The organism is Mesorhizobium sp. M0437, from assembly GCF_040321335.1.
GTDB lineage: Bacteria > Pseudomonadota > Alphaproteobacteria > Rhizobiales > Rhizobiaceae > Mesorhizobium.
In genome coordinates this window covers 1-54,911 of the sequence record NZ_JAMYRK010000034.1, presented here as the reverse complement: position 1 = coordinate 54,911, position 54,911 = coordinate 1, and the positions used below count along the sequence as shown (strand labels likewise).

The window sequence follows — 54,911 nt, the reverse complement described above, 5'->3', positions numbered from 1 at the left end:
CCGGTCTGGGCGCCTTGATGGGCAGCGCGATAAAGCTCGATCCGCAAAGCGGCATGGCGGCCCTCAAATTGGACTTCAGCCTGTCCAAGACGGGGAGCCGGGCAGCGTCCGTGCCTGCGGGGCAAAGTTCCGCCAGCGTAACCGCCGATCCCAGGGGGATGTCGCTGCGTGGCCTGCTTCATTATCTCTGGCACGAGGCCGAACTGACGGTCTGGACATCCCGATGGGCCGGCAAGCGACATTGGTGGAATGTCCGCTGGCATCTGCTCGAGGCTGCCGGGCAAATGACGGTGAGGGGCGGACCGCTCGCGGATATCCTGTTCGTGCCCGAGCCGTTTCGCGCCGAGAACAAGGAAGCCATCGAACAGCGTCGCAACGCGGTTCTCGGCACGGCGCTCCCGCCGAAATCCGGTCCCCGAAAGTTGCTCGTCCTGGTCGGCGAGGTGAAGGAGATCGTGCCCGCCCGCTCCGGTCAGAAACTCGTCATCAGGCATTTGCCCGGTTTTCCCCTTCATGATCGAAGATGCATTGCATCGCCGCTTGCAGGTGCGATTTGAGAAAGAATTGTCGTTGTGGGCAGCGGATTCCAGCTCGCATCTCATGACGATCGCGACGTTCGGACTGAACCCGGCCGGCCTCGCCATTGTCGAGGAGGTCGCGTTGATGGTGGTGTCCGAAAACTGGATTCCCTACGAGACGGTCCCGGAGAAAAGGCTCGTCGATGGGCTCGCCCGCGTTCGTGAGAAGAGCGTGAAGGGATTGCGCTTTGACCTGCAACCCGACCAGCCGATCGCCAACGCATTGCTTCAGAACAGGGACGAGCCGATAGCGCTCTTTGTCGTTCCGGCCGGTGCGGACGAAGCGTTCGAGGCGTCGCTCGACGAAATGATCGCCACGCGTCCGGAGATCGGCTCCTGGGTGTGGCGTGTCGGCGAAGGCGATATGCCGCCGCTACCGCTCTGAGCGTCGGCGGAATTTCCGTCGATGCTTCAGTATGCCTTAGGCCAGGCCCAGCTTTTTCTTGAGCTCGGCATTTTCCTTGCGCAGACGGTCGGCAAGCAGGTTCTTGAGGCGCTTGTTTTCTTCTTCGAGTGCGACAAGATCGCGGAGATCACCACTTTCTGAAGAAGGTGCGGCAGCTCTTTTCCAATAATAGTAGGTCTGCTCGGATATGCCGGCCTGGCCGACCGCAATCTTGCTGGTCGCGCCGCCAGCGATCGATTTCTCGATCTGGTCAAGCTTCTGGGCGCGTTCCTTCTCAGAATAGGTCTTCCGGGCGGTCCGCACCGCCACCGCAGGTTCAGCCGCCTGGGGCCCTGGTCTCGCCCCGTTTTTGCGGGTCGGCTTGGCGAGCTCTGCCTTCGCTTTCTTTGCTCGCGGAACTTTCTTCTTCGCTTCAGGGGCTTCCACTTTGGCTGGTGCTACTGTTGTCTGAACAGTTTGAGCTTCCTGAGAATCGGCCATGATATGCTCCGCTTGTGGATTGTCACCGTCTTCAGCATCGATGGGTCTTATACTGGAGTCAATGAGCTCAGAACCTGGCAGCTGAGCACCATCAGACAGCTGCGTCATCTCGGTGACAATTTTGGACAGGTCGAGACCACCCCAGATCGACTGGCTTGGCTTTTGCTTGCCGCGCTTCTGTTTGACTTCCACGATAAATGGCCGGATCTGGCGCTTCATAGTCCCTTCCTTGATGTGAGGACGACTTGCAAGCCAAGTCGCTGTTTCGCGTCGGCGAGTATCCTACGCCAAGGCATCTTATCGCTCTTGCCGAGCTTTATCGGAGAAGGCCCGCGACGAGCAAGCGAGGTTTCACTGATCTAGGGGACTGGCTCGATCACCGGGACGCAAACAGTCTATTGCGAGCCGAGGTCTCATTTGACGCGACCTTCAGAGCGTATCCATGCCCGCCATCCACAGGCGCCACTTCGCTCGATCCACCGGCAGCTGACAAATTTTGACATGCTGACGAGGCTCGCATGCTCCAGCTTCGGTAAAGAACCCCTCCCTGCATCGAGCGCCGCCTACGCCGTCATTCGTTGCCGCCGGGCAAACGGACAAGGACTAACAGCCGTCCGCATCCGATGACTGTGCACAACCGACTGCATCGATTGCAATCCTGATTTTCTTGGGCGCAAATCTTCTCATGGCGGCGGATGAGCTGGACGCGATTGTTTTCGGGATGGCGGTCGACAGCGTCCGTGCGCTTCCTCTTGGATTCACGGAAAAAGTCGCAGAAATTGCCAACCGAAGCCACGGCGTCCTGCTTTTTGATTTGCGCATCGATGGCGACTTGGAAATGCAGCGGATCGCCGCCGTCCGATATCCAAGCAACCAGACAGGCATTCTGGCGCTGGACAAGCAGAGCTCGGCGATCAGCCATTGCATGGTCAACGGCACTTTCTCCAGCTTTATCGCTCCCTTGGAGGACTGGAACACTCTGCCGCTACCGATGCAGGCCAGGACGAGTATCGCCGGCCCGGCCAGCCTCTTCATCGGCGCCTTACGCAATGCCGGATACATCCTGCGCGGCAGGTCCTGATCCGAAGTTTTGCGCGGTGACTGGCCGATCATATCGTCGAACCAGTCGGCCACACGGCTTCGCTAAGGGCGATGACCCACGGTGATCAGGTGACAGGATCATCCGAGTTGAAGTCTGACCCTGATAGGTGGCTCGCTGGACTACGAGCACCTGGTCGGTGCTGGCCTTAAATACCGTGAAAATGCGCCGGCCGGCGGCGACGCACTGATCGAGCAATGTCGGTTGCCGTCACGGTATCTTGGAAAGCGATAGGGCTGCGTGCAAGCGATCGTAATGTGCGAGAGCGTCTCGCCCGTCGGCGTCCGATGGTACGCCTCCTCGATAGACATCGCGCCGCATAGCCTATCCGACGCGCCTCATTTCAGCGGAGTAGGCGGACCGTGCTAATAGGGACGTTTCGCTTCCGAGCGGCAACTCTCAGGGACAACCTTTATCGTCGCCTCCCTTCTTTGAGTTCCGGCTTGATCGGGCGGAGGACAGGAGTTCGTCAATCTCGAGATCCGACAGATCATCGAGCAGCTTGAGGACAGCATCATGCCTTCCGGCGTTAACGAGAACCGTGCCTTTGCCGCGATGTTCGGCCCACCGGGTCTCGGGATCTGCGTTGCGGGCGATGCCCCTGAGTTCGACGGGGGTCATGTTCCAGATCGCCTCGAGCTTCTCCGCGCGGGTCATGCTGTCGCTCGCGCCGGTCTCGTGGGCGATGACGGCGGCGCGCATCTTATCTGGGGACTGCCTATCCGCGAGGTCACAAAAGCCGTGAAACCAGCGTTCGCGGCCCCGGATCCGGATCGCGAAGAATACGCTGGTCACGTTGCCGGCCTTGAACTCCGACATGCCGAACATGCCGGTGCGCATGAAGAGCGGCGGCAGCAAATCGAGCGTGAAGTGATATTCTGACGCGGTGATCTGGAACCACTCGCCTGAATAGGGAGTGCCGGAAAGCAGATCGATGCCGGGAGTATCTTTGTGTCGGCTGAACAGTTGGAACATCTGCTCGCGGGTGGCGACGCCGTCGAGCACCTTCCTGAAGGGTGGATGTGCGGTCATGGGGTTCTCCTGAACGCGGGTCGGCCACGCGCGGCATGAACCGCGTCGTCGCAAGTGCTTGGTGATGTTGTGGCTGTCGACTGGCCGAGCCTGCGGCCAGCGTGTGCAGGCGATGATGGGGTATGCAGGGTTCAGGCGGCGCGTCGCTCGGAGGAACGCGAAGCGCCTCGACCAACCCCAGTGATGGCACACACGGCGGCGGCGAGCGCCGGGATGTCGTCGAGCATGCCGAGCGCGACGAAGTGGTTGGCCCCGCCGGTATAGTCCTTGCGGCCCTTGCAGGTGCGGATCAGGATGCCGTGAGCCGATGACAGCCCGAACTGGCCGACCTGAATGTAGGTACGGTGATGGTACAGGGTGACTTCGCCGGAAACGGCAATACCCGCCTTGTTCGAGCGCAGGTCAAAGCAGCCCGATGGCAGGTTTAGTTCGGCGGCGAGTTTCTTCAGCCGTGAACGCGCTGTCGTGTGAAAACGCCTCTTCTGCTTGCTCGTCATAGGAGCAGCTTCTGTTCCAGTCGAACATGTCGATCTCATGAAATGAACAGGCCCGCGATCGCTCACGCGATCCCGGGCCCGTCGTCGGGGGGTTCAATGCGGTGAAGCGATCAGGCGGCCGTGCGGCCCTCGATAACGTCGGCGCCGACCTCGTCCGCGGAGACTTCCTCGAGATAGGCCCGACCATACTGGTTGTTGGCGAGCCAGCGTTCGGCCGCTTCGCGATCCTTGGCGAGATAGAGCAGCTCCGGGCTGTCGCCGAGTTCCTGCAGGACGCGGACCATGCCGATCGTGGGACGCTCGACGATCTCGAAACCCAGGTCACTCTCGACGGACCAAGTGCGCCTGACCGAGACGACGATGATGCCGCCCTGCCCGAAATCGCCCTCATGCAGGGTGAAGTAGGCGGGCGAGCTATAGGTCGCGCGCTCGCGCGGCGGTTCCTTCCTGACCAGGCGACCGACGCCGTTGCGGTTTTCCCAGGCGGCGAGTTTTTTGGTGAAGCGAGCCGGCGGTTTCGCAGCGCCGTCGCTGTATCGGATGACGCTCCCCAATGGGGCGGATTCGTACACGATATGTGCGGACATGCGGGTTTCTCCATGTCGAAAATGAGAAAGGGCCCGGCGGGAGTGCCGGGCCCCGTGCGAGCGTGAGGCCGATTATTCGGCGGCCTGGAGGTGGTCGGCCTCGTCGCCGTCGATGGTCACCAGCTCTTCGGAGGACGGATCCGCATCATCGGCGAGGAAGGCCGGCAGCTCGGCGACATCGCCATCGAGAGCTGCCTCGTCCGACATGTCGCCGGCGACCGCGTCGCCAGCATCGGTAGCCACTTCATCGACCTCAAGGCGCAGCGGCTCGGGCAGCCAGTTCGACCCTTCGAGAAGACGCGCGGCCTCACGCGCCATGATGTCCTTCTTCATGTGGTCGATCAGCTGCGCGGAGTCTGCGCCACGAGCTTCCCGGACAGCCTGTAGAATCCGCGCCTTGGTGAGCCGCCCGAGGAACTCGACCGTAGGCGTCCAGCCGGCGTCGACCATGTCGAACTGGAGCGAACGGCCGAGCACGTCTGCATGCTCGAGCGCCTTCGGCCGCCTGTTCCAGGGTTCGACCACCGCATTGACGGTCAGCGAGACGCAGTGCGCGAACAGCGCCTTGCGGCTTGCTTCGTCCAGGCCGAGAAGGAAGTCCCACAGGCCTTCCGCTTCATCGGGCAAATCGCGGTCCCAGGCTTCGTGCCGCTCGGCGATCTCCTTGGCCCAGGATGTCTCGGCAAGACCGTCGACCTGGCCGAAGCTGCCGCTCTTCAGGCTGATCTCCAGGCACGTGTCCGGCGCGAAGCGATAGAAGACCTGCAGGACGAAGGCATGGAGTGCGGCGACGATGGCGATGTCGACGTCACCGGCGAGCGCGTTGCGCAGTGCCAGCGTCCGCTGCGCGGTCAGGTCGAAGACGAGCCGATCGGGCAGTGGCTTGATACCATCGTCCTCGCCGTCGTCGCCAGAGGCGTCGTTCACCGGCTTGCCGTTGACGACAACACCATCGCCATCGTCGGCGCCATTGGATCGGGTTCCGCCGTCGGCGCCCTGTTCCTCGCCCTCATCGACATCGCCGGCTTCGGTCCCCGGCTCGTCCTCGGAGCGCACGAAACCGGCGTCGACCTGGAGCTTGCCGTCCGCGGCAAGCGTAACGAACACACCGGCAATGGCTTTCTGGGCGGGATCGTAGCTTTGAGGACGATCATCGATCGCATCGAGCTCTGCGCCCAGCTGCTCGAGCTTCGCCTCGATCGCTTCGTCAGCATCCTCGGCCTTGGCATAGTCCGCGTCGAGCTTGTCGTATTCGGCCTTAAGCACGTCATAGCGTTCGATCTCCTCGGCGCTGAGCTCCTGCGGCTCGGCATAGATGCGCCGCATGCCGGAGGTATTGCCGTAGGGAAAGCTGATCGCCGCCTCGACCCATTTCCAGCCCTCGGCGCGGATCGCCTCGGCATCCACCTTCAGCCTGTCGAAGACAAGCTGCTCGACGAGCGCCGCATCCTGGCACCAGCCGCCGGAATCCTGCTCGAACAGGTCGCGAAGGATGACGCCGCCTGCAGCCTCATAGGCTTCGGCGCCGACATAGACGGCCCGGCGATCATCGGCCCTGACCGTGGTCTCCGTCAGCAGGCGCCTGATGTAATAGGGTTCCTGCATGTGCGAACCGGCAATCCGTTCCCAGACCTGCTCCTGACGTGCATGATCGTCCGAGATCGAAAACGCCATGATCTGTTCAAGCCGGATTTCGTCCTTCTCGTAAAGATCGAGCAGCATCGGGGACACCGATGCCAATCGCAGGCGCTGCCTCACCGTCGCCGGCGATACGAAGAAGCGGGCGCCAATCTCCTCCGGATCGAGGCCCTGATCGCTGAGGGCCTTGAAGGCCCGGAACTGGTCGAGAGGGTGCAGGTCGGCGCGCCGCAGGTTTTCAGCAAGCGAGTCCTCTTCGGCCGAGGTCTCCTGCCTGCGGTTGACGATGCAGGGGATCGGCTCGTTCTTGGCCAGGCGCTTCTGCTTGATAAGGATGGCGAGCGCGAGATAGCGACGACCGCCGGCCGGCACCTCAAACGTGCCGGTCTCCTCGCCCTCGCCGTCGAGCATCGGACGGACGTTCAGGCTCTGGATGAGCTTTCGCCGCCCGATGTCCTCGGCCAGCTGCTCGATAGACACGCCGTCCTTGATGCGCCGGACATTCTTCTGCGACAGCCTGAGCTTGTCATAGGGAATGTTCTCCGCGGCGTTCATCGCGATCTTCTGAATGGCGTTCTTTGCCATGGTCAGGTTCTCCATGACGGGCGGCCCGGGGCCTCTCCCCGAACCTCCAAGCCCGTCAGAAACCCTCCCCTCCCCCCTCTGCCTCCAGGCCTCACACCGGCGCCGTCCGCCTGCCGCAAAGCTTCGCTGGACTGCGGACGGCAGAGTGACTATATATCTTCCATGAACGTGGAAGGATTATTGTCATGCCGGGGTTTAGTACCGAAGTGCTCACCGCCAATGAGGCGGCGGCGGTAACGCAGGTGCCGCTCAAGCAGGTGCATCGCATCATCGATGCCGGATTGCTACGCGGCCGTGTCGAGACACGCCGCGGCAGCCGCGTCATCATCGGAGCGGGTCTCGTCGGCCTACGCCTCGCCTGGCTGACGGCGGAGACGCTGACGCCTGCCGCGCGGCGGCGGATCGTCGAGCACGCCATTGCCGATGATGCTGCGCCCGTGGTCGCGGACGATCCGCTTAAGGTCGACCTGAAGCCGATCACCGCCGGGGTAAGAACCGGCCTCAGCCGGCTGAGGAAAGCCAAGGCCATGGTGGCGCGCGATCCAGCGGTACTTAGCGGTCAGCCGGCCTTTGTGGGAACACGCGTGCTTGTTCATGACGTTGCCGACATGCTCGCCAATGGCGATACGCCCGAGACGATCCGTGCCGCCTATCCGCAACTGACTCTCGACCAGATCGGGCTCGCGGCCGACTATGCGCTCGCCTATCCGCGGCGTGGCCGTCCGCCGGTCAAGCCGGCGTGGCGCAGCACGGCGGCGAAGTCGACACGCACAATCCGTCTCGACGATCTGCCGGCCGTTTCGTGAAATTCCTGATTGACGAATGCCTGAGCCCAGAGCTTGCGAAACTGGCGCGCGAATGAAGGGTTTTCCCGAGTCGAGCCATGTGCGCTGGCTGGGCCTCGCCGGCGCCAAGGACCATATGGTGACCCGGCGCGCGGTCAATGACGGCTACGTGCTCGTCACGCACAACACGACCGACTTCCGCGGCCTCTATCGCCGCGAGGAGCTGCATGTCGGGCTAGTCGCCTTCAACACCGCCCCTGGCCTGATGAGCCTCGATCTCCAGCGCAGGCTCCTTCTTCTCGCCCTTTCCGAGCTCGGTGGCGAGGAGCATGGAACGAAGTGCTGGAGATTACGGTGGATATCGCGCGTACCGTCACCATCGAACGGTTCAACCTGCCCCGACTGACGGACCTCCGCGTTCGCTTCCTGCAATCGGGCTGCCAGAAGCCGCCGCTCGCACAACGAAAAAGCCCGCCGCGGGAGGAGGTGCGGCGGGCTTGATTTGGACGACAGCATTCGGGAGGAATAAATGCCGTCCCTGATCGCCAAGGTCGGGAGGAGGTGACCCGGACGAAACTCGATACCAACACGCTACTCCCTTCCACGCTCCCGAGAAGCACTAATTGTGCATAGCAGCATTGCGGTTTTGTGCGGCGCACATCCGGGCCGGAGAGATGGGTTTTCCCAGCCGGATACCAGCGCAGGCCGTATGCTGCGCGCCGCAGCGATGCACATGTGTTCATACGCCTCGGCGCGCAGCATTGCGGTATCATGCTGCCAGATCGAGCAGCTTCTTGGCCTTGCCCTCCAGCTCCAGGCGAACGTCCTGATGCGGCTTGTCGCGCGCCACCCGCGTAATGCCCTGCACGAAGTCGAAAATCGAGGCGGGCGGGTGCCCTTCCTCCGAAAGCACGGCATCGATGATCCTCGTGGTCTCCGCCCTGGAGAAGCCGCGCTTGCGCAGGAAGCTCTGGCGATCTTCATCGTCGCGAGCGACGATCCGCTGCCGCGAAGCCTTGATGCCATTAACGAACGGCATGGGCGAAGACTCCGCGAACTGAACCAGCGCTGGTTCGGCTTCCAAGGCGAACCGCGAGGCGGCAGATTTGGAATGCCGGATAATGATTTCCTGGAAATCCTGCACGCCCCAGAGGCAACGATTCTGGCACACTGCACGTAGATAGAAGCTGGCGATTCCAAGCGTGCGGGCGCCGACCTCCGAGTTCCAGCAATAAAACCCCCTGAAAAAGACGTCGGGCGAGCCATCGGGCAGCTTGCCGGCTTCGATCGGATTCAGGTCGTCGACGAGGAAGACAAAGACATCACGGTCGGACGCATAGAGCGTCGTCGTGGCATTGGAAATGTCGACATTCGGATTGTAAATTCCCGTCGACCAATCGAGAACTCCCGGCACCTTCCAGCGAGTGTCTCCGGTGCCGTTGCCAGCGATCTTCTGCACGGCGTCGATCAACTCTTCATCGAAAATCCTGCCGTAGTCCGGACCTGTAACCGCTCGCAGCTCGAGGCGTCCGTTCTCGATCTCCAGCGTCTTCACCTGCTCGGCGCGTTATCTGAACAGTCAAGTTGTCTCAGCCGGATTGTCGGCGGCGTTTTCCTGAAAAACCGCGGGCTTCGGGGCGATCTTGGCTCGTGAGACAGACGCGCGAATTGCTGAGGCACGTTGGCGGTCGTTCAACCGGCACAGCAGGCCAGCTCGGCGACGTCCTCGCCGAACGAGAGAGCAGTTTCGCCCCGGGCTGGTGTGGTGCTCGATCGGCCGAGCTGACGCAAGAGGTGACGGATGGCAGTGCGCAAGCGTTCACTACTCCTACGCGAATGACGCCTGAATCGCTTGTCATCCGGGCGATACCGGCCCGCCGGTCACAGTCACATTCAGATCGGTGATGAGCCCGCTCGACAGCGAATAGACCCAGCCATGTACCGCCAATGGCTGGCCGCGCGCCCAAGCATCCTGAACGAAGACGTCGGACGCGACGTTCCTAACCTGGCGGATGACGTTGAGCTCGCAGAGCCGGTTCAGCCGCTCTCGGTCGTCGGTGTAGGCGGCCAGCTCGTCCTTGTGGTCGTGGGCGACTTCGCGGATCGGATGGAGCCAGTGGTCGACGAGGCCCCGGCGCTCGCCATCCACTGCAGCGGCTATGCCTCCGCAGCCATAGTGGCCGACGACCAGCACGTGCTTCACCTTGAGCACGTCGACGGCGAACTGCAGCACCGACAGATAATTCGCATCCTGGGGCGGGGCGAGGTTGGCGACGTTGCGGTGAACAAACATCTCGCCGGGGTCCAGCCCCACGATCTCGTTCGCGGGTACCCGGCTATCGGAGCAGCCGATCCACAGATATTCGGGCCTCTGCTGCCCCACCAGTCTCTTGAAGAAGCCGGGATCGACAGCGAGCTTGCCCTCGGCCCAAACGCGGTTGTTTTGCTTCAGCTGATCGAGCATGAAATGGTCGACTCCTTGGTTACTGTTGATGCGCGCTCGCTTCACCACTTTGGTCTCTTTAGACCGCTGTTGCATATGGTCGGCGAGACGATCATAGCTCGCAGCAATGGCACGCATTTGCCGTTTGGCTTCTGTGTCATCCAGGAGTTTCGCGATGGAGCGAAGCTCCTCAGCTCGCTCGTGCCAATACTTGGGATCGTTGATGAAAGGATGGGTCAAGGTAATCACGCTAAGCGCCTATACCCTTCAGCTGCTTCCCACGGTTCACAGACTCTACGAGATCGTTCACGATCCGCAAAATATATCATGATCGAAGAGTACTTGTCAGGAGTGAACGGGCGGAGGCTTTGGCTCGGTCAAAGACGTTCACCGGCCTCGCGCACCCCGATGCGCGAGGCCCTTACAGCCTGTGAACGATGCCAGGGAACCAGACGCTGGTGCTACGCGTATTGAGGCCTGGGTCGGTGTGTGTCGCTGAGGGGAAAGGCGAGTGGAAGAACGTCCAATCATTCTCGTTGTGGAAGTTGACGAGACGATCCAGGAGCTCGTCCATGATGCCCTGACGGAAGGCGGTTACCAGCCGGCAATGGTGACATCCGCCCATGAGGCGGTGAACCGACTTCAAAGTGGGCAGGCGGACTACCGGGCGCTTGGTTTACCCGAACGGCAGCATGAACAGCTGGGAAGCGGCTCGGAAGGCGAGGAAGATCGCCCCGGATTTGCGGTCGTGTACATGACCGCAGGCACTGGTAACGAATGGCCTTCGGAAGGTGTCCCGAGCAGCGTCCTTCTGCAGAAGCCATTTGCCTTGGCACAACTGGTGACTGCCGTCTCTCAGTTACTCATCACCGGGTCCACCCCACCGAGGACACCTTAGAGACACCGGCGGTGTTAATCCTCGTGCAGCCTGAGGGGGGTCTATTTGAGAATAGGCAAATGATGGCCGTGCATCTCACGTTATCCACGCGGGACTGAATAAGTTCGCCACGCCGTTTTACTGATCACTTTCATCCGTCGTCAGGAGAGGGAATTGATCGTTTCCCGTAGTTTATCGATGGAGACTGGCTTCTCCAGCACTGGTCTTCGGCGGAACAAGGAGGGAAGATGCTGCTGCCCATAGCCGTGATGAACAGAAAAGGGCGCCCTCGCCTTTCGATGGTCTCAGCAATGGGATCGACGCCAAAACCGCCAATGTTGATGTCGAGAATGGCGAGGTCAAACTCACCCATCAAGGCATATGGGCCAGCGCACCAATAGTGCCGGCTTCGGCGACGACCCGATGGCCAAGTTCATCCACCATGTCCGCTATCATCATTCGGACGAGAACTTCGTCTGGGGGCGCCTATGCGGCGCCCCGGACCTCGTCCTGCTGAGCGTCGGTCTGCTGGGCGTGCATCCAATCGGCGATCTGTTGCGCCTTGCTTGCCGCCGTGAAGATGGCGCGCTTGTCGGACCGCAGCACCTGGAGCCAGGAGGCGATGTAGCGGGCATGATCGAGCCTCGGTTCGACGCTGAGGCTGAGGTCGGCGCAGATCATGGCGCTGAGAAGTTCGACCGTGCATTCCTCCATGGCGTAGGCGGCCGAGCCAAACTGTCCGGAGAGATCGCGGTCGAGGCGATGCCTGGCGCCGGAAGCGTGTCCGCATTCGTGGAGCAGCACGGCGTAGTAGGCGACGGCATCCCGGAAGCAGGCGAACTCGGGCATCTGCACATGATCCCTGGATGGGATGTAACAGGCCTGCGATCCGCCGTGGCGGATGTCGATGCCAAGGGCGGCGCAGAATCGCTCGGCGTGCTCGATCCGCTCGGCCATCGGCAGCAGCTGCATCTCGGGCGGTGTATATCCGTCGACCTGGGCGGCATTGAAGACGGTGTAGCCACGGGCAAACAGGCGCCGTGCGGGCGTGTCGTGATCCTCCCCGTCGTCCTGACGATCTGTGCCGCCGCTGCGATCGCTCGTCTTCCAGAACACGACGAGCTGGCCGCGCTCGCCCTTGCGAACCTGAGCGCCGAGTTCATGCCATTGGCGATAGGTGCCCCAGATGCCGGCGGGATAATCGGCCGCATGCGCCGCAACCCAAAGGGTGATGACGTTGACGCCGCGATAGGTCTTGCGTGAGGCGACGTTGACGGGCGTGGTGATGGCCGACCCGTCGTGATGCCAGGGCATGCGGTACTCGCCGGCGCCGGCCTCGATCGCGGCGATGATCTGGTTGGTGACGCGCTCATAGATATCGTTGACGGTCCGGGCTTGGCTGTTGCGATCGGTGGTCATGGGTGCCTCCTGTGCTCGCCCTCTCCGTCGAGGGCGAAGCGGCAGGGGCAGACGCGGCGAGCCGGGCCGTCACACCCTGTTCTCGGTTACTGGTGCGGAACAGGGTTGACGGCCCGGCAGCGTCTGCCACAACCGAGCCCCTGCCTCGACGGGCGAGCACAGGAGACGTCGGGCATGACCGATGGCCGCAGGACCGGCCGGCGGTGAGGATGTTGCGTGGCTCTCAGCCAGCGCCGCCTCGCGGCGGGCGCCGCAGCGGAACAACCTTGGCCTCATTCGACAGCGCCAGTTCATCCTTGCAGGCCGGCAATCACAGCGTCACGCTCGGCAACCTGTAACGTCAGCACCTGGATGTGCTGCGCGAGCGTGCGGGTGAGCGCGCGCAGTTCGGCCATCTCGGCACCGCGCACGGCCCGGAGCTCGGCTTCGAGGGAGCGGACGCGGTCCTTCAGTGCTTGAGGAGATGATCGCCGGTGGCGCGCTTCGGCAGCACGAAACTCGGCGAGAAGATCTACCGCACGGTTCGCTGTTGCTCGGCTGACGCTGGCCTCGCGCGCCAGGTTGGAGACGGTAAGCGCGCCGTCGGTGCGATCGGGCCGGCCGTCGAGCAGCCGCTCCATGGCCGCCCTTAGCGCCGCTTCGCTCTTTGGCCCGAGCGCAGTCATGCCTCACCATCCAGGAGAGGTGCAATCAGCCGGCGCTTGCGCTCGTGGTCCCGCAGGATCGCTGTGTGCTGGAGCGGTGAGAGGCGCCGGTCGGCAAGCAGCGCTTCGCCTTCTGCGATCGAGGCCTGCCAGGGCTCACGATGCCGGACGGTCAAGCAGGCGTTCGGGCATCGATCAGGGCTGCATCGGGACAAGGCCGGCGCCGGTCGCTCGGTCTCCGGCGCTTCCGTAAGGCAAAGCGCGGTCGCGGCTTCGAACAGGCAGTCGTTGAGGAAACCCACGTGCAAGGTCCGGCCGAGATGGGCCAGCATCGTGCGCAGTCGCTTGCGGTCCATTATCCGGCCGGGAAGATCGCCAAGCTCGTCCTGCACATAGGCGAACTCGCGCCGCAACCGCGCGGCACCCGGTCCAGCCGGACCCTCATCGCGAAGAAACGCCTCGTAATGGACGACGATATCGTCGAGCTGGCCGAGTGCGCGCTCACGCTCGACGGCGAGGCGGAAGTCGGCCTGCCTTGAGCCCGCATAGCCCTCGAAGATGGCGATCGAGGCGTGCTTGTACTGGATCTTGTCCGCGACGGTGCCGAACGGCCGGTTGGCGATGTACCAAGCGACGGTTCGGCGCAATTGCCGCGTCGTGAACTTCCAGGGCTCGTCTGCGATGCGCGGGATTGCCGGTGTGTCTCCGGAGCGCGCATCCAGGCCGTCGCGGAACAGGTTGAGCGTCGAGATGATCGGCGCTCCAGGGCCAGTCCTTCAGGGTCACCCATAGGGATGAGAGCCCCTTCTCCTTGCGATTGCGGGCCGAGAGAACCTCCATTACCGCGACGGCCCGGGCGACGGGTTCGATCGTGATCCAGTCGGCCGTGACGCCGCGCGCGCCATGACGTTTGTAGACGGTGCTGCGCACCCGGTAGCGCTCGACCAGGCCGTCAGCGCTGCGCACCGCCGACACGCAACCGGCTGCATGGCCTGCACCTCGCTGTCGCGCATGCCGGTGAGATAGGCACAGACCACATAGCAAACACCTTGCAGCATGCGCTCCTCGCGGGCGAGGCTCAGCCCGTCGAAGCGCTCGCGCCATAGCAAGCCGGTGTCGGGATCGCTCGAGATTGGCGTGTCGACGCCGCCAACCTCGATCCCGAGTTCGGCAGCCGCTTCATCGATCAGCTGTGCAGTCCGATCGGACTGGCTGACGCGACCGCTCTCTGGCGCGCCAGCATGCAGGCGCATCAGGTGGAGATTGTAGGGCGGGATCACCTGGCCGGTCAGCGGATCAATCCGGCGGGCGGCGTTGGGCGCGCGCTCCCAGATCGGCACGCCCCGGCCGGCGGCCCGGCGCGCGTCGAGCCACTTCGCCACGCGGGCGCGATAGGTCTTGGCGACGGCCCGTCCGGTCCGTGTGTCCCGCGCGATCAACCGGGCGCAGCGGGCTTCGAGAGCATCCAACTCCGTCCGCGCGACGAGGATATCGGGTGCATAGACCTCGACATACTTGTGCGCCCAACGCAGCATGGCGCCGATGATCGGCTCGGGAATGCGCGGCGTGGCGTTCTCGGCGGGCGCCGGCGGACGTCCGGCAACGCGGTGAGCCGCGCGCCCACGCCAGGGAAGAAAACCGATCCCGCCGCCGGTCAGCCATGGCGACAGGTGATGCAGGTCAATCGGCACCTCGACATACTTCACCGTCTCATGGGGCGTTCGTCGCCCGCTGTCACGGGCATGGATGAGATAGGCGTTGAGCAACGCCTGATGTATCCGGCTCAGATCGACCGCGCCGATCCGTGCAATGAGAAACGCCGCAAAATGCTGGACATAGTGCAGCAAACGGATCGCCGAGGTCGCGCCGCAGGGCGCCCGATATCCCGGCACATGGATGCGCAGCCGGGCGATCACATACTCCTTCGCCAGCCGCCGCGTCACCGGATCGGTGATGCGGGTGAAGTTGAGCCGGTAATTGGAATAGCGCGCGTTCACCCGGAAAATGGCGGCGCCCAGATCCCAGTGATCGTCGCCGAAGCGGGGAAGCGGCGTGCGGTCGGCATCGTCTCTGATCGCGATGCCGGCGAGCACAGGCTCGTCGTCTCCATAGATGGCCGACGGCAGCAACGGCTGCGGCGAGCGCTTCGCGAACCCTGGCATCACGGGGCTCCCAGGTAGATGAGCGCAGCGCCCGAAGCGGCGACCTGACGAGCCCGCTCGATCTCGGCATCACTGAACCGGGGCAGGATCTGACCGGCGATCCGGCCATGAACGCGGCCGAACTTGGTCGCCCAGTCGGCTTCGCTGAGTGTCTGTCTCTGCGCCCGGATGAAGGTGAGGAAGGCCAAAAGCGCAGGCAGCTTGCGGGCGGTGATCACCGCGTTGTTGCATGCGAGACAGCCCCAGAACGGCGATGGACAGGCCTCTCCCTCGGCGCCGAACGGACTCCTGTAGAAGCCACCGCAACTAGCGAGCCAGACGTCCTGCTCGCCGCTCAACAGGGCCTGAACGGCAGCCGCTCCCGAGACTGGCAGACCGATGGCCGCCGGATCGGCGCGGACGGCAGCTTCCTCGTCCGACGACAGGACGCACGGGGGCGTCGAGTGCATCGCTCATGGCGTCGGCGATGGTCGCTTCGTGCAGATGGCGAAGTGCGGGGATGTCGGCATAATGATTGGCCGCGACCACGACGCTATGGCCGACGGCGGAGCGATCCATGCAGGCAGCACTCACGTCCGCAAGGCGTGCAACTCGCGGACTGTCGGAATCGAGATAGCGCCAGAACATCTTGAGCGCATTGGAATAGGCGTAGGCCGTCGAAAACCGAGCCGGCCGGACCTCCGACCTGGCAGGCGCGCCAGAGCGCCCCCGCCAGCGTCCGGGCCAATGCCTTGCGGCCGGCGAGCATCGTCAGGTCGATCGTCATGCTGCGGTCCGCGAGGATAACCGTGAAGCGCAGCGACGCGATCGCAGCGGCGGCCTCGCCCTCGGGATCAGCTAACGCCTCGGGGAAGAGCGCACGGCGGCCCGGCCGCCGCACCGACATAGCTACCGCAGTGGTCATTCCACATCACCGGCCGTATCTTCGGCCCAGCGATCTGCGGCCGCCTCGACCAGTTCCTGCGCCTCGGCGAGGCTGTCGAGATAAATGTAGGTGCTGGTGACACTACGTGCCCCAGGAGGTGCTGGAGCTTCTGCAGAGGATCGCCGAGAATCCGCCGATAGGCCGCGCCATGCCGATCCTGCGGATCGAACACGGTCCCGATCTGCTCGCGTGTCAACATGGAAAGCATGTTGACGGCGAAGACGTGCCGCAGCGTGTGCGGCGTCACGTCGAGATCAATGCCGAAGCGGCGGCAGCGGGCGCAGGCCCGGCGAAAGGCGGCTTCCCAAGTTGCCGAGGGCACGGGCTGGCCGCCTTCGGTCAGCCAGAGCAAGGCATGCTGCGCCCTGCCGGGCCCGCCGATGAGCACCTTGCGGCGTTCGCCAGGCGCCGATGGCGTTCAATCGAAGGCCTGATCGCGGGAAGCTCGATCCTATAGTGTTCGCTGACGGATTCGGCAGCAAGATCGCTCGACAGACTGGCCCGGCAGCCAGGGCGATCGAAATCCTCGCTCAGGGCGGCTGTGACCCCTTATGTCCCGGCTTGGCGCCGCCGGGCTTCGCCTTGTCCCGACGCTCCTTGCGATCGGCTGTCGTCTCCTCGTCAGTATGGCCTCCGCCGGCTAGATTAGGGCAGGTCGCCCAGACCTTGGGAGTTAAGTTTTACTAAGATCGGTTACCGATTGATCAATGACCCCCTTTTGTCGCGCCTATTTTGGTGCGATGGCCATCGGAATTCGAATTTCTTCCCGTCTCGCCATGCCAGGCCGAAGCCGTTGTCCGTTGCTAAGGCGAGATCGTCCGGATTCGATGGCCTGCAGTCGGTCACAACGAGGAGTCGCGGATTGCCCTCTTGCTTCTGATGGTAGTCGAGCAGTTGGCCAATTGCGGCCCGTATCGCGAAACGGATCGTCAGCGGGTCGGTCGGCTTGATCTCTGCCAGCACCGGTCCGAATTGCGCGTCGTGATAGCGGACATCGACCCATTCCATGTTGGGTACAACTTGCGTGGCGTTGGACGCTTTGAGAAACGCCTCGAAAGCCGACTGCAGGTGATGATGCTTGGGCGTAATTTGGAATTCATTTTCCTGGAGGTAGCGGGTGTATGGATCGGTGGCCGTTCCAGCGCTTTTCCTCCCTTTGCCCCTCGGTGGAGGCGCATTGCGGACGCTCCGGTCCCGCACGTCGTCGAAATCATCCGTCGATAGCCACGCTAAGATTGGATGCGAAGATGGCAGCCTTTCGGCGATAATGGCCAAGGCTTGATCAGGCCTCACCGCTTGGTAGCTCCCATGCATCTTGATAATTGCCTGCCGAGGCGGCGACGGAGGTTTCGAGGGTATGATGTCGTCAGGGATGATTAAAATCGACGGGCTGAACCAGACGAAGTGCGATTGTGGACAACGCCATTGGACCCATTCGTACGCATCCTCCCAATGGGCGTCGAAAGCTGCCTTGTTCTTCTTGAGGCTTTTGATCCCTGGTAACTTCCAGAGTGCATTGCCGTTCCTACGCAGATCCAGCTCTTTGGCAATTGCCGCTCGATCGTTCTCATCATTCTGATAAATGGCGCATGCGGCACCTACAGCATAGAACTGACCGTCCCTCATCGTCGTCATGATGATGCCGAGGTTGCCCTCGTCGGCATAACTGAACATTCGGCCTTTCCCTTGGGTGTGAAAAACTTTCCAGCCCTTCCAGACCCAATCGGACCGACCATTCCATTCCTCGTGGCCATAGCCATGAACTCCGGCATAACCGCTCGACGTGGTTCCGCCGATGGGGCCGAGATAGCCATTGCTGTTCCAAACGACTGGCTTCAACACGACCATCTTACCCATGCGGAGCTCCTCGATGATCCAAACCGACAAAAGTCGGCAAACAAGAGTTCAACTGGCGGAATATCAATGCCAAGGCTCATGGGGCGTCGTCTCGAGTACTCGGTCCAAGTCGAGACATCGAGGATGAGCCGATATTTGTCTCTCAGCCCTTCGAACATCAGGCGGTCGCGCGGAACACGAACTGGACGCCGACTGCCTTTGGCCTCCTATCGTTTCTGCTCTTGAGCTCGTCTAAGCCCGCTGAACACAGGCTGTGAACTGCCGCATTCTCGCGTATAAGTGCCACGCGACATCGACTTCCCTCAATTGATCAAGCATCCGGTGCAGTTCGGGGCGCTCCCATCGACCGCCGGAAGCTTCCTCTTCAAAGATCCGTTCGCTACCGGCATCGGTGAGCGCCTTGATCTGCGCCTTGTTGGACTGCTCGTCGCCTTTGCTCACCCGGGCATAGCCGATCAGCATGGAGCTTCCTTTCGCAAACGGTCGTTTATGGAAGGCCGAGGGTGTCCACGAGAATACAGGTTCGGAGCCTTTCATAATCCTCTTTCACTATGGCGCCGTAAGGCAAGCGGTTTGTGAAGGGATGAACGATGCCGGGATATCGATGACGAAGATGCAGCGGGAGAAGCTTCCGGTGCAGCCTGACAAGGCGTGGGCGTGCCTTGTACCGTTCGGGAGGAATCGACCATGCGAAAGCTCTTGCCCGGCCGGGAGCGAAGATTTAGCGCTCCTCGCGCAGCAACTTTGAACAACGCAGACGTTCCTTCGCGTCGCGAGAGGGGAGAGTACCTGCCGGCCCAAATTGACCAAAGTTTTCAAGGGCCGGATTGACGACATTTCCATCGTATCCGAAGCCCCCGATCTCGGAACGCTTTTCCATAAACTTTTGGAAAAGCGACCAATCCCCCTGCTTGAGCGCTTGTCTCGTTCCGGACCATCCCAACGAGCCAGAGAGCCATATATGGTCCACCAGCCCCTGGCGCTTCATGTGGTGTCCGACCGTGCCCGATCCGTAAACGCCAACGAGATAACGGCCAGCCAACGCATTCCGCACACTCCTGAAGTAGGGTGCTATTCGTGCAAGATGCTGTGGTGTGTGGTAGTCCCAATCGACTGCAAAATAGATTCCGGAGCCTTCGGGCTGTCCCAACGCGGCGGCCAGATCAAGCGCACGACCGGAGTCTCGCTCTCCAGCCGCACCATGCAAGTCTCTGATATTGCCGCCCGAGCCACCCCGCTGCTCGAAGGCCACAGCTACCGATATTCCAGCACCATGAAGGGCGGCGAGTTCCTCCCCTGTAAGACATTTTGAGGGAAATGGTGTACTATTCCGATGGTTGTAGTACCGGATTACTGTATTGACGCCAGATTCTGCCAAGCACACAGCAAAATCGCCGACGTTCTGCGGGACGTCGATAATATCGTGCATAGTCCGTCTCCCCGAAGGCCGAAATTATATGGAAAATGCGCAGTTTATACGGTCACCTCGCCCTCCCACGCTATTTCTTCGCGCAGCCTTTTGATGTCATTTCCCGCAGCCACCAACGCGGCGCAGACGCAATCAGCTATTCCTCTGTTTGCCCTTGGGTCTATTGCAGAATGTCGCTACGTCTCTGACTATGGGACCGCCGGCTGGAGAACAAGCGCAGGTAGTACGGTGAGTCGCTCGGCGAGCTGAAACGGCCGAAAACCTGCGCGATAGTGGATTGCGTTTGCTCGTTTGACAGGTTCAGCGATGCGGAGAGCAATATCGAGGTGATGGCGAGACTGTCAGCGCTTCCAACTTCGACCACGGCAAGGCAGGTTAAAGATAGACGGACTTCCGCGGAGTCGGATTGATCTAGGACGAGGCAATTGAACGCCGTCGGTTCGCCGTGTTTGCTCAGATAGCTACGGATTGCCTTTGCCAGACCGACGCCAGCTTCATTGCCGTCGGCGGCATTCGCGCAAATTGACGCAAAGGCACTGGGCAATTCCGCCACGTCCATCGTGCGGTTTAGCGTTCTTGAAGTCGTGGCGGTTTCCACCTGGTTCGGTACCATTTGCGCGGCATTCTGCCATGCTCGAGAATCCAGAGTCCGGGTTTGGTCTTCGAATAGTTTCTGGACCATGGCAGAGCAAATCCTCTCCGCCTCGAGCGGTTGGCTGCTCTGTGGGCCGATCACCAGGAAAAGGCCGGCAGCTGTTTTTGCGAATGGGTTCATGTCTGCTTCCCTATGGAAGCGGGACCGGAGTTCGCCGGCACCGGGGGCGCGACAGAGCATCGGTAGTTCGCAAGGGCTTACCGGACCGCTCTATCGCATCCATGATGCGGGTGACGTTCGTCCAAATCCACGCTATTGGTTGGGTGCGCTGCTTTCGCGATCAAAGGCCTGACGATCAGACCTGCGGCTTGATGTCTTGTTGCGGCGTCGAGCCACCGTTGAAAAAGTTCTTGGCCTTCTTGAACTGGTCGGTGGAGTTCTTATTCACAAGCTCCTGGAAGTTTTCGTGATCGGGGCCGCCTTTGCGGATCCGACGGGTCTGAACGAGATTGGTGACCTCGGCATAGTCCATGTCGACGCGGACGTAGTGGGTCGACGAACAAGAGGATTTCAGCTCGAGGAAGTGCTCTTTGAACTCGATCTGCCGCAGAACGATTGCTCCGTAGTCGTAATATCCGCCTGCCCCATTATCGAGAAGGTAGCTCTGGTAGGTGCATGTCAGCGCCTTGTATCGCTGCGCCTTGCCGTTTGCACTGAAGGTGAGATTCCCCATTTCTGTAAGGAAGGACTGGAAATCCAGCAGCAACGATGCCCCGTCGGTAATGATCGCCTTGGCAATCAGCGAGAGGAAAGTAGCTGAGACCGACGTCCCGGCCACCTTTTTTGAAAAACTCTTCAGTTTTTGCCTGCCCACAGAGAGATCTGGAATGTTGCCAACAACATCGGCCCATGTGTTGATATCAAGCTTCTGTGCATCGATGTTCGCATAATGGGTATGCATGTAGTCGTTAGTAATTCCTCCTATTGCCAGTAGATTGTCCTGATTCTCATTGAGGGTGCCGCTGTACGTCGGATCTTCGGTTTTTTGGCCGATGAGGTGAAACTGCACTGTCCCTTGAGCGTTGGCGATCGTGTCGTCACTGGGGGGCGCAGCATCTAACTGGGCCAAAACAAGGGGCTTGGCGTAGAAAAATGCGGACGCCGCCTCATAGTGTTCTTTGGAATAGCGCTGTTCATACTCTTGAACATTCACTGAAAATGCGTTCGACATGCTTTATCCTCCTGCTGTGAGACATGAGCGTTGGTCGAGAGCTTAAGGTGCCCAAAGCGCGGAAACGCCTCGGAGATGAGATGATCTTTGCGTGCCCGCGTCGCCTTATACCAATTCGCTCCGGCCCCCACCTTTGCGTTAGACAGGCTTTTCTCTGCGCCGTATCATTTTGCGATAGCGCAGTGGCGAGAGGCCATGAAACGCCTTGAAGGCTGTGGAGAAGTTGTTGCTGTTCTCGTAGCTGAAGGATTCGGCGACCTTGGCGATGCTTTCATGCCCGTTACGCAACCGGTCAGCAGCCTCCGTCATCCGGTAGCGCCGTAGCCAAGTCATTGGCCCGCAGCCAAACGATGTCTCGAAACGGGTGGTGAGCGTTGTCCTGTTGGTCCCTACCATTCGCGCCAATTCGACGCGGGTGATCTGCTGATCGACCCGCTGCGCCAGCAGACTGCATGAATTCTGAACGATCGGATCGGCTGAGAAGAAAGGCGGGGTAGAACGCTGCGCGAACTGAACGATGCAGGCGGTAAGTCTGCGCAGAACTTCCTGCTCGGTGAGCGGCCACAACAGGTAATCGGAATACCCGTTGGAGAAGACCGCTTGTCGATCCAGGCTCTCTTCCAGAACCAGAGCCAGTTTGACAGGTTCGGGCGAGAGCTTCGCACGCCCGTGCTTGTCGTGAATCGGTTCGCGACAATCGACGATGACGATCTGCGCGGAGCGCCCTGCCCGCAATAAACGGTGATCAAGGATATCGATCTGCCTCAGAGAACTCGCGATTAGTGCCAAGGACTTGCATGCTTCGGGGTCCGAGCCAAGATATGCTGCCAGCATGCAGGCACCTCACAGACACCATGGGAAGCTGGCCTGTGGAAGGCTTGGCGCGGCCGAATGGCGGTCGACGAGAGGCGGTTTTTGGCCTGTATATAGATGGCTGGGCGTATGATACCTTCTCGTCTGGCCCTGTTGCCTCGCTTCAAATTGTCGAAACCGGCACGGTTTCAATGCGCTGGCACAGCAGAGCCAGCTTCCCCTCCCAACGGGCGAGCAGGGCAATAAACCTTTTCCGTCATATCCTGACGATAGCCCCGGATTCGGATCACGTTTCTTGCCTAGGCGACTCATCAGTCACTTGCCTTCCCAGTTGGGATATTTTGCTCTGTTCCCGCCGCCGCGGCGACGGCGATCTCGTGGCGCAGCCAACGATGCTCCGGGTCGCGATGGGAACGCTCGTGCCAAATCAGCGCGACTTCATAGGGTGTCAATTGCACAGGCGGATCCATGATCGCTAGCGGCAGCAAGGCGGCGATCCTGGTCGCGACGCGGCGTGGTATAATCAACAGCAGATCGGTCGCCGCGATCGCCAACGCGGCCGTCAAGATGTTGGAAACCAACACCGGATCGCGACCCTGGAGATCTAACTTGACCAGTTCGTCATGCACCCGGCCGAAGCCGTCTTTGGAGTCCAAGGCAATGGCTGCGTGGCGCAAGGCCGCGAAGCTCTCGATTGTCCATTCCCGCGCCAGGGCTGGATGGTCGTGGCGCAGCAGGCAGGCAAACCGGTCGGAGTAGAGGCTGCGCCTCAAGTATCCGGGCGGCGAGGCGCTAATCTGCCCTATAGCCAAATCGATCTCGCCTAGCTCAAGCCGCCGCATCGCGCCGGAGAGAAGCGGATCGATGACGACGTCCAGATGAGGCGCGTGCTGGCGCAGCCGGGGCAGGAGCCGCGGCAGCAGGACCAGTCCTTGATGATCGGGCATCGCCATTATCGCCTTCGATCGCCAATTGGCTTGGGCAAGACTGCCGTTCACTATCCCGCGGATCGCATCCAGCACCGGCGGCAGCATTCGGCTCAAGCGTTGGGCCTGCGGGGTCGGAACCAGGCCCATGGAGCCGCGAACCAAAAGATCGTCGTTGAAAATGCCACGCAGCCTCCTCAACGCTCGGCTCATCGAGGGCTGGCTCAAGCCCACGTGTCGAGCCGCATGCGTGACGTTGCGGTGTTCCAGCAGCGCTTCGAGAGCAAACAGCAAGTTCAGGTCAATCGACGCCAGCATTTGCCGCTGCCGTGTGGCGCGAGGTTCCGCGACAAACGGCTGCGCCCGCTTTTTTGAAGTTTCGCGACTGCAAGCGAGCTCATCCACGGCCTTCTCCTCTTGTCTTAGTAAGCGGTGTGCTCGCGCTAAGCGTCAGCACATTCGGCATCGCTCAGCGAGGCCGAAATGCTGCCTGATTCACTTGGTCGCGGTCAGCCTCATGCTGGCGAAGCTAGGCCAAGGAACGCGGCAAAGCTCAGCGCTGATCCAGGCCTAACAGAAAGTCGTCGCACCAGCGATAGACGTTGTATTCGCGGAGCCGGCCGATCATCGCACGCCAACGATCGATCCGCTCATCTAACTGCATGTCCAGGGCTTCTTCGATGGCCCTCGCCGTCGCTTCCGGATCGTAGGGATTGACGAGGATCGCTCCGCCTAGCTCTCTGGCTGCGCCGGCAAAACGCGAAAGCACGAGAACACCTGGATTCTGTGGGTCCTGTGCGGCGACATATTCCTTGGCTACAAGGTTCATGCCGTCGCGGAGCGGCGTGACCAGGCCGACGCGTGCCATGCGGTATAGACCGGCGAGCTCGCTGGGTCCAACGGACCGGTTGATGTAGTGAACGGGCATCCAATGGATCGTTCCGAGTTCGCCATCAACGCGCCCCACCCGCTCGGCGACGTCCTTTTGCATCGCCAGATATGCCGGTATTTCCGTGCGGGATTTCGGTGTGATCTGCAGCAGTTGCGTCTTGCCGATGCGGTGGTCGTTGCTCCGCAGGAAGCGGTCAAACGCGACGATGCGCTTCTCGATGCCCTTCGAATAGTCGAGGCGGTCGACGCCGATCGCGACTTTACAACCGGGAATCCTCTGAGAGGGCTCCTGCAGAGTCTCGCTGCGCGCCGCCTGCTCGGCCAGTCGTTCGAACTCGGCCGTGTCGATGCCGATCGGAAAAACGCCGCAGCGAAACACACGTCCATAGGCTTGGCACACACCGTTTGTGATGGGGTCCGGTAACCCCTGACGGCGCAAGCATTCGGCGAAGTTACTAAGATCGTCATCGGTATGAAAGCCGACGAGGTCATAGCACGAAAGCCCGCGTAGCAAATCATCATAGTGCGGTACGGTGAAGAGGATGTCCGCCGCCGGCCACGGAATGTGCAGGAAGAAGCCGATCTTATTGCCGCAGCCGAGGTTCCGCAGTTCTTTCGCAAGCGGGATCAGGTGATAGTCGTGCACCCATATGACGTCGTCGTCGCTGATGAGCGGCTGCAACAGCTTTGCAAACAGTCGGTTGACGCGCTGATATCCGGACATTCGTGCTTCGGAATACTCGGCGAGGTCGACTCGGCAGTGGAAAACCGGCCAAAGAACCCGGTTGGCAAAGCCGTAGTAATAGTCGTCCAAATCTGTCTGCGAGAGATCGGTAAGCGCATAATTGATCCCGCCGGCCTCCCGGCGTGAGATCGGCCCTGACGGGTCCTCCCCGGCTTTCACCTTCCCCGACCAGCCCATCCATAGGCCGTGCCTTCGCCGGAGCGCAGCGCTCAGCGCAATCGCCATCCCGCCTGGCGGCGGGGAACCATGCTCGTCGGGCAGCGAAACCCTGTTTGAGACTACGACCAGTCTACTCATCTCCACTCTCCTGCTCTCGGACATCCCGCCGTTCATGAAAGCTCCGCCCCCTGAGCGATCTGCACAATAAGACATGCAAGTTCAAAAGAAAGGATAGCATGGGTCTAGAAAGGAGATTGGAATTAGATAAAAGGTTTGGCATCAGGAGTTTCCTGTAGACGGTGGAATTAACATCAAGGCGAGTTCTGCGTCTGATCAATAAATCTCGACGAATCCATACGAATGTCAACTTTTCAGCGATTTAAATTGAAACAAAACTGAACTGAATTGGAGCCGCCGGGAGAGGAAGTTGGGTGCAAAAGCGCTCCAGTGATGGTGCCAGAGGACCGGAGCGATACGAATCTCAGCGGGGATAAACCCGGTCTGCCGAACGAGTGGTCGCAGAGGACGGACAATCCATCAAAAACTAGCAGGCTTTGGGGGCACTGTTGCGCAGCAGGAACTCCGCATAGGACCTATTTGTCTGCGCTATTCCGCAATACGCCTGATGAAGATTGTCCCACCTGCTGAGCGTCACTAATTTGACTACCGTCCCCGGCAGCCCAAGCTGCAGTCAACAGGAAGTGACCATGAAGAACATCCTCATTGTCGGTCAGGACGCGTCGACGAGAGAACCGCTTATGGGCTTCTTGTCTAAGCATGAGTTTAACATCAGAGCGGTCGAAAACCGCCAGCAGGCCGCCAGCAATATGGCTTCTGAAGCGATTGATCTAGCAATTGTCGACCTGAGCTACGGCCGAGAGGACGGTTTGCAGTTCGTTCGAGATTTCGCTGCCAAGAGGGATCTTCCGATCATCATCGTCAGCGGTGACTACGTAGATGAGGCCGACAAGGTGGTTGGCCTCGAAACCGGCGCCCGCGATTACATCACCAAGCCCTTCGGGCTTACGGAGTTCCACGCCCGCGTGCGCGCCGCTATGCGCCAGCGGCCGGAGCGTGACCGAAATACCATCTACCATTTCGATGACTGGCGAGTTAGCACCAAGCGTCGGAGCTTGCGCCGAGGAACGGATCCTGACGTCAAGCTCACCGCCGGCGAGTTCAACCTCCTGATGGCCTTTCTCAAGAACCCAGGTCGGGTCCTTTCACGTGAGCAGCTTCTGATGGCGACCCGTGTCTATGATCAGGAGGTCTACTACCGCAGCATCGATGTTCTTATCGTCCGCCTTCGCCGTAAGCTGGGGCAGGACAAGGCGCCGCGCCCGCGGTATATCCGCACCGAGCGGGGCGCGGGGTATATTTTCGACAGTGTCGTGAATATTGAGGAACTAAGGACGCGCCGTGGTTGATGGACGGCCAAGATCGCGCGGGAAGCGAACGTGACCCAGCACCACTGCAGGCGCTTCAGAATATCACGAATAGGGTCAGGCTTTGCCTTCATAGGAATGGCTCCAGCCACCTGGGCACCTCGTACTACCGGCGTTTCGCGGACCGGTAGGGCCGCGCTGATTTCTGCGTGGACTGATGACGGCGATCGCTTCGGAGTTGGTTGTTGAGATTGCCGATTTTGGCATCGCGGTGGCGGTTTGCGCCGCCTTCGTCGTCATGCGGGCGCAGTTCGCCCCTGGTGCCATACGGGCGGGTGAGATTGTAGGCGAGATTGGCCATGCCGATCTTGGTCTGGCCCGCCCGATGCCGATCGTGCCCACGAACAAGAACTCGCGAGCAGCGGCTGTGGCGGCGACGTAACCTTCGGCCTTGCCGATCGCTTTACCAGTCGCCTTCGCCTGTACCATCAGACCGGCATATTCGCGCGAGGCATCCAGGTCGCAAGCCAAGACGCGATTTCAAATAAGGGGCCTCTCGCGGCGCCGACAAGGTTTCGGAATTTTCCGCTCCTCGCAGGTCGGTAGTGGCTGTTGCATACGTGCAACTCAAGCGCGAAGAGTTATCTCAAGGGCAACACTATTCTTGAATTCGGCGGTCAGAATGCGAGTAATCAACCAAACTCGCCCGATCGAGTCTTCTCGCTACGGGCCACCAATCAACCTGGGACGCCCCTGTGAGTGCCGATACCATTGCTGGCGCAGTGAGCCGGGAGAGCCTCTCTTTCCCATACCTCCGCATTAAACCCGAGACCACTGTGCCAGCCCAGCGCCCTCCGCCGGCTGGCAGCAAGATGACGGCTGCCAAACGATGGGGCTCCGTGCTCTAAAGATAGAAAATGACGTTTGGCCTACTGCACACCGGGATTTTGCCTGTGATCGCTGCCACAAGCCATCGGTGGTCTTGGTGGTGACGAAACCGCATGCGTATGTTTGCCCGCTGTGTCTAGACGGCGATCCTGCCGAGCAAACTGAGCGTTTTGACTAACATTCTCGGCAAGCTTAGAAGGAGTGGTTCGCTCGATAACAACAAACCCCGAAAATACCTCGCTCATTGTCCGGGCCACGCGCTATCTGGATCGTGGAATTTCGTTTCATGAAGAAAACAGCGGCAGTTTTTAATGAGAGATGAAGTAACCGATCTTTTAACTGAGTTGGCCCTTTGGGCGAATGTGGTGATGAAATCGGAAAGGGGCGATAGAATTAAAATTTGCGCCGCCTACGACGCCGGTCTGCAGCTAATCGCTGAGCGTACTACGCCCGGGTCTCCGCCCCGACCGGGCATTGAAGCTTGCATCCTGCAGCATGAGAAACTGAAGGCTGCCGAAGACATCAGCTGCGTAGGTTGGATACTGGCCGCGATCGCCACGCGTGTTGGGGAACGAGATCTTCCGAAATGGGAGGAAGCTCAGAAGGTCATTGGCGCCACGGTTCGGTTGCTTAGTCGCTACCGTCAAACTCGCGTTCATTGAAGCCATGGCCGCGTCGGCGGAATGGCATTACAATGCTGTCGAGCATTCCCTGTAGCGTTGCACGGACGATGACGCCGGTAATTTACGGCTGTATGAACTGAGTGCCTCCGTCTCCGGCTGCGTCAGAAAACAGGTAAGTCAGTCGTTGTCGGGTTGGAAAAGAGGAAGGTCGCTGGAAAAGCGGGGCCAACCCATTCGCTTGCACACAGCCTGGGTTTTGCCAGCTCCTCAACCGCAACGTGCTGTCAATCTTCGTCTTGCCATGTCTTGAACGCCGAACTGTTCACGCCATTGGCGCCGCTTTGTCATCCCGTGCCCCGAAATGAGGCCGTCGTTCGAACGATATGCGCAGTTGCTTATCCGCCAGAAACCGGCGAGCCAGATCGGTGTCGCGCTTACCCACGCGTGACACCCAGTCCGAAAACAGGCGAACCGCGCGCCGGTTCATATGCCGCGAAGGACAGACCAGCCAGTATCCCGGAAACTCGATGACCTCGAACTCTATCGAGACCGGAACCAGAGAACCCGACACCAGGTCCTCGAATGCGATGGATGTGCTTTCCAGGACCACACCTGCACCGTCCTTCGCCAGTTGAACCGACATTGACGAACGGTCGAAACGATAGGGATACGTCATGCGGGCGCCCTGGATACCGTTGCACGGCAGCCAATAATCCCACCGGAAATAGGCCTTCACACTGTCGATCAACCGCGCATGGCGAAGCTGCTCGCGCGGATCCGGTGAGATCGCGCGCAGTTCGGCAAGATAGGAAGGCGAGCACATCGGCAGGATCAGATCGTTGACGACGCAATCCGAATAAAGGCCGGCCCAGCCGCCGTCGCCATAACGAAGATCGAGATCGATGACCTCCGTTTCGAAATCCGAGAAATTGGGCGTGGCGTCGACGCGCAAATTCCAGCTCGGATAGCCCTTGCTGAACTCGGCCAACCGCGGCGCCAGCCATTTCTCGCCGAAGGAAGGACTGACGCGCAGGCTAAGCTGGAAGCTTTCGCGCTGCCGCACAATGGCATTACGCACCTCGCGTATGGATTCGAAAGCCTGGGTCGTGGTCTGGAAGAGCCGCTCACCGTCGATCGTGAGCGAGAGATGGCGCTTTTCGCGCTGAAAAAGCCGCACCCCGAGTTGGTGTTCGAGCAGCCGCAGCTGCTGGCTAACCGCCGAAGGTGTCACCTGCAATTCCTGAGCGGCCTTTGCCACGCCGCCGAGCCGCGCGACTGCCTCGAAATGCGTCATCGAATTGAACTTGATGTCTGACATCGTCCTCGTCAGTTAAGCTCAGCTACACAGAATATTAAGAAACGAGAATTGAGCCTAATGTCAATCGGTCGCATCATCCTATGGTCTCGGGAGGAGATACAGAATGGAACCGGGTGCAGCCCAAAGCTTGGGTAGTGCCGGCAGTTGGACAGGCATCGACCATGAAGCCCCTGATCGAGGCTTCCAATGTTAAGAAGAACTACGGCGCAACACGGGTCCTTCGGGGCGTGAGTTTTCAGGTCCGGCCTGGCGAAATCCACGCGCTCCTGGGCGGCAACGGCGCCGGCAAAAGCACCCTGATCCGCATCATCACCGGGCTGATCTCACGCGATGCCGGCGATATTAGCTTCGCCTCGTCGAAGGCCGGCCACACCAGGCCGATCATCGCGGTGGTGCATCAGGAGCTGGCGCTATTGCCCGAGCTGTCGGTCGCGGAAAACATCGGCATCGTCCATGCAAAGGCGGGCTGGTCGCAGATCAGCCGTCGCTGCATGCGGGAAATCGCGCTTGGTGCGCTCCGCCTGATCGACCCCGCGATCGGCGAAGAGATCATCGATCGGCCGGCACGCAAATTGTCCCTCCACGAAGGCCAGATCGTCGAGATCGCCCGCGCACTTTCGACTGGAGCGGAAGTGCTGCTTCTCGATGAGCCTACCGCGAACCTGACAGCCGCCGAGACGGTCAAACTCTTCTCGGTGCTAAAGCGGCTGGTGCGAGAAGAAGGCATCGGTATCGTCTTTGTTTCTCACCGTATGCGCGAAATCCGCGCGCTCTGCGATGTCTGCACGATCTTGCGCGATGGCGTCACGATCGCGAATGCCACGCCCCTGGCCTCGCTCAGCGACGCGGACATCATCCAGCAGATGGGCCAACACGCGCAGCGTCCAGCAACCCACCGCAAACCGCAAAGGGGCCTCCCCCAGAGCCCACCGATCGAGCTGCTGGGCCCAAACAACGTCAGGATCGCAATTTCGTCCGGCACCATCCTGGGACTGGCCGGCGCACCGGCGGGCCCGACCGGCCTCATTGCTCCCCTGGTGGGCGCCGGACCGGGGGCTGGCTGGCGCCTTTCGGGCGGGGGCTTTGGGGACCGTTTCTCGTCCCCAGTGGCAGCGGCGCGGGCCGGTATCGGCTTTGTTTCGGGCGACCGCGCAACCAAAGGGATCCTTTCGCAGCTGCCCATCGTCGATAACGTGCTTGCAGCACGCAGGGTTCGCGAGAGGCGGCGGATCGTAGCCGCAGCCGAGCGGCAGGAATGTCGTGATCTCGTTTCGGCGCTGAAGTTGAAAGCCAGCTCGATCTGGGACCTGCCGGCCTCGTTGTCCGGCGGCAACCAGCAGAAGCTTCTCGTCGCACGGTGGCTTGGGCTGCCGCTCCGGATGGTGGTGCTGGAAGAGCCGACGCGTGGCGTCGACATCGGCACCAAGCATGACATTTACGGTTTGATCCGGGAGATGGCCGACGCTGGCGCGATCATCATCTGGTGGTCGACCGAGAACGTCGAACTGCTCGAGCTTTGCGACGCCATTTTCGCCTTTGACACCGATGGGCGGCCAAAGGGCTTTCTGCCTGAAGAGCACTTCACCGAGGAGGGGCTCGCCGAACTGACGGGGATGGCGGCATGACCGACGCAACCGACGGCACCACCACGACGAAAAAACTCCGGACCACCACGTCGCGCGTCCCAGTAGTTCTTTTGTCCTACCGCACGGAAGCCGCGATTGCCGCTGCGATCGTCGTCCTGCTGCTGGCCGTCGGCATGTTGGTGCCCGCAGCACTCAGCATGGGCAATGTGCAAAACATCATCCAGGCCGCCGCGCCTCTCATAATCATGTCGCTCGGTGTTTTGCTGGTCGTCATTACCGGCGGAATCGATCTTTCGGTCGGTTCAGTCTTTTCCCTGACCGGAATGGTGACCGCGTTGGCGATGGCCAATGGCGGTGACGGACTGACCGCGAGTGCTGCCGGCCTGGCGGTCGGCCTTGTGTTCGGCTCGATCAATGGCCTTCTGGTCACGGTCGTCGGGCTCGCGCCTTTCGTCGTCACGCTCATCACCTACGCGGTGGCGGGCAGCCTTGCCTTCATCGTCACCAATGGGCGTTCGATGCCGATCGGCGCCCCGGATTTCTGGCTCCTGAATTCGGGCGAGATCATCCCAGGCATCCCGAACCATCTTCTGTTCTGCATCATCCTGATGGTCCTGCTGGAATACGCCTTGCGCAAGGTCGTCCTTGGACGCTGGTTCTACGCCGTCGGCTCATCGGCAATTGCCGCCCGGCTGCTCGGCATTCCGGTTCTGCGCATTAAGTTCGCGGCCTATGTCGCTTCGGGCCTGCTCGCCTCTTTCGCCGGGCTGTTGACGGTAAGCTACATCCTCAACGCCGAAGCCACTGCCGGCGCCAGCCTGATGCTGCAGGCAATCGCCGCCGTCGTCATTGGCGGGGCCAGCCTCTTTGGCGGAACCGGGAGCGCGATCGGCGCCGTGATGGGCGCGCTGATGATCACCTGTATCCAGAACGGCGTGAACCTCATTGGCGTGAACAGCTTCTGGCAAGGCTCGGTCACCGGCGCTGCAATCCTGCTCGCGGTTCTGATCGACCGCTTCAGCAATAACAACCGCATCTAGATCATCAACGGGAGGAACCAAGATGAAAATGAAGACAATCCTGCTTGCAGCATTGGCGGCGTCCGGCCTGTCCAGCGCATCATATGCTGAAGACAAGAAGACCGTCGCTTATATCGCCCCATCGCTGGATATCTCCTACTGGCAATGGGTCGGCTACGGCGTGAAGGAGAAGGCCAACGAGCTTGGCATGGACTATGTCGAGTACACGTCGGAGAATTCGCCCGCCAAGCAGATGGACAATGCCAGGACCGCCGTCACCAAAGGTGTCTCGGCCATTGTGATCGGCCCCGTTAGCTCGACATCGACACCGCCGCTGCTCGATTATCTGGCGAAGCAGAAAGTACCGATCGCGTTCGCCGGCATCGGGCCGCAGCCGGGCCTCACCAACTACACATCCTCGGTCACGGCGAACAACTATGAGACCGGCAAGGCGCAGGGGAAATTCACCTGCGAGCTTGCCAAGGAGCGTGGCGGCAACAAGGTTGGCATGCTGTCGCTGCCGCAGGACCGGGAGAATGCACAGAAATACCTCAAGGGCGCCAAGGAGGCGTTTGCCGCCGACGGCTGCGACCTCGTCCAGATGCTGGAAACGCGGGGTCTGACGATCAACGAGGCCGTCACCCAGGCAAACGACCTCTTGACCGCCAATCCCGACATCAAGGCCATCTACGGCATGTATGACGAAGCCGGCACCGGCGCCGCCAAGGTGGTCGAGACCCGGGGCCTCACCGGCAAGATCGGCATCACCGTGGCCGACGGCTCGCCGACCACGATCGCGCTGCTCAAGAAGGGAGCGCTCCAGGGCATCTTCTTCCAGGAGGCAGTAGGCCAAGGCATCGACGGAACTCAACAGGTCTACAACGCACTGACGGGCGCGGCGGTGACCCAGGATCTGGCCTTGGTCATGCCTCTTGTTACGGCCGACAAGGTTGATAGTCCCGAGGCCAAGAAGGTCATCGCCCGCGTCTTTCCCCCGAGCAACTGACCGCCACCCAATGGACCCGCCGGCTTGGCCGGCGGTCTAGACCTCAAGCAAGGAATCCCGACCGTGGCCGAGCTGCCGTTCATCGATCCGCACCATCATTTGTGGGATCTGGAGACCAATTTTTATCCGTGGCTGACCGACGGGGTTAAGCCGTCAGCCTTCGGTGACTACGAGGCGATCCGAAAAAGTTACCTTCTCGAGGACTATCTTGAGGACGGCAAGAACCAGAACCTCGTAAAATCGGTGCACCTGGATGTGGGGTTCGATCCCAGCGATCCGGTTGGGGAGACGCGCTGGCTGCAGGAGATCGCCGACAAGCGGGGGTTTCCGCATGGGATCGTCGGCTATGCCGACCTGTCTAGACCCGATGTTGGCGAGCTCCTCGACCGCCACATGGAACATCAGAACTTCCGCGGCATTCGGCAGTCGATGAACTACCATCCCGACGCCGCTAAGACATATCAGGCGCGGCCGGAGGTGAGCCGGACACCCGAATGGCGGCGTGGTTTCCGGGAGCTGGCGAAGCGACGGCTGAGCTTCGACCTGCAGCTCTACTATCCCCAGATGGGCGAGTTCCTCGAACTCGCGCGCGACTTTCCCGACGTCCAGATCATTCTCAATCACACCGGCATGCAGGTCGACGGCGCCGAGCATTTTGGCGCCTGGAAAAAAGGCATGCACCAGTTGGCGCAAGCGCCGAACGTCGCCTGCAAAATCTCGGGCCTCGGCATGGGCGACTGGACTTGGACCACGGCCTCGATTCGTCCTTATGTCGAGGAGGCGATCGCAGCCTTCGGCGTCGGCCGCTCGATGTTCGCGACGAACTTCCCCGTCGACAAGCTGTTCTCGAGCTTCGACGCCATTTTGAACGCCTTCAAGGAAATTACGATCGCCTACCCGCACGAGGAGCGGCTCGCGCTGTTCCATGACAACGCTGCCCGGTTCTACCGACTTTAGATCACCGGCAAACAGAAATAGCAGGAGAGTTCGACATGTTGCTGAAGGGCAAGGCCGTGGTGATTTCAGGGGCCGCGAGCCCTCGGGGGATAGGCCGCTCCACGGCAACGCTGATGGCGGAGCAAGGCGCGCGCATTGCTATTCTTGACCTCGATGAGCAACAGGCCCGTGACGCCGCCGAGTCGCTTGGGCCCGAGCACATTGGCCTCGCCTGTAACGTCGCCGACCTCGATGCGTGCAAGAGGGCTGCTGCCGAAGTGGCCGAAGCCTTCGGCAAGGTCGACGTGCTGTGCAACATTGCCGGGATCACGCAGCCCGCAAAGACACTGGATATCGGCGCGGCTGACTGGGACCGCATCCTCGATGTCAACCTACGCGGCGTGCTCCATCTCAGCCAGGCATTCATCCCGAACATGCGCGAAAATGGCGGCGGCTCGATCATCTGCATGTCGTCGGTTTCGGCCCAGCGCGGCGGCGGCATCTTCGGTGGCCCGCACTATTCGGCTGCCAAGGCGGGTGTTCTGGGGCTTGCCAAGGCCATGGCGCGCGAATTCGGTCCCGAAGGCATCCGCGTCAACTGTGTCACACCGGGCCTGATCCAGACCGACATCACCGGCGGCAAACTGACCGAAGCCATGCGCGCCGACATCATCAAGGGAATCCCGCTCAGCCGGCTGGGGGATGCGCGCGACGTCGCTGGCGCCTATCTCTTTTTGGCGTCCGATCTGGCCAGCTACATCACCGGCGCCGTGATCGACGTCAACGGTGGGATGCTGATCCATGGCTGAGAGGATAACGGATCTTGAGATGCCTCGCGCTGGCAGCAATGTCAGCCTGGCCGAACGAGCCTATCGTATCCGCCGACATGCCGTGCGAATGGGCCAAGTCCAGGGCCAAGGTTATGTCGGACAGGCGCTGGGTGTCGCCGACGTGCTTGCCGTCGCCTATTTCCATGCGCTTCGCTACCGGCCGGAGGACACGTTGTGGGAGGGACGCGACCGCTTCCTGCTGTCGATCGGACACTATGCGATCGCGCTCTACGCGGCTCTGATCGAAGCGGGCGTGCTGCCGGAGGAAGAGCTCGAAACCTATGGCAGCGATGAAAGCCGTATGCCGATGTCGGGCATGGCGCCATACACGCCCGGCATGGAGATCACCGGCGGCTCGCTCGGTCACGGCCTTGGCATTGCCGTTGGCATGTGCATGGGGCTGACGCGCAAGCGAAGCGACAGTTTCGTCTACAATCTTTTGTCCGACGGCGAGCTCGGTGAGGGCTCGACCTGGGAAGCCGCGATGTCGGCCGCCCACCACAAGCTCGACAATCTCATTGCCATTGTCGACTTCAACAATCAGCAGGCCGATGGTCCGTCGACGGCCATGCTCTCCTCCGAACCGGTGACCGACAAGTTCGAGGCGTTCGGCTGGCATGCGCAGCGCGTCGACGGCAACGACATCGAGGCGGTCCGCAAGGCCTTCGACATGGCGCGCGGCCTGAAGGAACCTCGTCCGCGTGTGATCGTTTGCGATACGCGCATGGCCAAGGGTGTGCCATTCCTGGAAACCCGCGACATCACGCATTTCATCCGCGTCGAACCGCACGAATGGACGTTAGCGCTCGAAGCTTTGGAAAAGGGACGTCCGCGTTGAGGTTGTCAAAGTTCGCGCCGCGCCACGCCGCCAATGCCGGTGAGCGCAAGACCACATCGGCGATGATCGCGTCGATCGCGCCCGATGGCGTACCGACACGCAATGCGCCGTTCGGGCACACACTGGCCAGACTGGCGCACCAGCGGCCCGGGATCGTCGGAATGACGGCAGACCTCGCGAAATACACCGATCTCCATGTCTTCGCACAGGAGCATCCGGACCGCTTCTATCAGATGGGCATGGCGGAGCAGGTGCTGATGAGCGCCGCCGCCGGCCTGGCGCGGGAGGGCTTCACGCCCTTCGCGACGACCTATGCCGTCTTCGCATCGAGGCGGGCCTACGATTTCATCTGCATGGCGATCGCCGAGGAGAAACTCAATGTGAAGATCGTCTGCGCCTTACCGGGGCTGACGACCGGCTACGGCCCCAGCCACCAGGCGACGGAGGACATCGCGATCTTCCGCGGGATGCCGAACCTGACGATCATCGACCCTTGCGACGCGCTCGACATCGAACAGGCCACGGAGGCGATCGCGGACTACAACGGGCCGGTCTACATGCGGCTTTTGCGCGGCAAGGTCCCTGTCGTGCTCGACGAGTACGATTACACATTCCAAATCGGCAAGGCACGCCTGTTGCGCGAGGGTGAGGATGTGCTGTTCATTTCCAGCGGCCTGATGACCATGCGCGCGCTGGAGGCGGCGAAGGCGCTTGAAGCCGACAGGATCGGCTGCGCCGTTCTGCACGTTCCGACGATCAAGCCTCTGGACACGGAGACGATACTTGCCGCGGCGCGCCGTCCGGGACGGCTAATGATAGTGACCGAGAACCACACCATCATCGGCGGGCTGGGCGAAGGTGTCGCCGCGCTGCTGATGCGGGAGGGAGTTGCCCCAGTCTTTCGGCAGATCGCCCTGCCCGACGAGTTCCTCGACGCTGGCGCGCTGCCGACGCTTCACGATCGCTACGGGATCTCAACTTCCGAGCTCGTGCGCCGCGTCCGCATTTGGAGCGAATGAGAAGTAAGAGCTCTCCCCATGCAACAGTTGAGCCATCGACTTGAACTGTGAGCTGGCTAACCCCGCCGCGGTTGTCGCGCTCGTCACAGCGTTGTGGACTAAGGACCTGGGCTTCCCTGATGCCTGTCAATCGGGCACATCCTGCGCGGCACTGATTGAGCACCGGCCTCCTGTTCAGATGCGGCTGGACGAGCTGTCTTCCAGTGGTAAGGAGAGAACTTCCTAGGATCTTGAACACACATCGAGGGCATTCGAGGACTTGGTGTCAGGCCCCCTGGTGCCGGTCTCCCGCGAGTTCGACGTAAGCAAGTTTCGGGATGTTGGCTCGTCTGTCCTTCGCGGCATATGGACCGGCGCGCGGCTCGCCTGTTCTCGGAACGGGTGTCACGGCACCGGTTTGGTCGAAGGTTGGTGGCGCGAAGCGAAAGAAGCTGGCCGCAACTACCTCGCCCGCCAGCAGGGCGACGCCGTCCTGGCCCCCGCCGGATACAACTTCTCGCTCCTGCTCCGGTGGCGGAAGGCTCTTTTGGGGCTACTCATCGCCGCCCTCAAAAGTCAGCCGAAGGAGCTCGAAGCCTGACGGCCGATTACGGACATCTGCTGTTCGAGCAGGCAATCCCGAGCGACAACGGTGTCGTTGACGAACTGCGGCCTCATTTCGAGTCCGCCCATCTCGACGCACGGGAAGTGTATCATCGTACATCAGGATCGACTTCCATCTGCGCCAACGGGCCCAGACTCCGGTATCATGCAGAGGTGGAAAGCTCATCTTCGGTCTGGCTCGCGATCCGGCTCGCGTTCGTGAGATTTCCCTGCGCCACCGGTCGCCGGGCTGAAGCGTCAGGATATCGGCGAAGACGCGGCATTCTTGAGCGTCCAGCTTGGGCGCGAGCCAAAGAGTAAATTCGGATCGCAGCAATGTTACGATCGCAAGCGGTGACACTCGGTCCGTAGGCCCAACTTTGATCAATCGCGGCCGGGCGCCAATCTCTCACCGCAGGTCCCCGAGTGCGCGCATGCAGTGCCTCCCAGCATTTGTCGGCCGGCGAGCAACGAATTTGCCCTGCAGTTGATGACATTTAGCTGGCCAATCTGCTTGCGGTGATCGATGCGGGGGCAGCATTGTTGGGGTTTGCACGGAATCCGCGTCGCACTGAGCCGGCATCAGCCGCCCCGATCTCGCCCAGCAACAAGGACAGGCCGCACCTAACCCAAGGCCACCGAAGCGGCACGGACGTTCAGTCGATGTTTACCATTCGCTATTATCTTTCGCGAAGCGGCAAGGTTCTGAGTACCGCGCAAGTCAAAGGGCCTGCTCCAGACAATGGGGCGGGCCTTTTTGCGTCACTTTGGAGAACGGACTCCAACGAATTGCCGGTTACCTGAAAAATAGGCCCCAGGCTGTGAAACGTCGAACGTGGCCGGGTTGTTGGTGCATCCGCAATCGGTTGGAAGGCAGGCCCCATTCTCGCGATACTCTGCCAGCGTCAGGGCTGGGCCAGCGGTAGGTTAGGGCGTCACGACCCGCAACATGGCGGCGTCATAGACGAACGAAACACGATTTCGTCCATGTTGTTTCGCTTCAAAAAGGCACCGTCCGGCAGTGCGAAGGACGTCCTGAGCATCTGCATTGGGAGAAATTTCCGCGCCTCCAATGCTGACAGTCACTTTCACCCATGAGAGCGCGTTTAATTAAGTTGGGGTCAATTCGTGGCAGCAGGGTTCGTGCTATGAAGAAGGGACCGGTTCCCAACCGCGGCGAGGCACTTGCCTTCATCAGTGCCAGTCTCAAAGAACTGGAGGCACTGCGCGGCGGGTCTCGTGTATTGTCGCGTCGACTGACCAGTGCGCTTGATGCGCATGGTGGATGCGGTGGCTTCACCTGGGTGACCGCGAGCCCCATCGATGTTTCCTGGTCCAGGGAACCAAAACCTTTAACCGGTGCGAAGAAAAGGCATGACGTCGGCGCGAAAAAACAGCCGGACGGTCACTCCCTCCGCCAGATGCCCTTGATTTCATTAACCCTTTTGTCGGTATCTTCTTGCGGCCCCAATTTCGGCCCTAACGGACAGACTCGTCAGTGAGTCGTGGGGCTCGGGAACAGGAACTTGTACCCTTCCTTGAGAATCCACCGGGCGCGGGCGAGATGAGTTTCCCAGGCTCGGTGCGCCCGCTTCGGTTCCTTCTCGGGATCGATATGCAGCACAGTCCTGGCAACCACGCGCCAATCCTCGTCGTCATAGGCGGCGTCCAGCAGCCACATATACATGGCGACGCGTTTATTGTCGTATGGGGTGAGGTAGGGCTCGCTTGGCGCTTCGTCTGCGACCTCGGGATCCGGAAGCGGGCTGACCACTACGCCGCCTTCTTCGGGGTCGCCGATGACGCGCGCCGGCAGATACGCTGGAGCCGGAGGCGGCAGCAAAAAATTGTTGTCAGCTGCAGTGCTCATGGGCGCAATATACATTGCGAATAGTGCCCATTCAACGCTGCGATCAAGATGGACGCGGCACGAGTCTTGCATGGCGCTCAACACGGCGAAGACCAAAGAAAACCGCGTGCGCTCCCTCGGCCATATCAATCGATTTTATCCGACGTGTCACATCCGCGTGATCTAGCGACACCTAATTAAAGCGGCTAAGGGGGACCGTGGTTTGGGGAAAAATTCTTATGAACAGCCAAAAAGACGCAGAGCGTATCCGGGCCGAAATGTCGATCGCACAGGCGATTTACGACGCCATTTGCGAGATGAACGGATCTTCGTACAGGCAAGACAAAGTACCTTTGCGGTGGGATACTTCGTCAGGCACACCGTTGAGCCTGATGAGTATTGACGGCTTTTTCGAATTGCGGGAACTGGCCCGGCGGATAGCGTCGAAGATCGACACGCCTGCGCTCATCAGTCTCAAAAGCCACACCGCGCAGCCGTCGAAAAAGATTGACTTCCACTAGGGTAGATTTGCCATCGCCGTGAAAAGGTTGCTCGAGATCACGTCGAGGATGGCATCCACCTGGCCCGTGGCGCGGTTGTCGCGCTGGTCGACGCCATCCGCGCCTGCGAGGTCGGTGACGCTTGCGCCGGCCCAAGCACGCGCGCATTCTGCCCCGAACCAAAAACTGGGGAGGGCCGAATGTTCGAAATCGGAAGAGATTACCGCATCACCATGATTGTAGCCGTTCCGGGCGACTGGAGCGACGAAACTGGCGTCTGGACGGTCGCGGAAGTTGATGGGACGCTAGTGAAACTCACCAATCCCTACACCCCGGACACGATCATTAACACGGCGTCATGGCATTTCGTCCGCGCCGAGATTGTCTAGGCGCAACTTAGAAGTTGTCGAACAGCCCCGCCGCCATCATGCCGCCGATCAGGTCCTGTCCAAGATTGTTGGGGTGAGTTCCGTCTCCAGGACCCATCCAATGAACGTAGTTGAACTGGTTGATGATGAAGCGGCGGTACAGATCGACCACTGGCACCCTGTTTAGGGCGCAGACCTCAAGCATGGCGTTGGCGTAGTCGATCAGCTGGCTTCCCGCTCCTCCCGCAGTGCCGTCCAGCGTCCGCCATATCGGCGTCGTGAAGATGAGCTTCAGGTTCGGCCGGGCGGTCATGATCGTCTGGATGCCGTAGTTGATGGCTCCCTTGAAGGTCGCCCCGGTTATGTCCGCATTGGTGCCGATGGGGCACGTCGGGCCGGCGCCGGTGAAGTCGTTGGTGCCGAACGAGGGGATCAGGTAATCCAGCAGGCTGTAATCCACCGATGCCATGCGCGCTGCAATCGCTGGAAAGGTGCCTCCGATGACCGTTGCTGCGGCTATCTGTTGGGAAAAATCACCGGAGGCAATGGCATCGGCCAGCCGGTAAAACGAGAACTTGTCATAGTTCGCAGCATGGTTGGCCATGCGGGTACCGCCGCCGCCGCAGTTGGTGATCGTCATGCCGGTGCGCTGGGCAATCTTGGCGGTCGGCGTGATGCCCGGCCAGATGACACTTTCGATGATGCTATCGCCGAAGTGCGCACCGATCTTGCCGGCGAACTGCGAGGCCGGCACGGAGGCAACGTCCTTGGCCAGTTTGTCAAACCGGCCATGGTTATCGATCAGCCGGCCCGGTGCCTTCTGGATGGCCCAGCCGGGAAGGTAGGCATCCGCGGCCAAGGCCCCTGTCGGAAGGATGCGGAGCTGGTGATTAAGGCCGTAGGTAACGTCGTTCTGGGTGACCACGATGGGCAGCGAAATATACGTCAGGCCATTGACCGTTTTGGTTATCTGAACGGTCTGGGTCACCCCGGACGACACCGGAATGTAGTGGATGAACTGGATGGACTGGGCACTCCCCGCCATGAAGGCGAAGATACACCAGACAGTTTCTCCCACCGTCAACCCTGCTTCGGCTACGGGCGTCTTGATGTCGTGCAGCGTGGCCGGCCGGCAGCTTGATGGCCTGGTGCCGAAGGGCGAGCCTGCCGGCGCGTTGACCAGAACAGGAGGAAACCCGCCAGCCGATGCTCCGATCAGGGGGTTGCCAGCATAGTCGTTGGTGACGCCGCTGGCCGCAATGCGGAAGAACGGGTCGATGTTAAGCTTCGGGTGCGCATCCTCCGCCACCATGGCCGCAGATTGGAGAGCCCCGCCGATGTAGGTCAGGCGTGACTTGGCCTTCTGGACAGCCCAGCCGAGCACGAACAGGCATTCGCACCGACGCCGGCAGCGATGTTGAGCCGAACCAGCAGGCTCGTGCCAAACGTGACATCGTTCTGGGTCGGCGTGACGGTCAGCCCAACGCTCATGTAGCCCAGCCCGCCCGCCACTGCCGGGTTGACCGTGTTGCTCTCGTTGTGCGCCACCCCGGATGACACCGTGATGCTGCCGATGATCTGAAGGCTTTGTGCGGCGATCAGATCAACGATGATTTCAACGGGTTCACCAACCCGCAGGCCGAGGTCGGCAGCGGACACTTTGAGGTCCAAAAGCGTCGCCCCGACCGACAGAGACAAGGCGCCACGCCTGTCGTTCAATTTTGGCGAGGTGATATTCGGAAACGGCTTCGTGTCGGCGAGGGTGCGGCATCCCGCAGAATAGGAATATATTCCGCATGCCGTCAAGCACATAGACTTCGTCCTGCCCTCAGCGCCTGCTCGCCGCGGGCATTTTGGGGGGAAGCATGAATCAAGTTACGTGCGTTTGTAGCCATCAGCGTTTTGTCGGGCTGCGCTACTCGCCCAGCCGACATCAAGCCCATGCTGGTTTCGTCCAGCGTATACGCGGGCAAGTCCTGCAGCCAGTTGGAAGCCGAACTTTACCGAACGAGTTCCGACCTCGCGCCGATAATGGCCGTACAAGACAGAACCGCCCGCCGTGACGTGGACGGCGTGTTTTGGCTTGGCTTGCCGGTTGGCAGCATGATGCGACAACACGACATCAAGGTACGTGAAGCCAAGACCGGCGAGCTGAAGGGCAACATGAACGCGATGAACGCAGCCCGACGAAAGGGCGGCTGTGTTGCAGTCTGTAAGCCGTTCCAACGTTAAAAATTGTCGGGTTGCTCCCCGCCCTCGCGACTGCGGAGTGGTCGTTTCATCGATTGACTCGCGTAATGCACCGGCAGTTAATCTCCCCGCCAGGGCAAAAGAGGGGCTATGAAACTGGGAGCAAACGATGACTGTCCAAAAAGAAGACTATCGAACCAACAGAGCCGACTACGCCATAGCTGCGATGCATAGCCGAGCGACCGCTGAGGGCGATCGTGACGATTTGTTGACGAGGAAAAAGTCCCTGTGGGTAACAGATCGGCGATCTGCAAAATTGGCTGCAAACCCGTCCGAAAGCTCGCCAGAACCCAAGGCAAAAGCGCGCGGTAAGTGAATCGGACGCCAGCCACTTTCTTACCGCCGCGTACTTCGTTCGCATGGTTCGACTATATTAGATTTATCTAAAATACCACCAGCCAGTCGAGCGTTCCCGAACGCTCGCTGGTCAGGCCCAGCGGCCCCCCTAACCCAAGCTGCTGGGCCGCCCGCTAAGGAAGTGCGTGTATCGCTGATACGGTTGTCAGTGACCCCCTCCGTACCGCGGCCGCAACCACGTCACCGATGCCAACGCCCTGCATCGGTACCGCTCAAACGAATGGCAATTTTCTGTCTTGATGCGTTTAGTATCCATTGTCCGGAGACCCGCGCATGGGTGTCGCGTCGGAGACAAGTGACTCCCCTTTAAAGGCATCGAGATGCTACGAGCGCTGAAAAGTCAGTTCCTTAGACCTAAAGATCGGGCGATTTGCCAGCGGGTTGTCGACCAAATAACCGCCGACGCTAAATGGTACAGCACTTCGATAGACGGTCAGATTCTGGCCTCGACCACGCTGAATCTCTTTCAATCAGGGGTCGTAAACGAAACGAATTTGCTGGCACATGTTCGTGCGCGGCGCCACGACTTCACTAAACTGACAGGCTAGCTCCACCCGGGCGGAAACAGCGCGTTTCAGCAAATCGTGAATTGACCTGCATCCATGGAAGCCGGTTGGCGGCACGGCAGTTGGCTGAAGATCAAGAGCTACATGGTGGAAGAATATGACTTGCTCGGCGGGTGGACCGGCCGCTGCGATATTTGCTGTCGCGGCGGCCAACACACCCAAGTGGCCGGCTGCTGTCATGCGACCACAGAGCCGCCACGTCAGGATTGTGGAGCAATGACTTGTCGAAAGATCCGCGCGCAAACTGTTCAACGAAGAGACCCGCGATAGTCGCGGGTTGGCTCTATTGGATGGCGTAGCCCGATACTCAGCCATTCGTCAGCCTCTGCAGGCGCTTCTCCGCTTTGTCTAGCGCAATGCGGCGCGCGATGACCTTTGCGCTGTCACCACGCTTGGTGTGCTGTTTATCGCCCGGCAGTCTCACCAGACGTTGACCAGGGCGCCCCTTATCCGTGGCGGTTTCGTATTCTCGCCGTTCCATACTCACACTCCCTTGCGCACAGCCGCGCAGAACGCGCTGGAAAAATGCGAAAGATTCCCGTGCGGCCATTGAAAATGACCTGATGCATCGTGAGCTTCCAAATCTATGCGCAACTGTTCCAACTCGCGAAGCGGCACCATCGCGGCCTCCAATGCGGCGGCGCGCGACAGCAGCACGGCTGCCGTATGTCGCGACGCTCCCGCAGACGTTTAGAAATGATGTCAATGGCAACCATAAGATCGCCGACCAACTTGCTCAGTTCGGCGGCACGCTGCCGTTTTCCCGTCGCCGAGTCGGGTTCATCACCAAGCAGGGCTGCAACGCTGGACGGAATGGACGGACCGCGCGCTTCGGCCAGTTCTTCACGCAGGCTCGCAAGCTCGCGATCGGCCAAACATTTTTGGGAGTTTAGGTCCTGAAGTTGCCGTTCGAGTTTTGCGAATTCCGGGTCGACATCGGTCAATTCGGGCATTACGAAAGGTCAGCTTTTGACATTTTACTGGTCTCCAAAAAGTTCATTGATGACCTCGACAAGCGCGGCGGCATTGATTTCGACAGATTTGCGATGGCGAGAGGCCTGCCAGTGACTTGGCGCGCCCGCGCTGAAGCGTCGGGTGTCGATCCGGTCGATCGGCACGACTTCCGGCCAACTAGTGACTACGGTGATGATGGTCTTTGCTGCCCGTGCTTTCGCCTCTGGCGAGCCAGTTGCAGCGATCTCGGCCAGGACGTCTAGCTCTTCACCAGTTGTGGCAACACTGATAGCAAATGGCGCGCCATCAGGAACGCCTTCACGGCGCAGGGCGCGGTAATCGCGCACCGCGTCAACAACAGCACGCAAAGGCACGTCCAGCGCCGCGCCAAGCATGAGTGACGCCACGTCTTGCGGGCTGAGATCTGGAGATGTCCCAGGCGCACCGGGCGGCAGAACAGCGGCGTCCGTGAGTATGCGGGCTACCGCGCCCACGCGCCCTTCATCGAAGCCGATACGCCGCACAATGGCGGCTACGGCTGGTTTTGTCGTAGGCATATTTGATCCTTGAGTTTGGAAATTCGTGATTGCGATGGTTTAAAAAAAACACCGTCGCAGCCCTGAAGGCTGGACGGTGAGCGCACGCAGCCTGGCCGGAACGCGCGCAATAATTCCCGCCTCTGGTGCCAGATTGACGGGTTGCGCCTGACGATGACGAGGCGTAGGGCCCAAAGCGGGTGGGACGCCGAAGCGCCCCATTCGTTGCTGTTGCCCCTTTAGGTTTTTGGGGCCACGATTTGGCACACGTCCCTAAGCGGCCCTGATTCTCGGGTTGTCATTCGCCACCGCCAACTTCGCCCACTTGCCAGCCGCCAATAGCTCAGCGCCTCCGCGACGGTCTGCATATCCGCCTTTAGCGCCGAAAGCCTTGCCGACCTCAGCAACGTTGCCGCCTGCTAAGATGACCTCGATGACAGTATCGATATTGGCCGGTGGGGTGATCGGATCGGCAGTTCCAGCCAGCCGTACGTCTCCACGACTCCTGCCCAACTTAAGCTGGCCTAGTCCGCCTATTGCACCCAGAAAGAATGCGCCAGGTGCGATCTCTGGAGGATGGAAGCTGAAGCAAGTTGCCGACGTGAATACTGCGTCGGGATGTATCCACTCCTGCGATTTTATAGAGACACCTGGCGACACCGCATCCCAGTTGCCTGCTCGTGCCGGTTCCGGTTCGGCATCGCCGAGCCGCGGTTGGGCAGACGGCAGCGCTATGCAGGGATCCAACGAACGTGGATCTGGATTCTTCCCTCTTGGCCTGCCGTCCCTTCGGCTCCGGTCGACATGCAGTCCCGCGTCAGTGGGCAGGTTGTCGTTGGCGGCCTGCGGAAGGCGCTCTCGAACGATGAGCCACAATGCGGCGGCCCCCTTCCCGTCGTGCTTTTTCAGCCAATTCCAAGCTGGCCGACCGCCACGAAAACGAAGCCGTACAGCGGTGCGCTTCTCCGCCGGGTTGGCCTTCACGAAGGCGTCTGTTGCTTCTAGTATTTCCTTGCGGGTGGTCTTTGTCATGGGTGGTCATCCCAATTCGAGAAACCGGCCAGGCCGGGTAGTCCGTTTCCGCAATGCGCGGGACGGGTAGTCAGTCGTCATCCTTTAAATCTTCGGCTTCGTCCTTGAGCTTCTGCCAGTCAGCGCCGTGCTTCCGCAATAATGTGCGCGCCTGTTTGGCCGATAGGTCCGTGACTTCGGTAAGGTGCTCTACCTCAAGTTCTGCGCCCTTCTTAACGCGGCTATCGTCGCTCTTTTTCTTCACGGCCATATCTCCGCGCTCCTCGCCCATCGATCAGAGGCAACGAGCGCTAGTGAGCATTGTTCCGGACCTGTGGAACTATCTGCCCGCCGCATTGGTTTCTCCATTGAAAGGAGGACGATCATGCTAAAATTTTTACTTGGTCTTGGCGCGCTCATGCGGTGTTCCAAATCGGCCGAGACTTACAACGACAATCCTCCTAAGTCCCGCTTCAAGATGACCTGGTTTGACGACATTGCTGATAGCCGCCCTGAGAACTTTCTCATCAAGGGCGTCTCTCTCTCGATGTAAATAATCCCGGCCGTGTCGGCGTCACATTCTGGAATGTTGTCGACCACAACGCACCAGCGGAGGGCCTCACTGATATCTGCAGGTTCGTTGTCGGGTCGCGGGTGTAACAGTTCGCGCTTGAACGTGTAGTGGTCCCAGGCCACGTCTTCCGGCGCAACCATGATCGATCCGCCTGTCCTGGCCATATTGCCGTAGTGAAAACTGGCCAGCCTCTCTGCGTCGCCATTGTTGATAAGGTCGAGGAACGTTTTTGCTTCAGTGTGGGTGCGGTCATTCGGCGTCGGCTCCATGAGCGCGGCAACAGCGGCGCTGGCAATTTCGGCAACAAGAGAACGAGAAAACGTGACGACGCGCCCACCATGAGCGTTCGGCGCGAAAACGGCGAAGCCGCCATCGGGTCGCTTGGACACCTTTAGATTATGCGCATTGCTGTCATTTCAATCAATTCGCCAAGGAAAGCGGATGCTGACTAAGCCCTGCGCTTCTCGATCTTTGTCTGTTCGGTCGATGGGCCACTCCTCTTGCAGTAGGTGCAAGCCGGTTGCGAACTTTTCCCTATTGAAGTCCGGAACATCCTCTATCAAGCGGATCAGAAGATGCTGCAGGAACGCCTTCTCGGTAGCCTTCCAAAGCATAAACATTTCGCAACAGTTTCGGCATTGTGGCTCATGCTGCCGCGCTCGCGGCGATACGCTTATCAATCCACTCTTCGACCTCGGCACGCATATATGCACTACGTCGTTCGGATAGCGAAACGGGCTTCGGGAACCCCCCGGCTTCCGCCATCAAAATCAATAGTGTACGAGAAAGAGACGTGGCTGCCCCGCGCGTGAGCTTCTGTCGAGCCGGAAGCATATCCTTCAGGCCTCTCCGCCAGTCGGCAGGGTTGAAAGCCGCCTCGCCTTCGCGTAACCCATTACTGCTGCAATGCACATGCGGAGGCGGTCAGCAGTCTCTGGTATCTTCTCCCAGATCGGCTTCAGCGTCTCGACCACGTCGTCGCGCGCGATCTCGGCGATCGGCCTCTTGTGCAGCGGCTTGGCATATTCACGCAACGTCATCGACCACTGCGCGTTGTGCTTCCCATTGCGGAAAGACTTCTCCTTCACCGCTATCTTCATCGGAAAGCTAGCCGGGAAAGTGTCTCGCTTGACGATTCGAAAGACCCGCTGTTTATAGCTTTTTCATCGGCTTCTTTCGTTATCGTTGGCGTCGGAATTGTCCTGCCTGCATGGTTGGCTTTTCATGTTGGCGGTTCGGGTTTGGTTGGCCTCGTGTTGCTGTCGTCCAGCGTGGCGGGTCTGGTGCTCGCACCGGTCGCCGGCCATCTGGTCGATCGTCATGATGGAGCAAAGAACTGAGGTCTTTCAATTTGAACCTAATTCCCGCAGCCCCGACCGTGAGACCGCTCTTTTCGCGGACGCCGTAACCACATCTGAACAGGCGGAGCGTGTCGCCGCCTGTTCGCCCTCATCCGGCGAACAATTCCTTGTAACCGGTCGTCACCATCCAGTTCGCCCGATCGAGATGGCTTCGCACAGTTTTCCGGGCCCGCTCCGGCTCTTGCACCGGATCGATGCCGAGGATGACCTGCGCCATCTCCTCATAGCTTGCCTCGTCGGCACCTGCATCCAGGAGCCTCAGGTAGGTCGTGAAGTGCTGACGGTCGTAGCTGGTCAGGCTGTCAGACCAGGGCACTTCTTCTTTAAGACCTGGTTTAACGTCTGGATATTTCATCATGACATCGGGCTCCGGAAGTAAGTGATCGAAGAGCGATTGTTCTTTTCGACAGCCTAACCAAGGATGGGAAACATCGTAGCTAAGACACCATCGCGATCATGACCCGCAAGCGCCCGCTCGAGGCGATATGCGCATCTTCTGAGCGGTTCGACCCAGGTGAGGGATGAATTGCAAAAAGCTCAAGACCGTGCGGCGCGCACATCGGGTTTCGCATTGTTGGCCATCAAGGTCGTTTGTGACCACAGGATTAACAGGCAAAGCTTGTGCTTGAATTACCGTGATGCTCAGCATCGGTTCAACCACCCTATTCGAGTTCGTAGCGCCTGCCGAGGGCGCGCTGGCCGGGGCGCAGGTCACATCGAAAGTCAAGAACCGAAGCCTAGCTACCGCATCCGTAAGGGCTTCGTGAGCTGCGGAAGGACGACCTTGGGGCTTCATGGAGGGCGCAAAACATCTTTGGCGCTTCGTTTTGCCCGGCCGACAGCGCGCAGATCAACACGCGCACGACGGCGGATGCAGCGCTATGGTCCTCGGCGCCGACGAGCATCGCGATAGTCCTGCCGGGCTGTATTTGCTTTCAGCGGCGACCGCCACTATGAAGCGACGCTTCGCCGACTGTGTTTCAGGCTGCCCGGAGAATTTCATGACAGAAGAAGCCGCAAAAAACATTGACACCCTCATCGAGCTCACGGCCGATGTCGTCTCAGCCTATGTCTCCAACAATCCGGTCCCGGTGGGGGATCTCCCTGCCCTGATCGGCCAAGTGCACGCGGCGCTGAAAGGCACGGCTGCAGGCGTCACCGCACAAAAGCCGGTTGCGCTTACGCCTGCTGTCCCAATCAGGAAGTCGGTGACACCGGACTACATCATCTCCCTTGAAGACGGCAAGAAGTTCAAATCGCTAAAGCGCCATCTGTCGACCCACCATGGCCTGACGCCAGATGAATATCGCGCCAAATGGGGCCTGTCGGCAGATTATCCCATGGTCGCGCCGAATTACTCTGCCGCACGCTCGACTTTGGCCAAGACGATGGGGCTCGGCCGCAAACCGAAAGAGCCGGAAACGCCGGAGCCGGCACCGGCGAAGCGGACCCGCAAGAAGGTCGCAGCTTAGAATTTCGGCAATCGAGGTTCGTGCTGGAGCGCGCAGCTACCGTCGGCATCTGCGCAGAATACGAGAAGGCGGGGACAGCCCGCCTTCAACTGCAAACATCCTTGTTTCACAAGAAGCGCCTCCGCCAGCAATGTGCTGCGCCGAACCCTATTCTCGCCCGCTCTTGTCTAGCGGCCGTCAGTACATCCGGACTTGCCGCGTCCTTCCGGCTCTTGCCGGGGGCAGGAGAAAAATCAGCCAGCTTTGCTGAGGCTGCCAGCGGAAGACTTGCCAGTGCGGCGGTCCTGCTCGATCTCATAGTTGATCTTCTGGCCGTCAGCGAGGGTCGAGAGGCCCGCGCGTTCGACAGCGGAAATGTGGACGAAAACATCCTGACCGCCATTGTCGGGCTGGATAAATCCAAATCCCTTGGTGCTGTTGAACCACTTCACGGTTCCAGTCGCCATACGCGTATTCCTTGTAAAGTTTGCAAACGTTCTGGTTCGGCGATCATGCCGGGCCGGTTCATAGTATAACGCAGCAAATGCGAAAGACCGCAAGGCCCGGAGCGACACGCCGTGGTAGGCGCATCGTGGAGCCAGTGGACTGGCCGCGACCAAGCGGCAGTCGCAAAGGCAGACGAAACTTAACGCACCACGTGGTGAACCTTGCAATGAGGAGTCGGGGGCCGGCACCTCGTACGATCGCCATCGTCAAGAGGAGTCGAAGCATTAATCACTCCGGCCAGTGCGGATGCGATCGATCATGCGAGCGTTTTGCTGGATCAGTTCAAAGGTGAGTCAGGAACAACCGCCCAAGCGATCGACGACTTCCTGCTTGATCTGATGACCCTGGTGGTTGTTGTAGAAAACACCCGCAAGAGGCTCTACAATCTGGCAGGCGCGCGTGAGATTGACCAGGATCAGGCTTGTTCGAGGCTGATTAGAGCGCCCACTCTCGCGAAGAAGGGGGCCGATCTGATCATCGACAAAATCGAGCGCAGCAAAGCTGACCTATGGGTGATCGCTGCGCGATTCCTCATGCGCCACCCAGCGTCTGGATCAACGACAACGAGGGCTGCGGAACAAGCCTCGTCAGCGCCACCTGTTGCGACTTCTCAACCCACTCTAAGGGTTGATCGGTGGAGGGAAGCCGATGCGATGTGCACCAAGTGCAGCTTTGGGATTGCCGAGCGCTTGCGAGTGCAATCTGTGCCCGGCCACCCATGACATCCGGCATGCGGACCATCAGCAGCATAATCAGTCGCAGGTGACCGATTCAAAAAATGCGTTGGACGGGTCGATTTACTCGGGAACATGCGAGCATGGAAAAGGTGGCGGCCATCCTCATTGCATTTTGAATATTCTGCGGCTTCGCGATGGGCCTACTAAAGGCGACTGCGTAGGCGATATGGTCATTATGGCGGTCATGCTGACGGCAAGACATCAGATCGGGAGCCTGGGCCTAGGCTCCGGCGGTGAGCCGCTTTAGTCGTGGCTTGGCCGATAGCAACGTCTTCGAAAATGGTTGGAAAATGCATGGGGGCGGTTGGACGAAAGCGTGCGATCGGCCTAGACGACATTCGCACTCCCCCAAATCCGCCGAGAGCACTATGAAGCAGCAGCGACCTTTTGTCGTCGAGATCAAACAGAAGCGTGGGCTCATGAAGCGGCCACAGTCAATCTGGGGCGGCATCGACCTGGCCGCCATCGCGAACGATATCGCGGAAGCGAAGACTGAAGGTGAGATCGCTGAAGTGCCGATTCTTCCTTGTAAAGATATCCGTTCTCGGCCCATGGCCGCCGTTGGTCAAGGGGTCCCCGATGCCAAGGACGTGACCATTCCCGACGGATCGCTTCCTAAGCAGCCGACGGTTGAGAAAGCGCCGGTTCCGAAGGCATCGAACCCACCGACTGAAGACAGACGGACCCGCCAGAAAAAGCGGTGGGAGAAAAATGTTGCTTTGCCGAGAGGTGAACGATGGAAGCGGCGCCTGCCATGGGTGCTCCGCCAGCGCCGGGCTGTGCCGTAGGTCAACCGCACCAGGATTGAAGCTGCCCGTGTCGAACTGTCCATGACGGGCCGGCAGTGCACTTGCCTATCAGACGCCCTCGGATTTAGGGGCGAGAATGAAATAGAAAACGGGCTCAGGCTGGCCAGGCATCGGCTCTCGCAAAACAGCCGGGAAAGTTGTGGCCGTTTCGGCGTGTACCGCGAGCGCGGCAGGTGTCATTCCGAGTGCGGCCTCAAAGGGCCGGCTCGGCAGAGGCGCCAGCCGACGAAAAAGCGCTGCAGCTCTCGCCGCATGGCGCGCGGCAGCGACCCGCTTTCCCTCGCGGATTTTCACCCCGGCCGCCGCCAACAGGATCAGTCCCTTGAAGAAAAGGCGATGCTGAGTGCTTTGTTTCGCAGCGTGCCAAAGAGGCTCCCAAGCCTCATGGGCTTCCCAGTAATAGCCGTGATTGAAAAGGTCGATACCCCATCGGAACGCGTTTGAGCTGAGTGATTCCTCGACGGCAACAACGGTCCCCGGGTCGCTTTGGTAACTGTGACCCAGCGGGTCGCGAACCGGATGCGGATGTTTGCCAGGCAGGTATGCGTAGCCCGGGAAATTCTTTTCGGGTAGCAAGCGACGACGTGACATAGACCCCAGCAATCATGAAAGCACGTCGATGACAATTCATGTCCTATGGAATCTGATGGGACACCGCCTGCATTGGCTGCTGGGTCCTTCCATCCCTGAGATTTCAGCCTCCGCCGTACACGCACGACGCCGGACGTCTTCGGTGGCAGACGCCGATAGCGCTTGACCGTCTTGAAGCCCGACTACTCGCGCACCGAAGACTGACGCTGCTTCTGCGAGCAGCAAGCCCGGTCGCAAGGCCGAAGGCGACCCCAAGGTAGTTCGGATCGATCTCCGCCCGGAGCCAGTCGCGCCGGCGTTCAACGTGAGCAGTTTGATGACGGGAACGAAGCTGGGTCTCACTGCGGAGCGGCTGCTGCTGGCGGGGATTCGCGCGCTGGTGCCTCATCGCCGCCGCGCCATCTGCTTAGCCCAAGGTAGGAAGCGGCGCTCAGCCGGCTAGAACCGGGCGAAGTGACCAGAGCTCCGAAGTTTGGCTAGCAGGATGATGGCCGTTCCGCGGTGGTCAACCCTCGCTTGCTCACGCAGCGGAGACGCATCCCAGGCAGCCAATTCTGCCACCAAAAGGGCGGTGTCCCCGTTTACCGATGCGCATCTAAGTTGTCCGTACTTGTCCATCACGATTATTGCTGTGCCGGTGACGCCATATCCAATCGCGGCCATCCGCTGAACGCAAATATCGCCGTCGACACGAACATCGAAAAGAACCGATCCTGCGGTTTTCTCCGCAGCGTCAGCCACACGATCACAGAACGGCCGATGCAGGCCTTCGATATTGCCGAGTGACTGCTCAAACAACGCCAATTCAACATGCTGCGCCACCATGCCTGCAAAATGCGCGCCGGCTGGCACAATCGACAATAGGCCAGGGCTGACTATCCACGCACCAATCGCCCTCCCGATGCCTACATCGCAACTGCGCTCTTGGCGGGCGCTACTTCGCTTGTCCGCGGCATGCCCAAGCCGTTGGAGCGCTCCTCGAACAGATTGCCCATAACATCACAGCCCAAGATGGCCAATAGGACGAACAACCTTGTAATATCGCTTCATTCGTCCTCCCGAGCGCCGCGCTTCTTTTCCACAAGCGTTTCGGCTTGCCGGAAATTAGGAATCCGCATGGCTTTTCGGTTGGGTGTTGGCAGGAAGACTTATGCGCGGGCGAGGATGGATCAAGGCGTTGCGTCAGGACGACGCTCGGCAAGTGCGTGCGCATTGCGGAACTGGAGCGCGATCTCATGGCGACCAAATGAGGAGTCTCGGAATTATTCTTGGACGATTTCGCGAGTCACATTCTTCCTGCCAGTCGAACCGGCAGATTGCGAATTCAGTGGCGAGTATATGTCCGCGATTTAGCGGAACGACTGTCCCGTTTTTGCGAAATGCGCACTCACTCAGCGGAGACGCATTCCACGCAGCCAATTCCGCCACCAAAAGGGCGGTGTCCCCGTTTACCGACGCGCATCTAAGTTCTCCGTTGTTCCCCAACACGATTATTGCTGTGCCTGTTACCTCAATCGACCGTTCTGCGATCGTGTGGCTGACGCTGCGGAAAAAACCGCAGGGTCGGTTCTGTTCGATGTTCGCGTCGACGGCGATAGCTGCGTTCAGCGGATGGCTGCGATTGGAAATGGCGTTTAAATCCTAACGGGATTCAATAATCCCTGTGGGACGGCACGTCCTGTGTCCTGCAGCGCGTTGTTGAGCGCATGGCCCATATAGCGGATTGATGGTGGTGAAGGCCTCGGGCTCTCCTCGGCTCCGGCACCGGCACGGAACGTGTCGGCCGGCACCGCAAAGGGCGTTCGGCCGGCCGGAGAGAGGTCGAGGCAGCAAGCATTCCCAGTGGGGAAGTCAGGCTGTTTGGCTGTCGCATCCACGAAAGGTCGCGCCACAGAAACTTGATTGCCAGTCAAATTTTGTTTTCTCGACGCTTCACGAATTAGCATTGGATGCTTCGCTGTTGGGCGTGAAGGAAGATAGGCTGGGGATGGCGCGGCCCGAGCGAACCCACAAAGCCTTCACACGATGCAGATAAGGCACGGGACCTCGTCGAAAGTGTCGACAGGCTGGCTGGCGTTGCTCATGACTGAGCGGAAATAGAGCACGGCAAGACGGTGGAGACCATCGCGCTCGACAGCAAGAACAATTCTCCAGAGGCGATCATCATTATCGATCCGGCGGTCGGGAGGCCTGGTCGGCTTAGCGGGGCTACGACGATGCGACATCCAACAGATATGCGGCATGACTCGGTCAAGGTCGGTGCTGGAATTGCCGCCCGAAAATGGAGTCTTGGCCCAGGAATCGAGCCGCCATCGCGGACGTTGCACCGAAGCAGAGCCGGCACTGTCTCAAGTCCGGATGGCGAAGTGCGCAGCCGATGAAAGCTGCGGCAGTTGGGGACGCGTACAAGCCGTATATGATGACGACATTCGGGGCGCCACGGAGGCGTTCCGCGTTCCTATCGCTCGAACCATGGCCATCGACGAATACGACAGGCCATCAGGTCCGCCGCGCCTTAGCGATAGATGAGTCGCAGCTTCGCCGTGCATAGCGTGATCGCGGAAGTTTGCATTTACGCGCTCCCGTCCGTTTCATTCTCCTCATCGATTTCGCGCACGGGCAGATAGGCGTTCGTTTCCAACCATTCCCGCAGCACGATCTGAATGAGGTCCGCCCGGCCGATTTCCATTTCGGCAGCAATGGCGTTGAGAGCGTCCTCGGTGGCCGGTTCCAGCGGCACGCCGGCGACGTTTCTGAGCATCAATGCCGCGCGCCGCAAGATGATCTGCAGATCCGCGCGCGAAACGTGTGTCGCTTGGCAGTTAATTAGTAAGCGCGAATTTCCCCGCACCTTTTACTGTTGAGTGCTCTGATGCATGAGGCGTCACCAAAATAGGTGGACACCTTGTGTGCGGTCGCCGTCAATGCCGATCACATCAAAGGAAACGGCCCGCCCATTGCCGCATGGAAGCGTGACAATGCTGCTCGACCTCCTACATGTTAATGCATCACGCAATATAGTAGCCAATCACCCACCCGGCCAGTTTGCTGCCTTTGCCCGGCTCTAACTACCCCTGAGGAATGTCTATCGACATTCCTCAGGGAACTCGACGCGAATGTCTGCAATATCCGCTAAGCGGGCAGAATTTCTGCGACAGCATTTGCTGAAACCCTACTTCACAACAGTGTGGCGCTTCCGGCCGAGCGAAAGCCGGATCGGGAGGTCTTGGGACGATATCATTGTATCCACCTCGACGACGTTGCCGTTGATCCGCACACCTCGTCCCGAGATCGCCCTTCGCGCTTCCCCTTTGGAGGAGGTCAATCCGGCGCGTACCAGCAAATCCACAAGGGCTACTCCGGCCAAGCCCTCGGCGTCATTTAAATGAAGCGTCGGTAGCCCCTCTGCGGCTTCGCCCTGCCCAAATGCTTGGCTAGCCGTGGCCTCCGCCTGTTTGGCGGCGTTAGTTCCATGTGCCAGGGCCGTAGCTTCGTTGGCGAGACGTTCTTTGACGGCGTTTAGCTCGGTTCCTTCAGCCTGTCCAAATCGCTCGATCTCGTTCATCGGCAGATCGGTGAAAAGCTTCAGGAACCGAACGACATCAGCGTCTTCCGTGTTACGCCAGAATTGCCAGTAATCGTATGGCGAAAGGCGAT

Annotated in this window: 59 protein-coding genes and 4 pseudogenes (1 of these 63 running past the window's edge); 23 read left to right on the top strand and 40 right to left on the bottom strand. The window is 60.2% G+C overall.

Features of this window, described 5'->3' with window-relative positions; genetic code table 11:
* Window positions 1–963, top strand: a pseudogene (locus NKI72_RS20985) (DUF1173 domain-containing protein); it begins 232 nt to the left of the window's first position.
* A 36-nt stretch (window positions 964–999) separates the two neighbouring features.
* Here NKI72_RS20985 and NKI72_RS20980 read toward each other — a convergent pair.
* Complete coding sequence (locus NKI72_RS20980) at window positions 1,000–1,683, bottom strand: transposase (protein ID WP_352850736.1); 684 nt, start codon at window positions 1,681–1,683, stop codon at window positions 1,000–1,002.
* 466 nt (window positions 1,684–2,149) lie between these two features.
* Here NKI72_RS20980 and NKI72_RS20975 point away from each other — a divergent pair, with 466 nt between their 5' ends.
* A complete protein-coding gene (locus NKI72_RS20975; protein ID WP_352850734.1) occupies window positions 2,150–2,545 on the top strand; it encodes a hypothetical protein in 396 nt (131 codons plus the stop codon).
* Between the two features lie 417 nt (window positions 2,546–2,962).
* On the opposite strand, the gene NKI72_RS20970 is transcribed toward NKI72_RS20975, so the two are convergent.
* The 4 genes from NKI72_RS20970 to NKI72_RS20955 form a co-directional block, all read right to left on the bottom strand.
* Window positions 2,963–3,595, bottom strand: coding sequence for a DUF1419 domain-containing protein (locus NKI72_RS20970; RefSeq protein ID WP_352850732.1), 633 nt, complete (start codon window positions 3,593–3,595; stop codon window positions 2,963–2,965).
* A gap of 131 nt (window positions 3,596–3,726) precedes the next feature.
* On the bottom strand, window positions 3,727–4,092 hold the full coding sequence (locus NKI72_RS20965; protein WP_352850730.1) for a hypothetical protein: 366 nt from the start codon (window positions 4,090–4,092) through the stop codon (window positions 3,727–3,729).
* A gap of 110 nt (window positions 4,093–4,202) precedes the next feature.
* The gene (locus tag NKI72_RS20960; RefSeq protein WP_352850728.1) at window positions 4,203–4,679 is read right to left on the bottom strand and encodes a UCP036055 family protein; all 477 of its coding nucleotides are present in this window, start codon (window positions 4,677–4,679) and stop codon (window positions 4,203–4,205) included.
* A 72-nt stretch (window positions 4,680–4,751) separates the two neighbouring features.
* On the bottom strand, window positions 4,752–6,902 hold the full coding sequence (locus NKI72_RS20955; protein WP_352850726.1) for a ParB/RepB/Spo0J family partition protein: 2,151 nt from the start codon (window positions 6,900–6,902) through the stop codon (window positions 4,752–4,754).
* 185 nt (window positions 6,903–7,087) lie between these two features.
* Here NKI72_RS20955 and NKI72_RS20950 point away from each other — a divergent pair, with 185 nt between their 5' ends.
* Together NKI72_RS20950 and NKI72_RS20945 are read left to right on the top strand one after the other, a co-directional pair.
* Window positions 7,088–7,708, top strand: coding sequence for a DUF433 domain-containing protein (locus NKI72_RS20950; protein ID WP_352850724.1), 621 nt, complete (start codon window positions 7,088–7,090; stop codon window positions 7,706–7,708).
* A 52-nt stretch (window positions 7,709–7,760) separates the two neighbouring features.
* On the top strand, window positions 7,761–8,093 hold the full coding sequence (locus NKI72_RS20945) for a DUF5615 family PIN-like protein (RefSeq protein ID WP_352850722.1): 333 nt from the start codon (window positions 7,761–7,763) through the stop codon (window positions 8,091–8,093).
* A 363-nt stretch (window positions 8,094–8,456) separates the two neighbouring features.
* On the opposite strand, the pseudogene NKI72_RS20940 reads toward NKI72_RS20945, so the two are convergent.
* Both NKI72_RS20940 and NKI72_RS20935 read right to left on the bottom strand, forming a co-directional pair.
* Window positions 8,457–9,254 (bottom strand): annotated as a pseudogene (locus tag NKI72_RS20940) (DUF932 domain-containing protein); the annotation flags it as partial.
* A gap of 304 nt (window positions 9,255–9,558) precedes the next feature.
* Window positions 9,559–10,181 (bottom strand): annotated as a pseudogene (locus NKI72_RS20935) (carbonic anhydrase); the annotation flags it as partial.
* A gap of 460 nt (window positions 10,182–10,641) precedes the next feature.
* Here NKI72_RS20935 and NKI72_RS20930 point away from each other — a divergent pair.
* Entirely contained in the window at window positions 10,642–11,028 is a 387-nt protein-coding gene (locus tag NKI72_RS20930) for a response regulator (protein WP_352509593.1), read from the top strand.
* Window positions 11,029–11,493: 465 nt separating this feature from the next.
* On the opposite strand, the gene NKI72_RS20925 is transcribed toward NKI72_RS20930, so the two are convergent.
* From NKI72_RS20925 to NKI72_RS20900, 6 genes are all read right to left on the bottom strand, one after another.
* Window positions 11,494–12,426: an ArdC family protein gene (locus NKI72_RS20925; protein WP_352785532.1), complete on the bottom strand. Its 933-nt coding sequence runs from the start codon at window positions 12,424–12,426 to the stop codon at window positions 11,494–11,496.
* Between the two features lie 290 nt (window positions 12,427–12,716).
* Window positions 12,717–13,091 carry a hypothetical protein gene (locus NKI72_RS20920; protein ID WP_352509597.1) on the bottom strand — a complete coding sequence of 125 codons (375 nt, stop codon included), beginning with the start codon at window positions 13,089–13,091 and terminating at the stop codon, window positions 12,717–12,719.
* Window positions 13,088–13,717 carry a hypothetical protein gene (locus NKI72_RS20915; protein ID WP_352785529.1) on the bottom strand — a complete coding sequence of 210 codons (630 nt, stop codon included), beginning with the start codon at window positions 13,715–13,717 and terminating at the stop codon, window positions 13,088–13,090. The genes NKI72_RS20920 and NKI72_RS20915 overlap by 4 nt, the downstream gene beginning before the upstream one ends.
* Before the next feature lie 192 nt (window positions 13,718–13,909).
* Window positions 13,910–15,232, bottom strand: a complete 1,323-nt coding sequence (locus tag NKI72_RS20910) for a hypothetical protein (protein ID WP_352509601.1) — start codon at window positions 15,230–15,232, stop codon at window positions 13,910–13,912.
* Complete coding sequence (locus NKI72_RS20905; RefSeq protein ID WP_352850718.1) at window positions 15,232–15,681, bottom strand: hypothetical protein; 450 nt, start codon at window positions 15,679–15,681, stop codon at window positions 15,232–15,234. Before NKI72_RS20905 ends, NKI72_RS20910 begins: the two co-directional genes overlap by 1 nt.
* An 83-nt stretch (window positions 15,682–15,764) precedes the next feature.
* Complete coding sequence (locus NKI72_RS20900; protein ID WP_352850715.1) at window positions 15,765–16,136, bottom strand: hypothetical protein; 372 nt, start codon at window positions 16,134–16,136, stop codon at window positions 15,765–15,767.
* A 106-nt stretch (window positions 16,137–16,242) separates the two neighbouring features.
* On the opposite strand from NKI72_RS20900, the gene NKI72_RS20895 reads away from it, so the two are divergent.
* Window positions 16,243–16,614: a hypothetical protein gene (locus NKI72_RS20895; protein ID WP_352850713.1), complete on the top strand. Its 372-nt coding sequence runs from the start codon at window positions 16,243–16,245 to the stop codon at window positions 16,612–16,614.
* Between the two features lie 236 nt (window positions 16,615–16,850).
* Here NKI72_RS20895 and NKI72_RS20890 read toward each other — a convergent pair whose 3' ends face one another.
* From NKI72_RS20890 to NKI72_RS20855, 8 genes are all read right to left on the bottom strand, one after another.
* A complete protein-coding gene (locus NKI72_RS20890) occupies window positions 16,851–18,014 on the bottom strand; it encodes a hypothetical protein (RefSeq protein ID WP_352774767.1) in 1,164 nt (387 codons plus the stop codon).
* A 231-nt stretch (window positions 18,015–18,245) separates the two neighbouring features.
* A complete protein-coding gene (locus tag NKI72_RS20885; protein ID WP_502904052.1) occupies window positions 18,246–18,476 on the bottom strand; it encodes a recombinase family protein in 231 nt (76 codons plus the stop codon).
* A gap of 259 nt (window positions 18,477–18,735) precedes the next feature.
* The gene (locus tag NKI72_RS20880) at window positions 18,736–19,443 is read right to left on the bottom strand and encodes a DUF1906 domain-containing protein (RefSeq protein ID WP_352496686.1); all 708 of its coding nucleotides are present in this window, start codon (window positions 19,441–19,443) and stop codon (window positions 18,736–18,738) included.
* Between the two features lie 160 nt (window positions 19,444–19,603).
* Window positions 19,604–20,218, bottom strand: a complete 615-nt coding sequence (locus NKI72_RS20875) for a glutamate acetyltransferase (RefSeq protein WP_352509611.1) — start codon at window positions 20,216–20,218, stop codon at window positions 19,604–19,606.
* A gap of 175 nt (window positions 20,219–20,393) precedes the next feature.
* Window positions 20,394–21,269, bottom strand: a complete 876-nt coding sequence (locus tag NKI72_RS20870) for an Evf family palmitoylated virulence factor (RefSeq protein ID WP_352850711.1) — start codon at window positions 21,267–21,269, stop codon at window positions 20,394–20,396.
* 138 nt (window positions 21,270–21,407) lie between these two features.
* Window positions 21,408–22,103 carry a helix-turn-helix domain-containing protein gene (locus tag NKI72_RS20865; RefSeq protein ID WP_352451774.1) on the bottom strand — a complete coding sequence of 232 codons (696 nt, stop codon included), beginning with the start codon at window positions 22,101–22,103 and terminating at the stop codon, window positions 21,408–21,410.
* 290 nt (window positions 22,104–22,393) lie between these two features.
* The gene (locus tag NKI72_RS20860; protein ID WP_352850749.1) at window positions 22,394–23,326 is read right to left on the bottom strand and encodes a LysR family transcriptional regulator; all 933 of its coding nucleotides are present in this window, start codon (window positions 23,324–23,326) and stop codon (window positions 22,394–22,396) included.
* A gap of 235 nt (window positions 23,327–23,561) precedes the next feature.
* Window positions 23,562–24,941, bottom strand: coding sequence for an alpha,alpha-trehalose-phosphate synthase (UDP-forming) (locus NKI72_RS20855; protein ID WP_352706706.1), 1,380 nt, complete (start codon window positions 24,939–24,941; stop codon window positions 23,562–23,564).
* A gap of 569 nt (window positions 24,942–25,510) precedes the next feature.
* Here NKI72_RS20855 and NKI72_RS20850 point away from each other — a divergent pair.
* A complete protein-coding gene (locus tag NKI72_RS20850; protein WP_352785518.1) occupies window positions 25,511–26,230 on the top strand; it encodes a winged helix-turn-helix domain-containing protein in 720 nt (239 codons plus the stop codon).
* 175 nt (window positions 26,231–26,405) lie between these two features.
* Window positions 26,406–26,630 (top strand): hypothetical protein, encoded by a 225-nt coding sequence (locus NKI72_RS20845; protein WP_023722452.1) that lies wholly within the window; start codon window positions 26,406–26,408, stop codon window positions 26,628–26,630.
* Window positions 26,631–28,021: 1,391 nt separating this feature from the next.
* On the opposite strand, the gene NKI72_RS20840 is transcribed toward NKI72_RS20845, so the two are convergent.
* Window positions 28,022–29,017, bottom strand: a complete 996-nt coding sequence (locus NKI72_RS20840) for a LysR substrate-binding domain-containing protein (RefSeq protein WP_023722450.1) — start codon at window positions 29,015–29,017, stop codon at window positions 28,022–28,024.
* A gap of 161 nt (window positions 29,018–29,178) precedes the next feature.
* Between NKI72_RS20840 and NKI72_RS20835 the strand changes: the two genes are divergently transcribed.
* From NKI72_RS20835 to NKI72_RS20795, 9 genes and pseudogenes are all read left to right on the top strand, one after another.
* Window positions 29,179–30,642 carry an ATP-binding cassette domain-containing protein gene (locus NKI72_RS20835; RefSeq protein ID WP_352786285.1) on the top strand — a complete coding sequence of 488 codons (1,464 nt, stop codon included), beginning with the start codon at window positions 29,179–29,181 and terminating at the stop codon, window positions 30,640–30,642.
* Window positions 30,639–31,643, top strand: a complete 1,005-nt coding sequence (locus NKI72_RS20830) for an ABC transporter permease (RefSeq protein ID WP_352850709.1) — start codon at window positions 30,639–30,641, stop codon at window positions 31,641–31,643. The genes NKI72_RS20835 and NKI72_RS20830 overlap by 4 nt, the downstream gene beginning before the upstream one ends.
* 28 nt (window positions 31,644–31,671) lie before the next feature.
* On the top strand, window positions 31,672–32,628 hold the full coding sequence (locus NKI72_RS20825) for a substrate-binding domain-containing protein (RefSeq protein ID WP_502908978.1): 957 nt from the start codon (window positions 31,672–31,674) through the stop codon (window positions 32,626–32,628).
* 63 nt (window positions 32,629–32,691) lie between these two features.
* Window positions 32,692–33,585: an amidohydrolase family protein gene (locus tag NKI72_RS20820; RefSeq protein WP_352850705.1), complete on the top strand. Its 894-nt coding sequence runs from the start codon at window positions 32,692–32,694 to the stop codon at window positions 33,583–33,585.
* Window positions 33,586–33,620: 35 nt separating this feature from the next.
* Window positions 33,621–34,373, top strand: coding sequence for an SDR family NAD(P)-dependent oxidoreductase (locus tag NKI72_RS20815; protein ID WP_352850703.1), 753 nt, complete (start codon window positions 33,621–33,623; stop codon window positions 34,371–34,373).
* Between the two features lie 19 nt (window positions 34,374–34,392).
* Window positions 34,393–35,232, top strand: a complete 840-nt coding sequence (locus NKI72_RS20810; RefSeq protein ID WP_352453734.1) for a transketolase — start codon at window positions 34,393–34,395, stop codon at window positions 35,230–35,232.
* Window positions 35,229–36,251 (top strand): transketolase family protein, encoded by a 1,023-nt coding sequence (locus tag NKI72_RS20805; protein WP_502906380.1) that lies wholly within the window; start codon window positions 35,229–35,231, stop codon window positions 36,249–36,251. Before NKI72_RS20810 ends, NKI72_RS20805 begins: the two co-directional genes overlap by 4 nt.
* A 433-nt stretch (window positions 36,252–36,684) precedes the next feature.
* Window positions 36,685–36,831 (top strand): annotated as a pseudogene (locus NKI72_RS20800) (IS5/IS1182 family transposase); the annotation flags it as partial.
* A gap of 1,150 nt (window positions 36,832–37,981) precedes the next feature.
* Window positions 37,982–38,335, top strand: coding sequence for a hypothetical protein (locus NKI72_RS20795; protein ID WP_352850701.1), 354 nt, complete (start codon window positions 37,982–37,984; stop codon window positions 38,333–38,335).
* On the opposite strand, the gene NKI72_RS20790 is transcribed toward NKI72_RS20795, so the two are convergent.
* Entirely contained in the window at window positions 38,329–38,703 is a 375-nt protein-coding gene (locus NKI72_RS20790; RefSeq protein ID WP_352850699.1) for a DUF2285 domain-containing protein, read from the bottom strand. The genes NKI72_RS20795 and NKI72_RS20790 overlap by 7 nt on opposite strands.
* Before the next feature lie 218 nt (window positions 38,704–38,921).
* Here NKI72_RS20790 and NKI72_RS20785 point away from each other — a divergent pair, with 218 nt between their 5' ends.
* Both NKI72_RS20785 and NKI72_RS20780 read left to right on the top strand, forming a co-directional pair.
* Window positions 38,922–39,203, top strand: coding sequence for a hypothetical protein (locus NKI72_RS20785; RefSeq protein WP_023722439.1), 282 nt, complete (start codon window positions 38,922–38,924; stop codon window positions 39,201–39,203).
* A gap of 179 nt (window positions 39,204–39,382) precedes the next feature.
* A complete protein-coding gene (locus NKI72_RS20780; RefSeq protein WP_023722438.1) occupies window positions 39,383–39,571 on the top strand; it encodes a hypothetical protein in 189 nt (62 codons plus the stop codon).
* Between the two features lie 7 nt (window positions 39,572–39,578).
* Here the strand turns inward: NKI72_RS20780 and NKI72_RS20775 are convergent, their stop codons facing one another.
* Together NKI72_RS20775 and NKI72_RS20770 are read right to left on the bottom strand one after the other, a co-directional pair.
* The gene (locus NKI72_RS20775) at window positions 39,579–40,934 is read right to left on the bottom strand and encodes an SGNH/GDSL hydrolase family protein (protein WP_352707953.1); all 1,356 of its coding nucleotides are present in this window, start codon (window positions 40,932–40,934) and stop codon (window positions 39,579–39,581) included.
* Window positions 40,895–41,248 (bottom strand): hypothetical protein, encoded by a 354-nt coding sequence (locus tag NKI72_RS20770; protein WP_352707952.1) that lies wholly within the window; start codon window positions 41,246–41,248, stop codon window positions 40,895–40,897. Before NKI72_RS20770 ends, NKI72_RS20775 begins: the two co-directional genes overlap by 40 nt.
* 243 nt (window positions 41,249–41,491) lie before the next feature.
* Here NKI72_RS20770 and NKI72_RS20765 point away from each other — a divergent pair, with 243 nt between their 5' ends.
* The gene (locus NKI72_RS20765) at window positions 41,492–41,782 is read left to right on the top strand and encodes a hypothetical protein (protein WP_352850697.1); all 291 of its coding nucleotides are present in this window, start codon (window positions 41,492–41,494) and stop codon (window positions 41,780–41,782) included.
* 1,014 nt (window positions 41,783–42,796) lie between these two features.
* Here NKI72_RS20765 and NKI72_RS20760 read toward each other — a convergent pair.
* The 10 genes from NKI72_RS20760 to NKI72_RS20715 all read right to left on the bottom strand — a co-directional run bounded on the left by NKI72_RS20760 (window position 42,797) and on the right by NKI72_RS20715 (window position 47,514).
* On the bottom strand, window positions 42,797–42,991 hold the full coding sequence (locus tag NKI72_RS20760) for an HK97 family phage prohead protease (protein WP_352451828.1): 195 nt from the start codon (window positions 42,989–42,991) through the stop codon (window positions 42,797–42,799).
* A gap of 39 nt (window positions 42,992–43,030) precedes the next feature.
* The gene (locus NKI72_RS20755; protein ID WP_023722868.1) at window positions 43,031–43,273 is read right to left on the bottom strand and encodes a hypothetical protein; all 243 of its coding nucleotides are present in this window, start codon (window positions 43,271–43,273) and stop codon (window positions 43,031–43,033) included.
* A gap of 34 nt (window positions 43,274–43,307) precedes the next feature.
* A complete protein-coding gene (locus tag NKI72_RS20750; RefSeq protein WP_352451786.1) occupies window positions 43,308–43,676 on the bottom strand; it encodes a hypothetical protein in 369 nt (122 codons plus the stop codon).
* A 24-nt stretch (window positions 43,677–43,700) separates the two neighbouring features.
* Window positions 43,701–44,234 carry a hypothetical protein gene (locus NKI72_RS20745; protein WP_352850695.1) on the bottom strand — a complete coding sequence of 178 codons (534 nt, stop codon included), beginning with the start codon at window positions 44,232–44,234 and terminating at the stop codon, window positions 43,701–43,703.
* A 252-nt stretch (window positions 44,235–44,486) separates the two neighbouring features.
* Window positions 44,487–45,245, bottom strand: coding sequence for a hypothetical protein (locus tag NKI72_RS20740; protein ID WP_352451788.1), 759 nt, complete (start codon window positions 45,243–45,245; stop codon window positions 44,487–44,489).
* Between the two features lie 70 nt (window positions 45,246–45,315).
* Window positions 45,316–45,495, bottom strand: a complete 180-nt coding sequence (locus tag NKI72_RS20735) for a hypothetical protein (protein ID WP_031195317.1) — start codon at window positions 45,493–45,495, stop codon at window positions 45,316–45,318.
* A gap of 173 nt (window positions 45,496–45,668) precedes the next feature.
* Window positions 45,669–46,187, bottom strand: a complete 519-nt coding sequence (locus tag NKI72_RS20730; RefSeq protein WP_352451789.1) for a hypothetical protein — start codon at window positions 46,185–46,187, stop codon at window positions 45,669–45,671.
* Window positions 46,188–46,443: 256 nt separating this feature from the next.
* Window positions 46,444–46,632, bottom strand: coding sequence for a helix-turn-helix transcriptional regulator (locus NKI72_RS20725; RefSeq protein ID WP_352451790.1), 189 nt, complete (start codon window positions 46,630–46,632; stop codon window positions 46,444–46,446).
* A gap of 5 nt (window positions 46,633–46,637) precedes the next feature.
* Window positions 46,638–46,898 (bottom strand): phage integrase central domain-containing protein, encoded by a 261-nt coding sequence (locus tag NKI72_RS20720; protein WP_352451791.1) that lies wholly within the window; start codon window positions 46,896–46,898, stop codon window positions 46,638–46,640.
* Between the two features lie 349 nt (window positions 46,899–47,247).
* Window positions 47,248–47,514 (bottom strand): DNA -binding domain-containing protein, encoded by a 267-nt coding sequence (locus NKI72_RS20715; protein WP_031195313.1) that lies wholly within the window; start codon window positions 47,512–47,514, stop codon window positions 47,248–47,250.
* 646 nt (window positions 47,515–48,160) lie between these two features.
* Between NKI72_RS20715 and NKI72_RS20710 the strand changes: the two genes are divergently transcribed.
* The gene (locus NKI72_RS20710; protein WP_352690395.1) at window positions 48,161–48,631 is read left to right on the top strand and encodes a Ros/MucR family transcriptional regulator; all 471 of its coding nucleotides are present in this window, start codon (window positions 48,161–48,163) and stop codon (window positions 48,629–48,631) included.
* Between the two features lie 233 nt (window positions 48,632–48,864).
* Here NKI72_RS20710 and NKI72_RS20705 read toward each other — a convergent pair whose 3' ends face one another.
* The gene (locus NKI72_RS20705) at window positions 48,865–49,077 is read right to left on the bottom strand and encodes a cold-shock protein (protein ID WP_023749661.1); all 213 of its coding nucleotides are present in this window, start codon (window positions 49,075–49,077) and stop codon (window positions 48,865–48,867) included.
* 309 nt (window positions 49,078–49,386) lie between these two features.
* On the opposite strand from NKI72_RS20705, the gene NKI72_RS20700 reads away from it, so the two are divergent.
* Window positions 49,387–49,839: a hypothetical protein gene (locus NKI72_RS20700; RefSeq protein WP_352451793.1), complete on the top strand. Its 453-nt coding sequence runs from the start codon at window positions 49,387–49,389 to the stop codon at window positions 49,837–49,839.
* A 383-nt stretch (window positions 49,840–50,222) separates the two neighbouring features.
* Entirely contained in the window at window positions 50,223–50,642 is a 420-nt protein-coding gene (locus NKI72_RS20695; RefSeq protein WP_352850691.1) for a hypothetical protein, read from the top strand.
* A gap of 69 nt (window positions 50,643–50,711) precedes the next feature.
* Here the strand turns inward: NKI72_RS20695 and NKI72_RS20690 are convergent, their stop codons facing one another.
* The 4 genes from NKI72_RS20690 to NKI72_RS20675 all read right to left on the bottom strand — a co-directional run.
* A complete protein-coding gene (locus NKI72_RS20690; protein ID WP_352451795.1) occupies window positions 50,712–51,254 on the bottom strand; it encodes a DUF309 domain-containing protein in 543 nt (180 codons plus the stop codon).
* 438 nt (window positions 51,255–51,692) lie between these two features.
* Window positions 51,693–52,079: a hypothetical protein gene (locus NKI72_RS20685; RefSeq protein ID WP_352451796.1), complete on the bottom strand. Its 387-nt coding sequence runs from the start codon at window positions 52,077–52,079 to the stop codon at window positions 51,693–51,695.
* Between the two features lie 1,747 nt (window positions 52,080–53,826).
* A complete protein-coding gene (locus NKI72_RS20680) occupies window positions 53,827–54,105 on the bottom strand; it encodes a hypothetical protein (protein ID WP_352451797.1) in 279 nt (92 codons plus the stop codon).
* Window positions 54,106–54,426: 321 nt separating this feature from the next.
* On the bottom strand, window positions 54,427–54,911 hold a 485-nt coding region (locus NKI72_RS20675; RefSeq protein WP_352850688.1), incomplete at its 5' end, for a S4 domain-containing protein.

What these genes read in the sequence shown, in the direction of transcription:
- NKI72_RS20980 (WP_352850736.1), bottom strand. Translation starts at nt 1,683, where the DNA reads ATGAAGCGCCAGATCCGGCCATTTATCGTGGAAGTCAAACAGAAGCGC.
- NKI72_RS20975 (WP_352850734.1), top strand. Translation starts at nt 2,150, where the DNA reads ATGGCGGCGGATGAGCTGGACGCGATTGTTTTCGGGATGGCGGTCGAC.
- NKI72_RS20970 (WP_352850732.1), bottom strand. Translation starts at nt 3,595, where the DNA reads ATGACCGCACATCCACCCTTCAGGAAGGTGCTCGACGGCGTCGCCACC.
- NKI72_RS20965 (WP_352850730.1), bottom strand. Translation starts at nt 4,092, where the DNA reads ATGACGAGCAAGCAGAAGAGGCGTTTTCACACGACAGCGCGTTCACGG.
- NKI72_RS20960 (WP_352850728.1), bottom strand. Translation starts at nt 4,679, where the DNA reads ATGTCCGCACATATCGTGTACGAATCCGCCCCATTGGGGAGCGTCATC.
- NKI72_RS20955 (WP_352850726.1), bottom strand. Translation starts at nt 6,902, where the DNA reads ATGGCAAAGAACGCCATTCAGAAGATCGCGATGAACGCCGCGGAGAAC.
- NKI72_RS20950 (WP_352850724.1), top strand. Translation starts at nt 7,088, where the DNA reads ATGCCGGGGTTTAGTACCGAAGTGCTCACCGCCAATGAGGCGGCGGCG.
- NKI72_RS20945 (WP_352850722.1), top strand. Translation starts at nt 7,761, where the DNA reads ATGAAGGGTTTTCCCGAGTCGAGCCATGTGCGCTGGCTGGGCCTCGCC.
- NKI72_RS20925 (WP_352785532.1), bottom strand. Translation starts at nt 12,426, where the DNA reads ATGACCACCGATCGCAACAGCCAAGCCCGGACCGTCAACGATATCTAT.
- NKI72_RS20920 (WP_352509597.1), bottom strand. Translation starts at nt 13,091, where the DNA reads ATGACTGCGCTCGGGCCAAAGAGCGAAGCGGCGCTAAGGGCGGCCATG.
- NKI72_RS20910 (WP_352509601.1), bottom strand. Translation starts at nt 15,232, where the DNA reads ATGCCAGGGTTCGCGAAGCGCTCGCCGCAGCCGTTGCTGCCGTCGGCC.
- NKI72_RS20905 (WP_352850718.1), bottom strand. Translation starts at nt 15,681, where the DNA reads ATGCACTCGACGCCCCCGTGCGTCCTGTCGTCGGACGAGGAAGCTGCC.
- NKI72_RS20900 (WP_352850715.1), bottom strand. Translation starts at nt 16,136, where the DNA reads ATGACCACTGCGGTAGCTATGTCGGTGCGGCGGCCGGGCCGCCGTGCG.
- NKI72_RS20890 (WP_352774767.1), bottom strand. Translation starts at nt 18,014, where the DNA reads ATGGGTAAGATGGTCGTGTTGAAGCCAGTCGTTTGGAACAGCAATGGC.
- NKI72_RS20885 (WP_502904052.1), bottom strand. Translation starts at nt 18,476, where the DNA reads ATGCTGATCGGCTATGCCCGGGTGAGCAAAGGCGACGAGCAGTCCAAC.
- NKI72_RS20880 (WP_352496686.1), bottom strand. Translation starts at nt 19,443, where the DNA reads ATGCACGATATTATCGACGTCCCGCAGAACGTCGGCGATTTTGCTGTG.
- NKI72_RS20875 (WP_352509611.1), bottom strand. Translation starts at nt 20,218, where the DNA reads ATGAACCCATTCGCAAAAACAGCTGCCGGCCTTTTCCTGGTGATCGGC.
- NKI72_RS20870 (WP_352850711.1), bottom strand. Translation starts at nt 21,269, where the DNA reads ATGTCGAACGCATTTTCAGTGAATGTTCAAGAGTATGAACAGCGCTAT.
- NKI72_RS20865 (WP_352451774.1), bottom strand. Translation starts at nt 22,103, where the DNA reads ATGCTGGCAGCATATCTTGGCTCGGACCCCGAAGCATGCAAGTCCTTG.
- NKI72_RS20860 (WP_352850749.1), bottom strand. Translation starts at nt 23,326, where the DNA reads ATGCTGGCGTCGATTGACCTGAACTTGCTGTTTGCTCTCGAAGCGCTG.
- NKI72_RS20855 (WP_352706706.1), bottom strand. Translation starts at nt 24,941, where the DNA reads ATGAGTAGACTGGTCGTAGTCTCAAACAGGGTTTCGCTGCCCGACGAG.
- NKI72_RS20850 (WP_352785518.1), top strand. Translation starts at nt 25,511, where the DNA reads ATGAAGAACATCCTCATTGTCGGTCAGGACGCGTCGACGAGAGAACCG.
- NKI72_RS20845 (WP_023722452.1), top strand. Translation starts at nt 26,406, where the DNA reads ATGACGGCGATCGCTTCGGAGTTGGTTGTTGAGATTGCCGATTTTGGC.
- NKI72_RS20840 (WP_023722450.1), bottom strand. Translation starts at nt 29,017, where the DNA reads ATGTCAGACATCAAGTTCAATTCGATGACGCATTTCGAGGCAGTCGCG.
- NKI72_RS20835 (WP_352786285.1), top strand. Translation starts at nt 29,179, where the DNA reads ATGAAGCCCCTGATCGAGGCTTCCAATGTTAAGAAGAACTACGGCGCA.
- NKI72_RS20830 (WP_352850709.1), top strand. Translation starts at nt 30,639, where the DNA reads ATGACCGACGCAACCGACGGCACCACCACGACGAAAAAACTCCGGACC.
- NKI72_RS20825 (WP_502908978.1), top strand. Translation starts at nt 31,672, where the DNA reads ATGAAGACAATCCTGCTTGCAGCATTGGCGGCGTCCGGCCTGTCCAGC.
- NKI72_RS20815 (WP_352850703.1), top strand. Translation starts at nt 33,621, where the DNA reads ATGTTGCTGAAGGGCAAGGCCGTGGTGATTTCAGGGGCCGCGAGCCCT.
- NKI72_RS20810 (WP_352453734.1), top strand. Translation starts at nt 34,393, where the DNA reads ATGCCTCGCGCTGGCAGCAATGTCAGCCTGGCCGAACGAGCCTATCGT.
- NKI72_RS20795 (WP_352850701.1), top strand. Translation starts at nt 37,982, where the DNA reads ATGAAGAAGGGACCGGTTCCCAACCGCGGCGAGGCACTTGCCTTCATC.
- NKI72_RS20790 (WP_352850699.1), bottom strand. Translation starts at nt 38,703, where the DNA reads ATGAGCACTGCAGCTGACAACAATTTTTTGCTGCCGCCTCCGGCTCCA.
- NKI72_RS20785 (WP_023722439.1), top strand. Translation starts at nt 38,922, where the DNA reads ATGAACAGCCAAAAAGACGCAGAGCGTATCCGGGCCGAAATGTCGATC.
- NKI72_RS20780 (WP_023722438.1), top strand. Translation starts at nt 39,383, where the DNA reads ATGTTCGAAATCGGAAGAGATTACCGCATCACCATGATTGTAGCCGTT.
- NKI72_RS20765 (WP_352850697.1), top strand. Translation starts at nt 41,492, where the DNA reads ATGCTGGTTTCGTCCAGCGTATACGCGGGCAAGTCCTGCAGCCAGTTG.
- NKI72_RS20755 (WP_023722868.1), bottom strand. Translation starts at nt 43,273, where the DNA reads ATGGCCGCACGGGAATCTTTCGCATTTTTCCAGCGCGTTCTGCGCGGC.
- NKI72_RS20750 (WP_352451786.1), bottom strand. Translation starts at nt 43,676, where the DNA reads ATGCCCGAATTGACCGATGTCGACCCGGAATTCGCAAAACTCGAACGG.
- NKI72_RS20745 (WP_352850695.1), bottom strand. Translation starts at nt 44,234, where the DNA reads ATGCCTACGACAAAACCAGCCGTAGCCGCCATTGTGCGGCGTATCGGC.
- NKI72_RS20740 (WP_352451788.1), bottom strand. Translation starts at nt 45,245, where the DNA reads ATGACAAAGACCACCCGCAAGGAAATACTAGAAGCAACAGACGCCTTC.
- NKI72_RS20735 (WP_031195317.1), bottom strand. Translation starts at nt 45,495, where the DNA reads ATGGCCGTGAAGAAAAAGAGCGACGATAGCCGCGTTAAGAAGGGCGCA.
- NKI72_RS20725 (WP_352451790.1), bottom strand. Translation starts at nt 46,632, where the DNA reads ATGCTTCCGGCTCGACAGAAGCTCACGCGCGGGGCAGCCACGTCTCTT.
- NKI72_RS20720 (WP_352451791.1), bottom strand. Translation starts at nt 46,898, where the DNA reads ATGAAGATAGCGGTGAAGGAGAAGTCTTTCCGCAATGGGAAGCACAAC.
- NKI72_RS20715 (WP_031195313.1), bottom strand. Translation starts at nt 47,514, where the DNA reads ATGAAATATCCAGACGTTAAACCAGGTCTTAAAGAAGAAGTGCCCTGG.
- NKI72_RS20710 (WP_352690395.1), top strand. Translation starts at nt 48,161, where the DNA reads ATGACAGAAGAAGCCGCAAAAAACATTGACACCCTCATCGAGCTCACG.
- NKI72_RS20705 (WP_023749661.1), bottom strand. Translation starts at nt 49,077, where the DNA reads ATGGCGACTGGAACCGTGAAGTGGTTCAACAGCACCAAGGGATTTGGA.
- NKI72_RS20695 (WP_352850691.1), top strand. Translation starts at nt 50,223, where the DNA reads ATGAAGCAGCAGCGACCTTTTGTCGTCGAGATCAAACAGAAGCGTGGG.
- NKI72_RS20690 (WP_352451795.1), bottom strand. Translation starts at nt 51,254, where the DNA reads ATGTCACGTCGTCGCTTGCTACCCGAAAAGAATTTCCCGGGCTACGCA.
- NKI72_RS20685 (WP_352451796.1), bottom strand. Translation starts at nt 52,079, where the DNA reads ATGGTGGCGCAGCATGTTGAATTGGCGTTGTTTGAGCAGTCACTCGGC.